The sequence below is a fragment of the Bradyrhizobium sp. LTSPM299 genome (assembly GCF_000938235.1).
GTDB lineage: Bacteria > Pseudomonadota > Alphaproteobacteria > Rhizobiales > Xanthobacteraceae > Bradyrhizobium.
Genome location: NZ_JYMU01000087.1, coordinates 57672 through 115342 on the forward strand (window position 1 = coordinate 57672; position 57671 = coordinate 115342).

Sequence of the window (57671 nt, forward strand, 5' to 3'; positions counted from 1 at the left end):
GATTGGGGTGTCAAGCTCGCCGACGTCAAATCGCTCTCCGACGTCGCGCCGTGGCGATTAGCTGTTGTGCTTGATACCAGCGACCAGTCGGCACGGATCGGCTTCCAGCCGGGCCGTGAGCTCGGCGGCGCAGTCAGCAAGGAACGGCAGACCGGCATCATTACGATGGATGGTGCGCGTTGGGCGCGGAGCAAGGGCAAGACGCCGACGGCCGTCTCGCAGGTGCTGCAGCCCGGCGACGTCATCTATGCCGATCCGCTGGTGAACAAGGACGGCAACGCGGTCGAAGGCCAGTATCGCCTGCGGCAACTGCCGGAGATCTCCGGCGCCATGGTTGCGATGGATCCATGGACCGGCCGCGTGGTTGCGATGGTCGGCGGCTTCTCGTTCGATCAGAGCCAGTTCAACCGCGCGACCCAAGCCTACCGGCAGCCGGGTTCGTCGTTCAAGCCGATCGTGTATTCCTCGGCGCTGGACAATGGCTACACGCCGTCGAGCATCGTGGTCGACGGGCCGATCGAGATCGACCAGGGTCAGGGGGGCGGCGTCTGGCGTCCGGAAAATTTCTCGACCGGTCACTATTACGGCCCGACCACGCTGCGCAACGCGCTGACGCATTCGCTCAACACGGTGACGGTGCGGCTTGCACAGGATGTCGGCATGCCGCTGATCGGCGAGTATGCCAAGCGCTTCGGCGTCTATGACGAACTGCCGAATTTCCTCTCTTACGCGCTCGGCGCCGGCGAGACCACCGTGATGCGGATGGTCACGGCCTATTCGATGTTCGCCAATGGCGGCCGCCGTGTGAAGCCGACCTTGATCGACCGCATCCAGGATCGCTACGGCCACACCATCTTCAAGCACGATGCCCGCGAATGCCGCGGCTGCGACGCGCCTGGTGGCTGGAAGAACCAGCCTGAGCCGCAATTGATCGACCGCCGTGAACAGGTGCTCGATCCGATGACGGCCTATCAGATCACCTCGATGATGGAGGGCGTGGTTCAGCGCGGCACCGCGATGGTCATGCGCGACGTCGGCAAGCCAATCGCCGGCAAGACCGGCACCACCAATGATGCCAAGGACCTCTGGTTCGTCGGCTTTTCCCCGGACCTCGTGATCGGCCTCTATCTGGGCTATGACAAGCCGCGCTCCCTCGGCCGGAACGCGCAAGCGGGTCATACCGCGGCACCGATCGCCCGGGACTTCATGAAGCTCGCGCTCGCCGACAAGCCGGCGACGCCGTTCAAGATCCCGGCTGGCATCAAGCTGATACGCGTCGATTCCAAGACCGGCACGCGGGCCGGTCCGGGCGGCGGCGGCAATACCATCCTGGAGGCCTTCAAGCCGGGCACGGCGCCGCCTGAGGGGTATTCCCCCAGCGTTGCCGACGCCGATGGCCGCGCGCCTCAGCCGTCGCAGGGGCAGCAGCCCGATACGGGTCTGTTCATGCGTCCGGGAACCGGCGGGCTGTATTAGCGCGCCTTCAGGGCAAATCACCGGGCAAATCACTGGGACGGCGCGGCCAAGCCGATTGCGCTTTGCCGCGCCGGTCGCTACATCCCTCGCAGCTATTGCACCGAACAGTCGAAGAGCCCATGCGCGCCGAAATCGAACGCCTTGTTGAAGAGATCAAGCAGTCAGTCGGGCTGCTGAGGAGGCATCTTTGACGTCGATCAATCGACGGCACGCCTCGCTGAGCTGAACAAGCTCGCTGAAGATCCCAATCTCTGGAACGATCCCCAGAAGGCCCAGAAGTTGATGCAGGAGCGCACCTCATTGGAGGACGCGCTTTCCGGTATTGGCAAAGTCGAGCGCGAACTCGATGACAATGTCGGCATGATCGAGCTCGGCGACGCCGAGAACGACGCAGGCGTGGTGGCGGAAGCCGAGGCCGCGCTCAAGGCGCTCAAGAAGGAAGTCGCCCGCCGCGAACTCGAGGCGCTGCTGTCGGGCGAGGCCGACCGGTTCGATTCCTATCTCGAGGTTCACGCCGGCGCCGGCGGTACCGAAAGCCAGGATTGGGCCGAGATGCTGTTGCGCATGTACACGCGCTGGGCCGAGAAGCACGGTTTCAAGATCGAATACCTTGAAGAGACCCAGGGCGAAGAAGCCGGCATCAAATCCGCGACCATCCAGATCAGCGGTCACAACGCCTATGGCTGGTTGAAGACGGAAGCCGGCGTGCACCGGCTGGTGCGGATCTCGCCGTATGATTCCAACGCGCGCCGGCACACGTCGTTTTCCAGCGTGGCGATCTTCCCCGTGGTCGACAACAGTATCAAGATTGATATTGCCGAGTCCGACGTCCGCACCGACACCATGCGTTCGGGCGGCGCTGGCGGGCAGCACGTCAACAAGACCGAGTCGGCAGTGCGGCTGACGCATATTCCGACCGGTGTGGCGGTGGTCTGCCAGGCAGGGCGCTCGCAGCACAAGAACAAAGCCCAGGCGTGGGACATGTTGCGTGCGCGACTCTACGAAATCGAGTTGAAGAAACGCGAAGAGCAGGCCGCCGCCGATCAGGCCGCCAAGACCGACATCGGCTGGGGCCACCAGATCCGCTCCTACGTGCTGCAGCCCTATCAGATGGTGAAGGATTTGCGCACCGGCGTGCAGACGTCTGATACATCCGGCGTGCTCGACGGCGATCTCGACGAATTCATGGCCGCGACGCTGGCGCAGCGCGCCTTCGGCACCGGGCCTGGCGCGGTCGAGGATGTGGATTAGCTCATGCAACGCGTTGCCTTCATCGGGTTGGGGCGGATGGGCCACGGGATGGCCGGCCGCTACCTCGATGCCGGCTTCACGGTCTCCGTGTGGAATCGCAGCAAGGCCAAGGCGGAAGACCTGATCGCGCGCGGCGCACTCTGGGCGACCTCGCCGGAGGATGCCGCGATCGACGCCGAAGCCGTTATCACCATGGTGGCCGACGACGACGCCTCGCGCGCGGTGTGGCTGACCAAAGACGGTGCCGCCGCGACCATGAAGGCGGGCACCCTTGCGATCGAGTGCTCCACGGTGTCGTATCAGCACACACTCGACATGGCGCATGAGCTGCGCAGCCGGGGGCTGGTCTACATCGATTGCCCGGTCACCGGCCTCCCCGAGGCGGCCGCCGCGGGCAAGCTGACGCTTTTGGTCGGCGCTGATCCTGCCGATCTCGACAAGGCGCGGCCGTATCTGGCGCCGATCGGCAGCACCGTCCGTCATTTCGGCGCGGTCGGCACCGGCACGGTGTTCAAGCTGATCAACAATCTGATCGGCGCGGTGCAGATCGCAAGCCTCGCCGAGGGCGTTGCGATGGCCGAGCAGGCCGGTCTCAACATGCAACTGGTGGCCGAGGCGCTCGGAACCGGCGCGATCGCAAGCCCGCAGGTGATCCGCCATTCCAAGCGGATGGTCGCCCGCGACTTCTCCGGCGCCTCGTTTACCGCCGCGCTGCGCCACAAGGACGCCGCCTACGCGGTCCGGCTTGCCGAGACGTTGTTGCCCGATGTCCCCGTCAGCCGCGCGGCGCTTGCGGCCTACGACCGCGCGAAGGCCCACGCGCCCGACGCCGACGAAGGCCAGATGATCGAGATCGTGTCGCGGCCGAAATAGCTCGGCCGGCGGTTGTCGGAAATCGGGTGGGAATATCAGCTGCGACTGACTAGTCATCTGCAGCGCAGATGAGAGCCGGACATGCCTTCCACTGACAACAGGATCGACAGCCGCGACTGGGTGCTGCTTGGCGTGCTCTCGGTGTTGTGGGGCGGGTCGTTCTTCTTCAACGGAGTCATCGTGCGAGAATTGCCGCCGCTGACCCTGGTGCTGCTGCGGGTGGCGCTAGGGTCTGCGATCCTGCTGCCGTTGCTGCGATCCCGTAAGATCGAGTTTCCACACGGCTGGTCGGGATGGGCGCCGTTTGTCGCGATGGGCCTGTTCAACAACGTCCTGCCGTTCTCGCTGATCGTGTTCGGGCAGACCTATATTTCGAGCGGGCTGGCCTCCATCCTCAATGCCACCACGCCGCTGTTTGCCGTGGTCGTGATGGCGGTGGCCGGTGAGGAAAAATTGCAGGCGCGCCGCGTTGCCGGTGTTGTCGCGGGCCTGATCGGGGTCGCGATCCTGCATGGCGATGCGCTTGGCTTCGAGACCAGGCAGGGCATCGGCATCCTGCTGTGCCTGGCGGGCGCCTTCAGCTACGGCCTCGCGGCGCTGGTGGCGCGGCGGCTGCCATCGCGGGTACCGCCGCTGGGAACGGCGACGTTCCAGATGCTGGCCTCGGCCGCGATGATGGTTGTCGTCGCCGGCGTCGTCGATCGGCCCTGGCAATTGCCGATGCCTCATATGACGACGTGGCTGGCGGTGCTCGGTCTTGCAACATTGTCGACGGCACTGGCCTATAGCGTGTTCTTTCAAATCCTGCAGCGCTCCGGGGCGACCAATGTGATGCTGGTGACGCTGCTCGTTCCGGTCACCGCGATCCTGCTCGGCTATCTCGTGCTCGGCGAGCCGATCTCGCTCCGCGAGGTGATCGGCGCGCTTGTGATATCAAGCGCGTTGCTGCTGATTGACGGGCGCGTGTTGACATGGATCAGCCGCGCGCCTTCTTCCAGGCCTCATACCACCCCGTGAAACGTCCGCTGTCGCGCGCGCCGCCGTGCCAGGCGGCGGTGGCGGTGCCGTCGTCGGCGACCAGCACCACCGCATCGAGCCCCTTGGAACGGCGCAACGTGTCCATCGCCTGATCAGGCGTCTGCGCGATTGGGCCGGCGACATTGAACGATGTGTTGACTGACATTTCGACGCCGATGCGGCGTCCGAGCGCCTTCAGATAGGCGTAGGTGAGGGGATCGTCCTCGGCACGCACGATCTGGATCCGACCGGTGCCGTCGGCATGCACCACCGCCGGGATTTTTTCGCGCGCCTGCGGCTTCGAATGTGCCGTTAGCACCATGTAATTATAGGCATTGTAGCCGTCGTCGGAGGCACCGTCCTCCAGCACGAAATAGTCGCGCGCGGCTTCCAGTGTCGCCATTGGCGCCAGCGGGCGAATTGCTTCGCGATATTTGACGCGCTGATTGAGCCGCTCGCGCACATTGGGATCGCATGGGTTTGCCAGGATCGAGCGGTGCCCGAGCGCACGCGGACCGGTTTCCGCGGCGCCCTGATAGATCGCGATTACGCCGCCTTCCGCGACCATGAAGGCCATCAGGTCGGCAATCGCGTCGCGCCCGTCAGGCGTCGCGACACTGCCGATCTCGGTGGACGCGACATCGTCGGCTTGCAACGCCGCTGTGATATCGGCATGCGACGGCGGCAGGCCGCAATAGAATGCGTGCGACAGCGGCGCGCCGCGCGCAGCACCAGCCATATGCGCGAACAGCCACGCGGCGCCGATCGGCACGCCGGGATCGCCGGGCACCGGCGGCACCCACAGATGCAGCCGCGTCTTGCGCTGTTGCGCCGCTGCGAACCAGGTCTCGTTGAAATGCTCGAGCAGCCGCATGTTGGCGAGCGCGTTCAGCGCCACGCCGCCGGTCAGCACTAGGCGGTCGGTGCCGGTGATGCGCAGCAGATGATCGACCACGTGGATCATCGCGTCCTCGAACACCATTTGCGTCGCGGCGGCCTTGTCGAGCCGATCCTTGGTGTCGGGACGGTGATGGATGTCCTCCACCCGCAGCATCGCATCGGGATTCCAGAGCTGGTCCGATCGCAGCGGCGGCCCGAGGATATCGATCAGCGGCGCCTTGTAGGGATTGTCGACCGGATCGCTATACCAGTTTGCCATCGCTCGATTGAGGCGCACCTCGCCGTCAGGACCGAGCTGCAGCACCTCTTTCAGCCGCTGATAATACGGATTGGTGGCGCGATTCATGTCGCCCCAGGCAGCGGCGCCCATGTAACGGCCTTCGCTGGATAACCATGTCCAGCCGCCCTGGCTCGACGAGATCACGCTGTAGAAAGCGCCGAGCGAGTCGAACAGGCTGTCGTTGCAGTAGAGCTGCTTCATCTCGCCGTTCTCGGCGGCGTAGAGCGAGATCGAGCCGGCATCGCCGGTGCCGTCGAGCACGGCGATCGCGACCGGTTCGTGGTGGTCGGCGAACGGCGAGGCTGCGAACGAGAACCAGGCGTGGTTGTCGTGATGCGGCATGCAGATCAGCGGCAAGGGTTCCGCCAGCCCGAGTTTGCGGCCGAGCTTGGGCGACAGGCGCCGCACCTGGTCCAACTGGCGCAGGTTGATCGCGGCCGCGAAGGGCGTGCGCAGCAGCTTCAGGCTGGCCGGCGCCTCCTCGAACGAGGTGCGAACCAGCATCGACGTCAACGCAGGATAGTCCCACGTCGTGACGAAGGCAGCGATATCGCTGATGTCGCGGCCCATCCGCCGCAGCACCTCGCGCATGTCGTCCAGTGCGGCTTCAGGATATTCGGTGGTGTGCTTGTTGCCGGAGAAGCGCTCTTCCTCGTTGTTGACGATCAGGCGCGGCCCGCCGCTCTGCGTGACCTCGACCAGCGCGACGCCGGTATTGTGCGTCCCGGGACAGGCCAGCCCCGCGATATACACAGTTTCGCCACGTTGCAGCCGTTCCCGGATCGAGGCGAGGGTGCGTTTGGCGGTGTCGCTGTTTGCCTTGTGCAGGCCGAGCCGCGCCATCGCCGGCTCGCTGATCCGGCGCGTCAGTTCATAGCCGGCCGCCGCGAGGCGCGGATGGCGCGGACCAATACGTATTTTCGGCTTAAGCAAACAGACCGCCCCGACTTGTGAGTCCCCGATAAATCTTCAAACACAAATAGCACTACGCAACAACGCCGTTTCGTCCGGCGAAAAAACCGGGTGCTTGCAAGCACATGCACGACTTGCGAGACTTGCCTCAAAGCCAACGACAAAATCGGGAGGACATGATGCCAGCTCGTTCCGGATATAGTGTTGCGATTGCGGCCTTCGCAAGTGCGACGCTGATAGCGACATCCGCGTTCGGGCAGAAGACATACGATCCCGGCGCGACCGACACCGAGATCAAGATCGGCAATATCATGCCGTACAGCGGCCCGGCATCGTCCTACGGCGTGATCGGCAAGACCGAGGCCGCGTTCTTTGCGATGATCAATGACCAGGGCGGGATCAACGGCCGCAAGATCAACTTCATCAGCTACGACGATTCCTATTCGCCGCCGAAGGCGATCGAGCAGGCGCGCAAGCTCGTCGAGGGCGACGAGGTGTTGCTGATCTTCCAGTCGCTGGGCACGCCGTCGAACGCGGCGATCATGAAATACATGAATGCCAGGAAGGTGCCGCAACTGTTCGTCGCCTCGGGCGGCACCAAGTTCGGCGACCCGAAGAACTTCCCCTGGACGATGGGCTTCCAGCCCAACTACCAGAGCGAAGGCCGCATCTATGCCAAGTACATCAGAGACAATTTCCCCAACGGCAAGATCGCGGTGTTCTGGCAGAACGACGACGCCGGAAAGGATCAGTTCAAGGGCCTGAAGGATGGGCTCGGCGACAAGGCCAACATGATCATCGCCGACAAATCCTATGAGGTCAGCGATCCCTCGATCGATTCCCAGATTGTCGCGCTGCACGATTCCGGCGCCGACATCTTCTTCTCCTGGGCCGCGCCGAAGGGGTCGGCGCAGGCGATCCGCAAGGTCGGCGAACTCGGCTGGAAGCCAAAGTTCTTCCTCGCCAACACCGCGACCTCGGTCGCCTCGGTGCTGAAGCCGGCGGGGCTCGAATATTCCAAGGGCATTATCTCGACGGCGTATCTGAAGGACCCGACCGATCCGACCTGGGACAAGGATCCGCCGGTGCAGCACTGGCGCGTCTTCATGGACAAGTACTATCCCGATGGCGACAAGACCAATGCTAACAATCTCTATGGTTACGTGCAGGCGGAGGCGATGGTGCAGGTGCTGAAGCAGTGCGGCGACAATCTCACGCGCGAGAACGTCATGAAGCAGGCGGCCAATCTGAAGAACTTCCACTCCGACCTGATGCTGCCTGGCGTCATGGTCAATACCGGGCCGGACGACTACTATCCGATCGAGCAGATGCAGCTCCAGAGATTCAATGGTGAGGCATGGGAGCTGTTCGGCGATGTCATCACGGGCGAGGTCGGGCACGACGCGACAAGGTAGGTGTTTGCCAGTCATGCCAGCCCGGCTCGCGCCAACTCACCGCTGTCGTCCCGGCGAAGGCCGGGAGATAGCCACCGAATTCAGTTGCAAGAGAAGCCGACGCCGCTTGTGCCCTTTCCGCGGGCCGCGGCGTATGGGTCCCGGCCTTCGCCGGGACGACAGGGAGTTTGTTGCGCGGTGTGTGAATCATACGTCCGCATTCTCGCGACATGAATTGTCCGAGCTTTGCATTTCGTCGGGCAACTCAGCTGTAAGGGCGATGCCTGTCCTTTGCCATCACACCCACGGTCCCCGCGTAATGATGGGCGTCCGAGGCAGGATCACGGGTGAAGCCTTGTCTGAAACAGTGTGATCCTTCACGCGGATGCACGAGGGCTCGGTCGCGGCGAGCCCTGTGAGCATCTTCTCGGGCCGGCGGTTGCGCAGCGCGATGCCGCCGGCGACGCCGACGCCGATCACGTAGATCCAGCCCTCGTGAAAATCTGTGAGATGCGAGTTGAGCAGCGAGCTCGTGATGTTCTGCACGACCACGACGAGCCCGATCCAGGCCACCAGGTCGCGGCCGGCGAACAGCCTGACATGGCCGATCCACATCGCGTAGAGCAGAAAGACGCCGATGAGCCCCCATTGAATGGCGACATTCAGGGTCTGGTTGTGCGGGTTGTTGACCACTTCGGCCTGTAGCCCGGTCTGCCCGGCCGCATCGCGCTTGAACAAATACTTGATCGAACCGGTACCGTGCCCGAGGATCGGTGCCTCGGCGATGAACTTCAGCGACTTCTGCCAATAGATCAGCCGCTGCGCCGTCGAGGCGATCCCCGAAATATCCTGCGCGTGATATTCAACGGTGACGTCGGCGATGCGCTGGCGGAGGTAGGGCGACGTGGTCCAGATCACGAGGCTTACCAGCGCAACGCCAGCGAACAGCGCCCTTGTGGCCTGCCTGCTGAGATGCAGCGACGCGAACAGGATCAGCAGCACCGGCATGTAGACCAGCGCGGTTCGCGCCGAGACGACATAGAGCATGTTGGCGACGAACAGCAGGATCAGCGCCAGATAGAAGGCTGCCGCCGCCCATTGCCGTGCCCGCAGCGCCGTCAGCGCGGGCAGTGCCAGCGCGAAGGCGCACAGCGCGAACTCCTGGCTCTGGTCGAGATAGTTCTTCACCGGGACGCCGGCAGACGCCGTGTGGGCGAGCTTGAGCTGCGGCAGCGCCAGCACGATCCAGGACAGGATCATCATCAGCGTGCACGAGATCAGGAAGGCGGCAAACACCCATCGCCCGCGCTGCGAACGCTGGAAGTATGCCAGCAGGAACGGCAGCGCGAGAAACTTGCCGAGCGGCTTGATGCCGGGCAGCCGCTCGGCCCAGCTCGCCTCCGACCACACCATGCCAACAAGCGCGAGCGCGACGAGGGCAAGCGCGAGCGCGCAGGCCGGGGTGGCGAGATCGAGGACGAACTGCTCCCAGTCGATGGTCGGGATGACAGCGAAAAGCCAGAGCACCATGAAGATGGCCGGCGCCGAGGTCGACCACGGCAGAGAGGCCGCGGCGAGCGTAATCAGGGCGTCGGTCGTGCGGGCATAGGCGGCCGAGCGACACAGGTCCCGGCATCGCTCCCGCAACGACGGCTCGGGTTGGGGGTCGAAGTCGACAGTATCGAGGTCGGTGGTCACGATAGGGGCCTTACGTGCCGTGCGCCGCGAGACTGTCGAAGGCGGGTGCCGCAGGAGAGGCGAGTGCCGCAGGGATCACACTTTCGGCGACCATACGATGGGACAGCAGGTCGCGCGCCTGGGTATGGTGGCCGAAGCGCTCGGCGAGTTCGGTCCGGCGCTCCCGGATGCTGTCGCGCAATGCGTCCTGCCGCGCCATCACGCGGGTGACCGAGGCCCTGATATCGTCGATCGAGAACGGATCGAAATAGTCGGCGAGCTCGCCGGCGACCTCGCGGAACACCGGGATGTCGGAGCACAGCACCGGCGTATTCGCCGCCAGCGCCTCGATGATCGGCACGCCGAATCCTTCGGCGAGGCTCGGCATGATCAGCCCGTGCGCTTCGGCGATCAGCGCAGCCTTCTCGGCTTCATCGACGTAACCGGAGAATTTGACGTTCGGCGGCAGGTTGCGCGAAAGGCTGGGGTCACCGGTATAACCGATCACGATGAGGTCGGCCTGGGGCAGCTTGCGGAAGGCGCGGGTCACCGCGGCGAGGTTCTTGCGCGGTTCGGCCGAGACGATCACGACGAAGGACGGCCGGACGGTCCGCGCGGCCGCCGGTACGGCCAGCTTCGGTGCCGCGAAGCGCGTGCGCGGGTAAACCACGCGCGCCGGCAGGTTTGCAAACTGCGGCAGCAGGGCACGGAAGCGGTTCATGCTGTAGTTCGAGACGAACGCCAGCTCGTCGGCCTGCTGCAGGCTGGTGAACAGGCGCGACAGGAATAGTCTTGTGGCGACGTCAGAGAGCTTGAGGTCGGTGAGCGGCAGCAAATCGTGCACCACGCAGATCACCTTGGCGCCGCGATCGCGACGGATCGCGACCCGCGTCGGGGTGTCGACGAGAATGACGTCGTAGCCGCGCGCGTCGATCCGCGGCGGCGGCAGTCGCAGCAGTGCCGAGGTGTCCTGATAGGTGTAGAATCCGGATTCGAGCTGGAACTCACCGAACAGCTGCAGGTGCCGCAGGTCGGTCGGGATGTATTCGAGCCCGGCCGCGCGGTTCTCGATCAGCTTGACGCTCGTTGGCAACAGGCGGATCGCGCGCAGGAAGCTGACGGCGAATTCCAGCGAGGTCGCGGCGCGGAGTTTGTTGCGGAGCCAGTCGATGGTGCGGCGCAGACCGCCGCTGCGCATCATCGGCGCGTTCATGTCGGCCTCGTCGAGGAAGCGATAGAGCGCGAGCAGTTCGATCAGCCGCGAGTCGTCGGGCAGCAGCCGGGCCCGCTGCTGGCGGCGGCGCAGCTTGCGATAGCGGCGCGTCGTCTCGACCAAGAGCGTCAGCTCGTGGCCGTCGGCGGCGAGCGAGCGGACCAGCTCGCGGGTGAAGTGGAAGATGCCGCGCTTGTGGTTGGGCTCACCGAGCGCCTCGCTGACGACCAGGATCTTGTTCATGCGCGCTTTTCTCTGAGCTCGAGGGGATGCAGGGTCGGCGCATCCAGCGAAACCGTGCTGGCGATGCGGCCATGGTCGAGATTGATGATGGTGTTGCAGGTGCGGCGCAGCAGCCCGTGATCGTGGGAGGCGATGATCACGATTGCCGCGGTCTCGACCATCTTCTGCATCGCCTCGCTGACGACCAGGATCTTGTTCATGCGCGCTTTTCTCTGAGCTCGAGGGGATGCAGGGTCGGCGCATCCAGCGAAACCGTGCTGGCGATGCGGCCATGGTCGAGATTGATGATGGTGTTGCAGGTGCGGCGCAGCAGCCCGTGATCGTGGGAGGCGATGATCACGATTGCCGCGGTCTCGACCATCTTCTGCAGGCGCTGCTCCGCCTTGGCGGAGAAATTCTCGTCGACCACGCTGAGCCATTCGTCGAGCAGCAGGATGTCGGCCGGGAACGCGGTCGCAGTGGCGAACAGCACCCGCATCAGCATGCCCGAGGAGAACATCCGCAGCGGCAGCCGCTGCATGCGCTCCTCGAGTTCGGTGAACGCCCAGATATCGTCCAGCATCGCCTGCGTCGGCTTCCGGCCGCTGATCCGCAGCAGCAGGCTGATATTGTCGGCGGCCGTGAAATCCAGGTTGGCGCCGGCGCCGAGGCCGAGCAGCGGCACGATATTGCCCGAAATCTCGAGCTCGCCGCTGGTCGCCGGGAAGACGCCGGCGATCAGCCGCAGCAGGGTTGACTTGCCGGAGCCGTTCGGTCCGGCAAGTCCGATGCGCGCGCCGGCCTTGGCGTCGATCGTGATGTTGTCGACCGCGCGGATGGTGCGCATCTCGCCGGGTTGGCGGAACAGCCGCCCGAGCAGGCGACGCTTCAGCGAGAAGTCGTAGGCGCCATAGAGCGGATAATCGAGACAGACGTCGCGGAGCTGAATGCTGGCCATGCCCTAGATCCAGAACGCGGCTTTGCGCAGATGGGCGACGGTCACGACCGAGGCGACCGCGAGCGCGGCGAGGCACGTCAGCACGTAGGCGACGCTGCCCATCGGGACATGGGCGGTGGCGAGCGGGTCGCGCCAGATCGCGAACAGATGCGTCAGCGGATTGAACCGCATCACCCTTGAGCCGCGGTCGATCATCTCCGGCGTCCAGATGATCGGCGAGGACAGGAAGGCCAGCGTCAGCGAGGACTCGATGATCGGCTTGATATCGCGGTAGCGCGTCGCCAGCGCGCCGAGCACGAGGCTGAGCGCGAGCGTGCAGACGATGAAGAGGGCAAGCCCGGGAAGGGCGACGAGTGCGCCGCTGACATCTCTCGGCGTCAGCGCGAGCCACAGGATCAGCGGCACGGTCGCGTTGTGAAGCGCGAACAGCGCCTGGCGGAACGTGCATTGCAGCAGGAAGATCACCGGCGGCAGCGCGCGGTCCTTGATCAGGCTGGCCGAGCCCTGCAGCGCCGTGGTGGCATCGAGCACGACACTGTTGAGGAAGGTCCAGGCGGTAAGGCTCGCAGCCAACATCGGCAGCCGCGCCACCGCGCTGGCGTTAGAGAAATGACCGATCACGGAGCCGAGCACGGCGACCATGATCGCCATCTGGATCGACATCCAGAAGGGTCCAAGGAGGGAGCGGACGTAGCGGTGACGCATGTCTGACCAGGCCAGCGCCGCCGCAATTTGGATCGCGCTGACGAATCCCCCCGCCGTGTAGGGACGCGAGGCTGGGGCTGGTGAACCAGCGTCCTTCGCGGCTATGGCTTCTTCAGCAACGACCATACGATACACCGTCTCGACTCCCTCCTTGAAAGCTGTGGTTGAGTATTTCGTCATGGCGCGGTGGCGCGCGGCCTGTCCCATGCGCTGGCGCCGTTCCGGATCGTCGATCAGGGTCTCGATGGCGTCGGCCAGCGCGTTGGGATCGCCTGCTGGCACCGTGATCGCCTCGATCCCGTTGCGCGCGACATAGGGCACGCCGGTGTCGAGCGCGGTGTTGATGACGGGGCGGCCTGCGGCCATCGCCTCGAGCTGCACCAGCCCGAAGGTCTCCGCATTGGTCACCGACGGCATCACGAAGACGTCGGCGATCCGCATCAGCTTGACGCGTTCGCTCTCGGGGACCGAGCCGAGCAGGCGGACGCGGTCTTGCAGGCCGTAGTCGCGGATCAGCTGTTCGAGTTGGTCGCGCTCGCGGCCCTCGCCCACGATCCAGACCTCGAAATTCCTGCTATGGGCAGCGCGGATCAGGACGTCGAAGCCCTTGTAGGGCACCAGCCGGCCGCAGGCGAGGACGAGACGGCCGCGGCTGTTGATTTCGGCTGGCCGCAGCACCGGCCGGTCATACTTCGCCACGTCGACCCCGAACGGAACGGCGTGGCACTTGTCGGCGAATTCGCGCAGCAGCGGCGTATTCTCGACCAGCACCGGATCCGAGACGATGATCGCGGCGGCGCGCCGCAACGTCCGCCGCATCATCGGTTCGACGAACCAGCGCAAGGCCGCATGCGAGACGATGTCGGCGTGCCAGTGCACGACCAGCGGACGTCTGCGGCCGAACCCGAACGCGAACACCAGGTCGGCAAGCGGAAATGGCGCATGCAGCGCCAGCAGATCGTGCTCGGCGATGCGGCGCCACAGCCGCCATGGATAGGTTGGCGCCGCCGGCAGCGACAGCACATCGCCGAACGAGTGCACGCGCTCGACCGCGACGTCGTTGACGACGATCCGCCGCTCACCGCCGGACTGCGAGCAGACCAGGACCGCGGCGGCGAAGCTGTCCTTCAGCCCGACGCAGATGTCGCGGATCACCGACAGCGTGCCGCCGAACAAATCGGGGTAGTAGACCTTGAAGATGTGGAGCACCGACGGACGGCGCGCCGGCTCGTTGAGCATGGTCATGGGCTGATCGCCTCCGCTCAGGCCGCAAACAGCGCGACGACGAACGGCATCGCCAGCGCAGCGAAGAACACCACCGAGCGCAACAGCGCCGGCAGAATGGGCTCGATCGGGCCGCAGGCGCTGCGCGGCGGGAAACAGTGTGTGGCTGCGGCGATCCGTGTAGGAGCGCGGACTGAATGAAGAGACATGGCGTCGAATCCCTTGCTCAATGGATGTCCAGTACGTGGGAAAATTTCACACGTCAATTGAGCTGGACTAAAATGTGGGATTATGTCCCACGTATGGCGATGATGAATTTATTTGGGCCCGCGGAGATACGGATGCTGGCAAGCGCGACCGCGCGGCGCGTTCGCAATGCGGGCGAGATGGGTGGGGGAGCGTGCAGGGCCATCGCATGCAGTAACCGCAGGCACGCGCCGGCGTTTCCACGTCGTCGTGGCCGGGCTAAAGCGCTTTGCGCTTTGGCCCGGGCATGACGAGCTTGCGGAAGCTGTCAGGCCGGCTCGGCGGTCCTGCCTTCGATCGATCGCAGCGGCAATTGCCTGATGGCGCCGATGTCGAACTGGATTTTTTCAGGCAGCCTCGCCGCCGGAGGCAGTGGCGGCTCCTGCTCCACCACCACGCGCTTGCCGCCATCGGCCGTCAGCGCAATCGAGACCGATTTGGCCTGTGCCTGCGATTTCAGCACGGCATGCGCGCGGCAGGCATACTCACCGGCGCGCAAGGCCCCGAAGCCGAAGACGAGGAGGCGACCATAGATGTACAGCGCAAGCAGGTCGGTGTCGTCGAAGCGGCGGGAGGAGCCTGGCGCGACGCCTGGCAGGCAGGGATAGCTTCCCGCCATGACCGTCGACACGAAATCCTCGTAGGGGACCTGCGCGGTCTTGCAGGCTTCCGCGATCTCAAGGTCGAGTCGGATGGACGTTATGTGGCTTTCCGTGCCCGGCGCGCACCATCGCGGGAGACCGGGAGAATCGGCAGCCCGCCGCAAGCGTACTATGTTTCCAATCGTGGCAATGTTTCCCATAAGTGGGAAAAGTTCACACGTCAATGGTCGTCGGTCAAGAAGTGGGATTGTATCCCACGGCATCTGCGGTTAAAATTTGGGCATGAATGCCAAAGTCCCGAAACCGAAGCCGGCATCGGCGCCGCCGATCGCCGCGGCGAAGCTGCATTCGCCGCTGGCGCGGATGCTGCGGCCGCTGGTCCGACTTTGCATTCGCGGCGGCATGACGTTTCCGGCGCTGACCCAGCTGTTGCGCGAACTCTACGTCAACGTCGCCGAGCACGATTTCGCGCTCGAAGGCAAGGAGCAGACCGACAGCCGTGTCAGCCTCCTGACCGGCATCCATCGCAAGGAGGTCGCGCGGCTGCGCGGCGCCGGCGCGCCGGTGAACGAGGTGCCGGCAACGCTATCGCGGACCAGCGCGATCATCGCACGCTGGCTGGCCGCGCCGGAATTCACCGATGCGAAGGGCGACCCGCTGCCGCTGCCGCGCACCGCCGAGCGCGCCGCGCCGTCGTTCGAGGCGCTGGTCGAATCGATCACCAAGGATGTGCGGCCGCGCGCGGTGCTGGACGAATGGCTCGACCGCAAGCTCGTCACCATCAATGCCGACGACGAGATCGTCCTGGTCGAGGAAGCCTTCGTGCCGCATGGCGACGACGATCGCAAATGGCACTATCTCGGCCGCAATCTGCATGACCATGTCGCGGCCGCCGAGGCCAATGTGTCGTCGGCTGTGCCGCGCTTCCTCGAGCGCGCCGTGCATTATGACGGGCTGTCGGCCAAGCTCGCCAAGCGGCTTGAAGGACGCTCGCGCGAGCTCGCGATGGAGGCGTTGAAGGTTGCCAACCGCGAAGCCAACCGTGCATTGGCCAAAGACAAGGGCGGCGATTACCGCTGGAATTTCGGCATCTACATCTACCGCGAGGGTCCCGATGGCCCGGTCGACGATGATGCCGACGAAGGCGGCGCGTCGTGAAGGGCCCGCCGGTCATATCCCGCCGCGTGCTGCTGGCGGCGTTCTGGCTTGCCGGCACGTCGCTCGCCGGCGCGCAGGTGAGGAAGCGCGGCACCGATCAGGGCATCGGCGGCACCGGGATCACCGGATCCGACCAGGGCATCGGGGGCACCGGCATCGTCGGCGTGATCCAGCGGTTCGGCAGCATCTTCGTCAATGGCGAGCGCATCGCCTACGGGGCCGACGTGCCGGTGCACATCGACGGCGAGCCGGCGACGGCGAAATCGCTGCGAATCGGGCAGGTCGCGCGCGTGGTGGCGCAGCGCGGCGCCAACGGCACGCTGTCGACCAAACAGATCAACGCGGTCAGCGAGGTGATCGGGCCGATCGAGCACGTCAAGTCCGGCGAGATGGCGGTGCTCGGTCAGAAGGTCGTCTGGTCGGGCCAGGAAAGCTGGCTGAAGCCAGGGACGCATGTCGCGGTGTTCGGGTTGCGGCGCACCGACGGCGTCATCGTCGCGAGCCTGGTGCAGGAGCGCCACGATGCCGCGACGCGCGTCACCGGTCCGCTGGAGCGCGACCGCAGCGGAAGCTTGCGGATCGGCGATCTCAGGCTCACGGGTGTCGACCCGGCGCTCGCCGGGCAGCGCGTGCAAGTCGACGGCCGCGTCACGCAAGGCGTGATGCAAGTGGCGCGCAGCCGGTCCGACGACTTCTCCGATCTCGCTGGAGCGAACCGGGTGCTGATCGAGGCCTATGTGCGGCGGGTCGGCGGCGAGCTGCAGCTCGGCTCCGGCTTTGTGGCGCGCGACAATTCACGCTTCTCGCCGTCGGCCGATACCCGCGTGGTCGTCAATGCCACGCTCGAAGGTGCGCGAGGCTTGCGGGTCGAGTCGGTGCAGTCGGTCAACAAATTCCCGGGCTCGTCGGTGCGGGGACCTGCTGCGCCCGCGCATCAGCCCGGCGCGGCGCCCGGGCACGGCGGCGGTGCGCCGCACGGCGGTCCCGGCGGCGCGCCATCGGGGTCATCAGGTGGCCCCGTTGGCGGTGGTCCTGCTCCTGCTCCCGGCCCTGGTTCAGAACCAGGTGTTGGTGGCGGCATGTCGCCGCCCGGCGGCTTCAGTCCGCCATCCGGCGGTGGAGGTCCCTTTGGGCCTGGCGGCGGCTTTGGCGGTGGCCCGCCTGGCGGCATGGGCGGCGGCCGGCGCTGATCGTCACATGCAACAGCACCGGCGCAGGCGGGCCGCCTGCGCCGTGGATCTGTCATTATTGAATGAGGAGAGCTTGAGGTCTCAGCCGGCGCTCAAGCGGACGCCGGCACGCAGGAATTTCTGCGGATCGACCGCTTCGCCGTCGATCCGGGTTTCATAGTGGAGATGCGGGCCCGTCGAACGGCCGGTCGAACCGACCGCGCCAATCACCTGGCCGATCTTGACGACCTCGCCGATCTTGACGCCGATCTCGGAGAGATGGCCGTAGCGGGTCGCAAGGCCGTTGCCGTGATCGACCTCGATCATGCGGCCGTAGCCGCCGGCCCAACCCGCCGACGTGACCTTGCCGTTGGCGGTGACACGCACCGGATCGCCGGCGGAGGCGCGGAAGTCGAGACCGGTGTGCATCGCCGGGCGGCCGAGGAAGGGATCGGTCCGCACGCCGAAGCCGCTGGTGAACTCGACCTCGCCGACGACAGGCTTGCGATAGGGCACCAGCGCCAGCGTCTGATTCAGCCGCTGCATCTGCGCCCGGTTGATGTTGATCCGATAGAGCTGGCGCTCGAACGGACCGGCGTCGGACGGAAGCTTGACGGGGACGAACGGGCCGCCCATGCCGGCGCGCGGCGTTGCCGCCTCGAGCTGGGCCATGTTGAGGCCGAGATCGCTGATCACGCCGCGCATCCGCCGCACCCGCGAATCGATGCCGTCCTCGACCGATGAGAGCGCGGCGAGCTGGCGCCGCTCGACCTGGTCGAGCGAGGTCTGCAGGCGGACCAGCGCGCTGTCGACGCCCTGGGCCTTGGCGAACTGGCTCGGTTGCGTCTTGGCGATTAGCGGTGCGCGGGATTCCAGACGGGCTTCGCGATCCGGCGGCGCGACGAAGATCACGGTGTCGCTGATCGGGGACGGTTTTGGCGTGCCGGACGACGGCGCAGCGTCTGCGCGGCCCTGCGGCTTTATTGATCCGGTAACCGCGGCGTCGGGAATCGTGCCGAGCGCGGTGGCGCGCGTTTCCAGCGCCGACTGGCGGCGCATGATCTGGTCGAGCTTCTGGTCGAACTGCTCCTGATCGAGCAGCTGGCGGCCGGTGGTGCGATCGACCTTGGCGCGGAGGTCAGCGATGCGGTCTTCATAGGCGTATTGCATTTCGGCCTGGCGGGCGATCAGCCGGGTCAGGACGTCGTCACGGAAGGCGAAATAGGTCGCGGTTGCGGCCGACCACATCCCGAGCAGGACCACGGTCCCGACCGCAATCCAGAATACGACTGGCCCGAACCGGACCTGCTTGCCGGCGTGCACGATGGTATAGCCGGCCCCCGAAGCTGCCGCGGCCGACGCGAGTTGGGCGGCCGGTCGGCGCGCCGGGGCCCGGCCATGGTCCTGCGGATGATGGTGGTTGGCATATTCGAGATGATGACCGGACCGGCTCGACATCGGTACTCCCGCGGCCGGTCGGACCAAGTTCCGTACGGCTAATTTGCGGGGGCGATTTGACCCTCCCATGGTTAATTTTCAGGAAACGGAGCCGCTCCAGTTAGAGCGACCGGACCGCCTCAAGCACCTGGTCTGCATGGCCGTCGACCTTCACATGGCGCCAGACCCGGGCGACCTTTCCTTTCGAATCGATCAGAACCGTCGTACGAATAATCCCCAGGAAGGTCTTGCCATACATGGATTTTTCGCCCCAGGCCCCGTAGGCCTCCAGCATCTGATGGGTCTCATCGGAGATCAGAGGAATCGACAGCTTGTGTTTGTTTCGAAACGACTCCTGCGCCTTAACCGTATCTGCGGAAACGCCGAGCACCGCGGCGCCGGCGTCCGCGAAGGCCTGGTTCAGCCGGGTGAAGTCGATCGCCTCCCGGGTGCAGCCCGGCGTATTGGCGCGAGGATAGAAGAACAGCACCAGCTTGCGATCAGCGAAGTCCTTGAGCGAGACGCTACCGCCGCCGTCGCGCGGCAGAGTAAAGGAGGGGGCCTTGGCGCCTTCGGCGAGAATCCCTGCGGCAGATTTCGTCGCTTCCGACGGCTTCGGCTTTAACGGTTTCGAGGCGGCCTTGTGCGAGGCTTTGGCTTGAACGGTCCCGGCGGTCTTGTGTGATGTCTTCACAGCCGCCGTGCGGGTTTTCGCCGCGGACCTCCCCGTGCTGGTGCTTGCGCCGCGCGCAATCCTTGTTGCCGCGCGCTTTCCGGTTGTGTTGGAGGATTTCTTGCGCGTTTTCTTGGACATACGCCTTCCTTTCGTCGCTTTCCGCGGCTCAACCATTGGGGTATTGCGGGTCTCATTCGCAGCGGCCGGATTCGCATCCGCCGCTGGGCAAGTTTGATGGCCTCGGAGTATGGTTACAAGGAATTCGACGCGTTATCCGTCCGCTCGTTGAGCAGGCTTCTGATTGGTTGGTTTCGTCCTTTCTTGGGTCGGCTTGCGAACAACACGATTAACCAAGGACACGCCGCGATGCCGGCACAGGAGCGCTCGATACATATCGACGGGCGCCCCGATGGCGGCAATCAAACTCACCGCCAGCACCGAGAGGCAATGGCAAGGAATACGCCGCCGCAGGGGCCGAATCCGCGCGCCGAGGCCGAATTCTCGCAATGGGAAGACGACGCCGCGTGGGACGAGCAGGATGAAGCGGCGGGTCACCGCGCGCGGCGGCTGCTTGCGCGCTCCAATACCAACCTGCATCGCTTCAGCGACTTCTGCACCGGCCTGCAGCGCTGGCTGAACGGCGGGCGCTGGCTGCGGCGCATCGGACTGGTGCTCGCGGTGCTGGTGGTGATTTTCGCGACCAGTTTTGGCGCGCTGTGGTGGCGGCTCGGCGCCGGTCCGATCAATCTCGACGTCGCGACGCCGTGGCTCGCGGCCGCAATCGAGCAAAACATCGGTCACGGCAATACCGTCGAGGTCGGCGGGACCCAGATCGAGCGCGCTGGCCGCATCAGGGTCGCGGTGCGCATTCGCGACATCATCGTCCGCGACCGCGACCACGCAATCGTCGCGAGCGCGCCGAAGGCCGAAGTGCGGCTGTCGGGAACGGCGTTGCTGATGGGGCAATTGCGGGCGGAAAGCCTCAATCTGGTCGACGCGGAACTGTCGGTGCGGATCACACCGGATGGCTATGTGACGGTCTCCGCCGGCGATACCGCAAAGCCCCTTGCCACCGGCGTGGCGTCCAAGAAGGAAGCGGGATTGGCGCCGACGTTCCCGCGTCCGGGACCTGCTGCACCGCCGGCGGCCGCGCCCGAGAGCGCGGCGGCCGCACCACCCGAGCCAACCCAGAACGGCCTACTCGCAGGTCTCGACTGGCTTGACAGCCTCAGCATGACCGGCCTCGACGGCCAGAATCTCAATGAGATCGGCCTGAAGAACGGCAACCTCGTCGTCGACGACCAGCAGCGCGGCAACAAATGGAGCTTTGAGAATATTAGCCTGAGCCTGCGGCGGCCGAGCAGCGGTGGCGTCGCGCTCAGCTTCGGCGAAGAGGGCGCCAAGCCCTGGTCGGTGCGCATGGTGATCGGGCCGCAGACGAATGGCGTGCGCTCGGTCGACATCAAGGCCGACAAGGTCTCCGCCAGCGACATTCTGCTCGCGCTCAGGACCAAGGACCTCACCTATACGGCCGACCTGCCGCTATCGGGCGAACTGAAGGGCGAACTCGGCCGCGACGGCTTGCCGACCTACTTCCGCGGCAAGATCACCACGGGAGCCGGCAACATTATCGACACCGATACGCCGAGCTATCCGATGGCGATCGATTCCGCCGAGATGAGCCTCGAATGGGATTCGGGACGGCGCGTGCTGCTCGCGCCGATCAAGATCGTCTCCGGAGCCAACCGCATCACGCTGCTCGGTCACCTCGAGCCGCCGAACGACAATGTCACCGACTGGCAGGCCGGCCTGTCGGGCGGCACCATCGTGTTGGCCGGCATCGATAACGAGCCGCCGCTGATCTTCAACCGCATCAACGTCGCCTTTCGCTTCGACACCGAAAAGAAGCGTGTGATGCTGACCCAGGCCGACATCAGCAACGGCGAGATCGGCGTCGCCGGTACCGGCAGCATCGACTATTCCGGCGAGGCGCGGCTGCAGCTCGGGTTCGCCGGCACGCCGATGTCGGCCTCCGCGTTGAAGCGGATGTGGCCGACCATCATCGTACCCGAAGTGCGCGAATGGGTGATCGAGCGGATCGACCGCGGCACGCTCCAGCGCATCGATGTCGGCGTCAATTCGCCGGTGCACAATCTGTCCCGCAAGGGGCCGCCGATCCCGGATGACGGTCTCTCCGTCAACATCGTCGCATCCGGCGTCACGGTGCGCCCAGTGGACAAGATGCCCGCGGTGCATGATGCCGACCTGAAGGCCAGGGTGACCGGCCGCACCGCGACCGTGACCATCGGCCAGGGCATTGCCGACACGCCGTCGGGCCGCAAGATCGCGCTGTCGGACTTCACCTTCGAGGTGCCCGACATGGCGCCAAAACCGTCGCCCTCGAGGGTCAAGTTCCGGGTCGACTGCCCGGTGCCGGCCGCCGCGGAGATCCTCGCCTCCGACCGGCTCAGCGATGTCTCCGGTCCGCCGATCGATCCCAACGCCAGCAAGGGCAACGTCTCAGCGGTGTTCAATCTTTCCATGCCGGTCAAGGGCGAGCTGACCAAGGCCGATACGATCTATTCCGTCACGGCTGACGTCGCCGGCGTGGCCGTCGACAAACTGGTGATGAACCAGAAGCTCGAGGCCAACACGCTGAAGGTGATTGCCAACAACGCCGGCTATCAGGTCAAGGGTGACGTCAAGATCAACGGCCAGCCGGCCTCGCTCGACTACCGCAAGCCGGCCGAGGGCGATGCTGATGTCAAGCTGCAGGCAACGCTTGATGACGCGAGCCGCGCGCGGCTCGGGCTGGATCTCGGCCCGGCCGTTTCAGGCGCGATCCCGATCAAGCTGATCGGCAAGATCGGCAGCGGCGACAACAACACCAAGATGGGTATCGAGGCCGACCTGACCGCGCTGAAGCTCGACAACATCCTGCCGGGCTGGGTCAAGGCATCGGGCAAGGCGGCCAAGGCGACCTTCAACGTGGTGCCGAAACCGCAGTCGACCCGGTTCGAGGACATTTCGGTCGAAGGCGGCGGCGTCTCGATCAAGGGCGCGCTCGAGGTCGACCTCAACGGCGACCTGATGAACGCGAACTTCCCGGTCTATGCGCCTTCGGAAGGCGACAAGACGTCGCTGCGGGCCGATCGCGGGCCCGACGGCGTGATGAAGGTGACGATGCGCGGCGATGTCTTCGACGGCCGAGGCTTCCTGAAATCGGCGATCTCCGGCCGTGAAACCGACGCCAAGAGCAAGACCAAGAACGTCGACTTCGACATCGACGTGAAGCTCGGCGCGGTGGCGGGCTTCAACGGCGAGGCGATCCGTAGCATCGACGCCAAGATGTCCCGCCGCAACGGTTTCATCAAGGCGTTCATGCTGAACGGCAAGGTCGGGCGCGATACGCCCGTCACCGCCGACATGCGCGGCCGTCAGCAGGGACGCGAGGTGATCTACCTGCAGACCAGCGACGCCGGCGCGTTCCTGCGCTTTATCGACACCTATTCGAAGGTGGCCGGCGGCCAGTTGACGCTTGCGATGGAGCCGCCGACGCCCGATCCGAGTCCCAGGGAAGGCCTCATCAATATCCAGGGCTTCTCGGTGAAGGGCGAAGCCCAGCTCGACCGCGCCGTCGCAGGCGGGCCGGTGAGCACGCAGAACGGCATCGGGTTCGACGCGCTGCGCGCCGAGTTCACGCGTCAGAGCGGCCAGCTCGCGATCCGCAACGGCGTCGTCAAGGGACCGAGCATCGGCGCGACCATCGAAGGCAGCATCGACTATGTCGGCAACCAGGTCCGGATGACCGGCACCTTCATTCCGATGTACGGGCTGAACAACATGTTCGGCCAGATTCCGTTCTTCGGGATATTCCTCGGCGCCGGCAGCAATGAAGGCCTGATCGGCGTGACCTATGAGGTCGTCGGCACGCCGAGCCAGCCAGTGCTGCGCGTCAACCCGATCTCTGCGCTGGCGCCCGGCCTGACGCGAAAGATATTCGATTTCAAGCAGTACAATCCGACCGACCTGCCTTCGACGAATAACTAGAGCCGTTTTGGTTCTGATGGAATCGGGACGGGGCTCTGGATTGCTGTTCTGGATTCCTGTTTCAAAAGCCGACCTAACGGAATGACATAAGAAAACGGCGCCCGATTGGATCGGGCGCCGTCGATATGAGTCCTTGATCGCAGTCGTTTTGCTCAGCGGTCGAAGCCGGGCAGGGCGACGGTGTGCTCGGCGCGGGCGCCTTTCAGCTTTCTGGCGTCGAGGCGGAGTGCGCGCAGGATCGTCGGTGCGACCTGCTTGTTCTCGACCTTGTCATCGACCACAGCGCCTTCGAAGCCTGGATTGGCGACGACCAGCAGGACGTGGGTATCGTCATCGGTGAAGCCGCCATGCTCGGAGACCTTCGCGGCGCTCTTGCTGTAGATCGTGCCATGCAGCGGCCGGATGATGATGTCGGGCGTGCGACCCTGGGCCGGGTCGCCGAATTTGTCCTTCAGCTCGTCGCCGGCATAGATTTTCTCGATCCGGGCCTTGTTCAGGAGGGCCTTGTCGTTCTCGAGGATGCCGACGGCTTTCGTCGCCTGGGTCTGGTCGGCCAGCCAGATCAGTGAGACGTCGTCGGCAGTCTCCTGCGCCACCTTGACGCCGCCGGCGGTCAAGAGGTCGACCGGGTCGACGACGTCGGCATGGCCCGGCAGCAGCCTCGGATTGGTGCTGCCCTTCAGCATGTGAAGCTGGCTCACGTCGATCGGCGACTGGCCATGCTTTGCGCCGACGATGACCAAGGTAGTCTTGGTGAGATGCTGCTTGTCCAGCTGGTCGAGCATTTGATCAAGCGAGCTGTCGACAAAGTCGAGCGACAATTCGAGCTGCGCGCTCGGTGTGCCCTTGGCGTCGGTGTAGCCATCGGCCGTGACCTTCTCGCCGACACTGACGGCCTGGAAGTTCATGCCCAGGATCGCCGGCACGCCAACCGTCTTCGTCCCTGTGTGGTCGAGGCCCTTGATCCAGTTCAGCACCGCGGTGACCTTCAGATTGTCATAGTAGCGGGTGTAGACCGGGTTCACGGTCCAATCGTCAGTCGCCTGGGGTGTCGGGATCAATTGGGGTGCGGTGGCAAGCACGCTCGTCGAATTGATCTCGGGCGCATAGAGCTCATCGAGGCCCTTGCCGGAGGGGCCGCTGATGATCTCATAGGCCGGGTGCTTGTCCGACCAGGCCGTGCGCTTACCGGCCTCGTGGATGATTTCCATGATCGTCGTGGTGTCGTTCTTCAGGTAGGCGTGCGGATAAACCGGCTGGCACGCGCTGCCGACCTTGCGCAGCGGCAGGTTCGCCGGATTAATATGGTCGGAATCCGCCGGTCCGCCGCCGTCGAGCTTGGTCAGATCGTAATCAAGCGCTTCGAAGTACGTGGCTTCGGTGCCCGGCTTGCCCTGGCAGTTGCTTCCGGGCGGATACAGGGTCTGGTCATAGGTGTCGTCGTAAAAGACGCCGTGCGTCTTCGGCGAAGCGCCGGTCATGAACGCCAGCAGCCCCGGAAAGGAATCCGACGGGTGCGAGGTGTGCGCATTGGTGTAATGCACACCGTGCCTCAGTAGCCTGGCGAAGGTCGATGTCGGGTGTCCCTTGACGTAGCGCTGCAGGTCGACCTCGTGCATGCCGTCGACGCTGATCAGGAGCACATGTTCGATGGCGCGATGGTCGTCATCGTCGGCGCGTACGGCCGTGCTGAGCGCGGTCGTGCCGAGCAAGACTGCAATCGCGAGCTTCCCAATTCTATTCATTGCTGACCCTCCCTGGAGAAACAGAGGGCTCTTGAATACCGTTGCGGACACGACGGGGATGTGAAACCGGAATGATGATGTCATGACCATCCCGCCATGATTGCAATGCGGGCTATCCACACTCGTCGCATCTCGTTCGCACGCCTGTAATAGTCCGGCCACAGATTGCACGTTACGACCGTCGACGTGGCGGGCGGTTACGCGGCCTCGCCATGAAAAAATCTTACATTGGGAGAATAGCAATGCTCGCCAAAGGATCGCGCCCGCTCGCGCGGCTTCCGCTGTCTCAACCCGTTCTTGCGTTCACGCTGCTCGCCTCCACCGCGCTGGCCAGCAGTTTTGCGCGCGCAGATGGCGACGACGTTCATTTCCGGCCGGGTCATCTGCTGTTGAGCCGCGCGGTGTTCGTCAACAACGCCGTCACCATCACGCCCGGCGTCACCCAACTGCCGCCGAACTGCGTGTCGCCCAATTGCGTGACCGCCACGGCGGACGGAACCTATCCGACGGTGTTCAACAACGCCGGCGTCGACGCTTCGTTCGGCCTGACCGCGAAGATCTCGCTCGACGAACTGCGGCTCGACGGCAGGCAGGTGCAGTCGCTCGAGGTACCGAACAGCGCCCAGCGCCGCATTTCGCAAGACAAGGACCAGATGGTCACCAGCTTCTCGTCGAAATCCGAACTCGCGCTCAATCTGTCTCTCGATCACCGCACCGTAACCTTCATGGGCTACCTTGCGCCGATCGGCGCCGTCGACGTGTCGAACTCCAACACGCCTGATGTGATCGACCCGACCAATCCGGTGCCCAACACCTATTACCGCATGGTCGCTGAAGTCGACGAGAATGGCCGCTTCCATTTCACCAAGATGAATGCCTATAGCGGCAACAACGGCCGCGCCGCGATCTTCAACGACCGGCACGGTGCCGGTGTGTTCTACACGTCGGGCAACGCTGGCAATGGCGGCAACCCGCAGCCCGCCGGGGTGATCACGGGCGCCGGCATGCAGATCGCGACGGAGGCTGACGCGCCGCTCGCCCGGCAGGCGGATCCGGGCGGGCCATTCCCGCTCGGCAGCTTTGACATCAGCGAGCTCGGCCAGAAGGCCGACAAGATCGGCAAGGACACCAATTTCCGCGGTCTCGCCGTGTTCAACGACGTGATCTACACGACCAAGGGCAGCGGCGGCAACGGAATCAACACGGTGTATTTCATCGACACCACCGGCAACGCCACCAACGGCAATCCGAAGGCGTGCCCGAACGGCGTCGGCGTGCCTGGTCCATCGGCGTCGCTGCCGACGACGCAGATTTTCTACGATGGTTCCAAGCTGGCGGCGCAGGGCGTCACGCCCTACAACATGTGCGTGCTGAGCGGTTTTCCGACTGCGCTCAAGAGCACGACTTCGTTCCCGTTCGGGATTTGGTTCGCCGACGCGAACACGCTCTACGTCACCGACGAGGGCAACGGTACCGTGACGTTCGACCCGACATCGAATACCTACACCGCCGCCAAGGCGCAGACGTTAGCCGGATTGCAGAAGTGGGTGTTCAGCAGCGCGGCCGGCGTCTGGAAGCAGGTTTACACCCTGCAGGCAGGGCTTGACCTGGGTGTGCCCTACACGGTGCAGGGCTATCCGACCGGCAACAACGCCGCGACCGGCAAGCCGTGGTCGCCGGCGACCGATGGCCTGCGCAACATTACCGGCCGCGTCAATCGCGACGGCACTGTGTCGATCTGGGCGATCACCTCGACCGTGAGCGGCAGCGGCGACCAGGGTGCCGATCCGAACAAGCTCGTGATGATATCAGACACGCTTGCCGCGGCCACGCTGCCGGCCGGCGAGCGCTTTGTCACGCTGCGAACCGCGAACTCCGGCGAGGCGCTCCGTGGCGTGTCGTTCACGCCGGGCACCGGCGATAGCCGGGAGGAAGCCCATGAGCGCGGCTCCTGCGCGGGTGGCCACCGCGACGATTGCCGCGACGCCGATTGAACGGCAGACGTTACGGCCTTCGGCCTCTCCCCATGTGCCTGCGGGGAGAGGCTGCGGCCCCAGGTTTTATGAGTACTGGGTTTAGCGCCGCAGCGCCGGGACCACCAGGAACGGAATCATTCCGAGCACCACGTTGACAAGCGCGAACGCCATCAGCGGATTGTAGCTGTGGGTCCAGTCGTGGAGCAGGCCGCCGCCCCAGGAGCCGAGCGCCGAGCCCAGCCCACTGCCGATCGAGATCGTGCCGTAGATCGTGCCGACGCGTTCGCCGCGGAAGATCTTCAGCGCGGTCGCGGTGATTAGCGGACCGCGTGAGCCGATCATGCTGCCGAAGCAGATGACGAAGCCGGTGAGCAGCCAGTAGTTTGGATGCCATTGCAGCAGCCACAGCAGGATGATGCCGGCGATCGAGACACCGTAGCTGAACAGCACCGACGGCCGGCGGCCGATGATGCCGTCGAGCGTGGTCACGCCGAGCATGCCGATGATCGTGGCGATGCCGGAAAATCCCCACGCGGTCGCTGCCGTCAGCGGCGAGAAGCCGGCGTCGATCAGGTAGGCAACGATCTGCGCGGTAAGCGCGTACATTGCGACCGCCGTGAAGAAAAAGGTGCAGAAAAGCGCCCAGAAGGTGTGGTGGCGCATCGCGCCGAGCAGCGTCCATTCCGTCTCGATCGCCGTCGTATTGGTTTTCCTGACGACATGCGGCGAGCCGTTGGCGAGCAGCCGCCAGGGCAACAGCAGCAGGGGGGGCAAGAGACAGAGCGCGACCGCGCCGAACGAGAAATAGGCGTTGCGCCAACCGAAGCGGTCGATCAGCACTTGCGACATCGGCAGCAGCACCAGGACGCCGGTGCCCGCGGCCGAATAGATCACCGCCATCGCGGTCGGCAGCCGCGGGCCAAACCAGCGGCCGAGCAGGATCGAATTCGGCACATTGCCGATCAGCGCAGTGCCGAGACCGACGCCAAGACCGATGCTGAGCTGGAATTGCCACAGCGCTTGCGCATGCGCTGCGACCAGGAATGCGCCGCCGAGCAACGACAATCCAAGCGCAAAGACGATGCGCGGCCCGGAACGATCGAACAGGCGGCCAACAAATGGCGCGGTCAGGCCGCTCGCAAGCCAGGTCAAAGAATAGACCGAAACAACTTGTGCTCGATCCCAGCCGAAATTTTCCGAGATTGGCTTGAGGAAGACAGTAAAGCTGTCACTGAGGCCGCGGCCGATCACCGCGAGCACGAAGCAAAGCGCCAGCACGCTCAACGCGACGTGCACTCGCTCGCGCGGTGTCGTGAACGTTTCGTCCCTGGGCGTGTTCTGATCCATCGGAGGGCAGGGAGCGCGTTTTCGGCGCGCCCTACAACCGACAAATGCGAATGCGCCTATGCAGGCTTGAGCAGGACGTGGCGCTTCTTGCCGAGCGACAGCTTGACGACGCCTTCCGGCGTGAGACTGGCTGATGTCAGCAGCATCTTCTCGTCAGTGACGGCGACGTCGTTGACGCGCAGTCCGCCGCCCTTGATCTGGCGCCGGGCTTCGCCGTTGGAGGCGACGAGCTCGGCCTTGACGAAGGCCGCGAGCACCCCGATGCCGGCATCAAGTTCACCACGCGGAATGTCCACCGTCGGCAGCGTCTCGGCGAGTGTGCCTTCCTCGAACGTGCGGCGCGCGGTCTCGGCGGCTTCATTCGCCGCATCGCGGCCGTGGAGCAGGGCGGTCGCCTCTGTCGCCAGCACCTTCTTCGCCTCGTTGATCTCGCTGCCCCCGAGCGCCGCAAGCTTGTTGATTTCGCCGATCGGCAGGATCGTGAACAGCTTGAGGAATTTGACGACGTCGGCGTCCTCGGCGTTGCGCCAGTATTGCCAGAAATCGTAAGGCGAGAACTGGTCGGCGTTGAGCCACACCGCGCCCTTCGCGGTCTTGCCCATCTTGTCGCCAGAGGCGGTGGTGAGCAGCGGCGTGGTCAGCGCGAACAATTGCGGCGTGCCCATGCGGCGTCCGAGATCGACGCCGTTGACGATATTGCCCCACTGGTCGGAGCCGCCCATCTGCAGCCGGCAGCCGACGCGGCGCGACAGCTCGACGTAGTCGTAGGCCTGACAGACCATGTAGTTGAACTCGATGAAGCTCATCTCCTGCTCGCGCTCGAGCCGGAGCCGCACCGAATCCATCGTCAGCATGCGGTTGACCGAGAAGTGCCGGCCGATATCGCGCAGCATCTCGATCCAGTTCAATTTCGTCAGCCATTCGGCATTGTCGAGCATCACCGCATCGGAATGCCCGTCGCCGTAGCGCAGCACCTTGGCGAACACGCCGCGGATGCTCGTCTTGTTCGCTTCAATCTCTGCGATCGTGCGGATCGCGCGCGTCTCGTCCTTGCCGGAGGGATCGCCGACCATGGTGGTGCCGCCGCCCATCAGGGTGATCGGCTTGTTGCCACTTTGCTGCAGCCAGTACAGCATCATCATGGAGAGGAAATTGCCGATGTGCAGCGACGGCGCGGTGCAGTCGTAGCCGACATAGGCGGTCGCTTCGCCCTTCGCGGCAAGCGCGTCGAGCCCCTCGAAATCGGAGCACTGGTGGATGAACCCGCGTTCCTGTAAAGTATTCAGGAAATCCGATTTAAATGCCGTCATTTCTCTGCGACTCAGATCATTCTTGTTTTACGGTTTTTGCATCTATTTGCGGAACCTTGGCGCAAAGGCTGCCGCAGGCGGACGCGCTGTGGCATTATAGGATGTACTTGTTTGATACAAGCCGGCGGTTCCGGCCGGAGCTTGACCTTCAATGATGCTGACGGCACTTGGACTCATGAGCGGGACCTCGCTCGACGGGGTCGACGTCGCGCTGATCGAAACCGATGGGCGCCAGGTCAAGGCGTTCGGGCCGTCGGGTTACCGGCCCTATACCGATGGCGAGCGCAGCCTGCTGCGGCAGGCACTCACTGAGGCCGTTCATCTGCCGCAGCGCGACGCGCGTCCGGGAATCCTGCGGCAGGCCGAGCATGTCGTCACCATCGCCCATGCCGAGGCGGTCGCCAACTTCACCGCGCAGCACCGGATCTCCTGCCAGGATATCGACATCGTCGGGTTCCATGGCCAGACCGTGCTGCACCGCCCGGAGCGGAAGCTCACGGTGCAGATCGGCGATGGTCCGGCGCTCGCCAAGGCGATCCACATTCCGGTGATGCATGATTTCCGCGCCGCTGACGTCGACGCCGGCGGGCAGGGCGCGCCGTTCGTGCCGGTCTATCACCGCGCGCTGGCGCAATCGCTGCATCGCGAAGGGCCGATCGTCGTGGTCAATATCGGCGGCGTCTCCAATATCACCTATATCGACGGCACGGACACGCTGATCGCCTGCGACACCGGGCCCGGCAATGCGCTGCTCGACGATTTCATGTTCCGCGAGATGCATCAGCCGTTCGACACCGAGGGCCGCTTCGCAGCCCAAGGCCGGCCGGACGAGGCCTGGATCGCGCAGGCTCTGAAGCTGCCGTTCTTTGCGCTGCCGCCGCCGAAATCGCTGGACCGTAATGATTTCGCGAGCCTCAGGCTCGGCGCCATCGCGCCTGCTGACGGCGCCGCAACGCTAACGGCTTTCACCGCGTCGGCGATTGCCCGCATCGTGCCGCTGCTGCCGAAACCGCCGAAGAGCTGGATCGTCGCCGGCGGCGGCGCCTCCAATCTCACCATGCTGCGGATGCTGCGCGAACGGCTGGCACCTGCGACCGTCGAGCCCGCCGGAACGGTAGGTTGGGCGTCCGATGCAATCGAAGCCCAGGCCTTCGGCTTCCTCGCCGCGCGCGGCCTGAAGGGCCTGCCGCTGAGCTATCCCGCCACCACGGGGGTGCCGATGCCGATGACCGGGGGGGTTATCGCTCGGCCTTGATCTGGATGCAGATGCATCGACCTTGACGATTTAATGCAGTTGCATGTAGTTAGATGCATCTGCATTGAATGCGAGGTTCGTCATGGTCGCCCTGAAGCTGATCAGCCACACGCTCTGCCCCTACGTGCAACGCGCTGTCATCGCGCTGCTCGAAAAGGGCGTGCCGTTCGAGCGAATCGACATCGATCTCGCCAACAAGCCGGACTGGTTCATCAAGATCTCGCCGCTCGGCAAGGTGCCGGTGCTGGTCGTGACTGATGAGGACGGCAGGGAGGTCGCGCTCTTCGAGAGCAACGTGATCTGTGAATACATCGAGGAGACGCAAGCAGGCGCCCGGTTGCATCCGCAGGATGCGCTGGTTCGCGCCGAGCATCGCGCCTGGATGGAGTTCGGCTCGGCCATCCTCGGCGATCTCTGGGGACTTGAGACCGCCACCGATGCCGCGACCTTCGAGAGCAAGCGGCAGGCGGTGGCCGCGAAGTTTGCGCGGGTCGAGGCGGCGCTGGGCGCAGGCCCGTTCTTCGCCGGCCAGAATTTCAGCCTGGTCGATGCCGTGTTCGCGCCGATCTTCCGTTATTTCGACGTGTTCGACGAGCTGACCGATCTCGCTGTCTTCGCCGACACGCCGAAGCTGCGCGTATGGCGCTTGGCGCTGGCGCAGCGGCCGAGCGTGCGCAACGCCGTTTCGCCCGATTATCCTGATCTGCTGCGCGCGTTCCTCGTGCGATATGACGCGCATCTTTTGAAACTCGCCGCGTAGCGAGCCTTACTTCGTAGCCCGGATGAGCGAAGCGATATCCGGGATCTTACTCGTTGCGACCCGCATGTTGCTTCGCTCATGCGGGCATCCATCGACTTGCAGTGCACCGGCCGGAACCAGCCCAGCCGTATCAGTTGCGCGATCCCGCGCGCGTCGTTGCGGTCCGACTTCACCGGCATCGCCTTGAACGCATCACGCACGTGGCGGGTCTCCAGCAGTTCCACCGCCAACCCCGCTTCCCGCATTGCCGCATAAAGCCATTGCGACAGCGGGCCAGCTTCCAGCCCGATCCGCTCCAGGTCGAAACCAAGAGAGCCGAACCAGCCGATCAGCGCCTCAGGCTCACTGGCCACCTTCGCTTCCCGAACAATCTTGCCGCTCCCGTCCACAACGCAAACACTCGAGCATTCCAATGACACGTCGATTCCTGCATAATACTCCATGGTCGTCTCTCCTTGATGCTTGGAGCGAGGCTCATCCCTCTGACTCCGTTCACACCATCAATGTGAGGGACGACCGCCCGCCTTCCAAGCAAGCCGCGCGAAGCGCGCCACCCATAGCGCCTTAGCGAGCGCGGCTTGCTTGGAAGGCAGACCGCGGCCCGTTACCCATCTACGGGACTGCGTCCGCCTCAACGCACGTTGGCGAGGCGCATGTCGAGATAGCCGGTCACCGTTTCCATCAGCGGCTCGAGCTTGCCGTCGAAGAAGTGGTTGGCGCCGGGGATGACCTGCTGATCGATCACGATGCCCTTCTGCGTCTTCAGCTTCTCGACCAGCGTGTTGACGTCCTTGGGCGGCACCACGGCATCCTTGTCGCCATGCACGATCAGGCCCGACGACGGGCAGGGCGCGAGGAACGAGAAGTCGTAGAGATTGGCGGGCGGCGCGATCGAGATGAAGCCCTCGACCTCGGGCCGGCGCATCAGAAGCTGCATGCCGATCCAGGCGCCGAACGAGAAGCCCGCGACCCAGCAGGCGCGCGCTTCCGGGTTGATCGCCTGCGCCCAGTCGAGCGCGCTTGCCGCGTCAGACAATTCGCCGGTGCCGTGATCGAACGAGCCCTGGCTGCGGCCGACGCCGCGGAAGTTGAAGCGCAGCACCGAGAAGCCGCGATGCGCGAACGCATAGTAGCACTGGTAGACGATCTGGTGGTTCATCGTGCCGTGGAACTGCGGATGCGGGTGCAGGATCATCGCGATCGGCGCGTTCTTCTGCTTGGCCGGATGGTAACGGCCTTCGAGGCGGCCAGCTGGGCCGGTGAAAATGACTTCAGGCATCGTGATCCCTTATTGATCCCTCGATTGATCCATACGCATCAACCGGATGTGGGCTGACTTCATCAGCTTCGGCAGACAAAGCGGCTCATCGAAAGGGTGATCGGCGTCGGTTGGACGATGCCCCGCGGGGCGCAGTCAAACGTTGAGGCCGCCTTCTAACATGAGCGGTGGGGCAAAAATCAAGGATTTTGTGCGGCCGCCGGCCCCTGCAGGCAAATCGCGGTGCTGCCATAACTTATTGATAGTCAGGGAGAAAGGCCGGCGATGCGCGAACGACACGGTGACGAGGCGCCTCAGCCTGCGGATTGAATGCGGTCGAATCCGGCAATCGCACTTCGATAGCGACGGCTGCCCTGAATCATCTGCCCGTTGTCGCAGCTCAGCTCGAAATCGCCGGACGGCTTCAATTCCACACCGGTTACGCGAGCGAGATTGACGAGCCGGGTGCGGTGGACGCGTGCCAGCTTGAACCGCGCGAGCTCCGTTTCGGCCGCGGCCAGCGTGCCGCGGATCAGGTGGCTAGAGCCGTTGGCCAGGCTGTATTCGACGTAGTTTCCGGCCGAGCTGACCGAGAGGAGATCGCGTGGCTCGATCCGGATCCGCGTCATGCCGTCCCGCAGCCAGATCGTGTCGGGCGGCGCCAGCGGCGAAGCGGCCGATGCCAACTTTTGCTGGGCCTGTTGCGCTTGGCTACGGTTGTCGATCAGCCAGACGATGCCGCCGATCAGCGCGCAGGTGACGAGGTCCTTGCGAAACTCGTAAAGCAATGTCTCGATCGAGAGGTGGAAGTCATAGGATCCGCGGGCCAACAGCATGGCAAGTTTGCGGATGCCGACCATTCCCGCGATGTGCAACGTCGAGAAAACGATGATGGCCGCCACCGCCAGCCCAATGCGCAGCGGCCAGCTCGAGAGGCGGCGTATCCGCCAGACAGCGACAAACAGGATCGGGGCCAGCAGGACGATCATGGCGACGCTGGACGTTTCCCAGAGCAACGGCGTCCGGAGATCGTAGGCGCCTCCGCGCCAGGCGGCGTCCTGCGCAGCCGACAGCGCGTTGACGATGCCGGTCGCAAGCGAGATCGCGACGACCGCCAGGTAAAGCCTGCGGTCCCGACCGGCTATCCCGCGCAGCCAACCGATCGTCCCGGACGGCGTCGTTTCATCCCAGGAGGCCCGGTTCTGATCCCAAACCGGCTCGACGGCGGGGACTTCACGGGCATTTTTGACATCGGGCATGCGGTTATCAGCGCAACACGGGATCAGGTCATGACACAGAAAGCTATATCACAATCGCCTCAGGCCGCGCCGGAACGGCGGGTCGATCTCGACTGGGTCAGGATTTCGGCCCTTGGCCTTTTGATTTTCTATCACGTCGGGATGCTCTACGTGTCCTGGGGGTTCCATATCAAGAGCGATCACCGGATCACGGCGCTGGAACCCCTGATGCTGGTGCTCAACCCGTGGCGATTGGCATTGTTGTTCCTGGTGTCGGGCGTCGCCACGCGGTTCATGCTGCAGAAATACGCGCTCGTGCCGCTGCTGCGGTCGCGCTCGGTGCGGCTGCTGATTCCGCTGGTGTTCGGCATGCTGGTGATCGTGCCGCCGCAGTCGTATCTCCAGATCGTGGAAGCTCTCGGCTATCCGGCCGGCTTCGTCGATTTCTACCTGCGGCACTATCTCGCGTTCGGACCGCAATTCTGCCCGAAGCCCTGCATCGCATTGCCGACCTGGAACCATCTCTGGTTTGTGGTCTATCTCTGGGTCTACACCATGGCGCTCGGGGGCGTGCTGATGGTGCTGCCCGGCTTGCTCGGCTGGTTCGAGGGCGTACTCAGCTCGGCTCTCGCAGGCGTACGGGTGCTGGTGTTGCCGCCGCTGTTGTTTGCCGCCTATCGCCTGCTGCTCTATCCCAACTTTCCCATGACCCACGGCCTGTTCGGCGATTGGTACGATCACGCGCAGTTTGCGACAGTCTTTCTGCTCGGCTTCGGGCTCGCACGCGCCGGCGCTGTGTGGGAGAGCATCGAGCGGCAGCGTTGGCCGGCATTGTTGCTTGCGTCAGCCCTGTTTGCGTCATTCGTGGCGCTGCGCTCAACGGGATACGGCGGACTGCCGCTGAAGATCTATGCCGGCTTCAGCTATGGCTGCTATCAGTGGTTCTGCATCGTGGCCGTGCTCGGCTTCGCCAGGCGCTGGCTGAAGGCTGACACGGCCGTGCGACGCTACCTGACCGACGCGATCTTTCCTTATTACATCGTGCATCAGACCGCGATCATCGTGATCGCTCACGTGCTACGGGGACAGGATCTGCCGGCCTGGCTTGAGGCCTCGATTGTGATCACGGGGACGGCTGCGATCTGTGCGCTGGCCTATGAGATCATCCGGCGCGTCAATATCCTGCGGCCGCTGTTCGGGCTGAAACTGGCCTCTCGTCCGGTGCTGCTGACCACGCGCAATCAGCCCGCGGAGTGATGACGTTTCGCGAAAGGTGCTAAGATGGCGGCATGACCGATCGCGTCTATCTCGATTGGAATGCCACCACGCCGCTTCGCCCCGAGGCAAAGGCGGCGATGGTTGCTGCATGGGAGCTTAGCGGCAACCCGTCCTCGGTGCACAGCGAGGGCCGCAAGGCGCGCCGGCTGCTCGAGGACGCCCGTGCGGCGGTGGCACAAGCCGTCGGCGCCCGGTCGCAGGATGTGGTGTTTTCATCGGGGGGAACCGAGGCCAATGCGCTGGCGCTGACCCCGGGCCTGCGCCGTGGCACCAGCGCGCCGGTGACACGGCTGCTGGTATCGGCGATCGAACACGCCTCCGTGCTGGCCGGCGGACGGTTTGCGGCTGACGCGATCGGGACCATCAATGTGACCCGCGCCGGCGTGGTCGATCTCGGCCATCTTCGTATGCTGCTTGCCGATGGTCCGCCCGCGCTGGTGTCGGTGATGCTGGCGAACAACGAGACTGGCGCAATTCAACCGGTGGCCGAGATTGCGGGGATCGTCCATGCGGCGGGCGGATTGCTGCATGTCGACGCCATCCAGGCGTTCGGAAAGATCCCGTTCGATCTCGGCACGACGCAGGCGGACCTGCTGACCCTGTCGGCACACAAGATCGGCGGTCCGAAGGGCGTCGGGGCGCTTGTCCTTGCCGAAGGCGTAGAGGGACTGGAGGCGCTGTTGCGCGGCGGGGGCCAGGAGCTGGGGCGCCGGGCCGGGACGGAGAACGTCGCCGGGCTTTCCGGGTTTGGCGCGGCGGCCAAGGCGGCTATGGCGGCGTTGAAGGCCGATGCGGCCAGGATGCGGGGGTTGCGGGACCGACTGGAGCATGGGTTGCGGCAGACGCCGGGCCTTATCGTCTTCTCTGACGAGATGAAGCGGTTACCAAATACCGTTCTTTTCACCACCCCCGGGGTGAAGGCCGAGACCGCGGTCATCGGATTCGATCTCAACGGCGTCGCGGTCTCCTCCGGTTCCGCCTGCTCGTCGGGCAAGGTGCAGCCATCTCATGTGCTGGAGGCAATGGGATACCATTCGGACGTGGCGCAGGGAGGGGTGCGGCTCAGTCTTGGCTGGTCTACCACGGAGACAGACGTCGATTTGGCCCTCAAGGCTTGGCTTAAGCTCGCCGATACCCTAGTTAAGGGAGAGCGACGAAACACAGCTTGAACAGTTCTAAGCGCGTGATTTCGTCCCTGAAGCATCGTAATAGACTTTCGGAACATCCACCGCGGTCCTTGAAACCGCGAGCGGAGGATTGAATGCCTGCTGTACAAGAGACGGTCGAGCGCGTCAGACGCATCGACGTCGACCAGTATCGATATGGGTTTGAGACGCTGATCGAATCCGACAAGGCCCCAAAAGGGCTGTCGGAAGACACGGTCCGGTTCATCTCTGCAAAGAAGAACGAGCCCGCATGGATGCTGGAGTGGCGTCTGGAGGCGTTCCGCCGCTGGCTGACCATGACCGAGCCGAACTGGGCGCGGGTCCACTATCCGAAGATCGATTACCAGGATCTCTATTACTACTCGGCGCCGAAGCCGAAGAAGACCGTGAACTCGCTTGACGAGATCGATCCGGACATCCTCAAGACCTACGAAAAGCTCGGCATTCCCCTGCGCGAAGTCGAGGTGCTTGAAGGCGTCGTGCGCCCGGAAGGCGAACGCAGAATCGCGGTCGATGCCGTGTTCGATTCGGTTTCGGTCGCGACCACGTTCCAGAAGGAATTGAAGGCCGCCGGCGTGATCTTCATGCCGATCTCCGAAGCGATCCGCGAACATCCCGAGCTGGTGAAGAAATATCTCGGCACCGTGGTGCCGACCACGGACAACTATTTCGCGACGCTGAATTCGGCTGTGTTCTCCGACGGCTCGTTCGTCTACGTGCCGCCGGGCGTGCGCTGCCCGATGGAGCTGTCGACCTATTTCCGCATCAACGAGCGCAACACCGGCCAGTTCGAGCGCACGCTGATCATCGCCGACAAGGGCTCTTACGTCTCCTATCTGGAAGGCTGCACCGCGCCGCAGCGCGATGAGAACCAGCTGCACGCCGCCGTGGTCGAACTCGTCACGCATGACGACGCCGAGATCAAATATTCGACGGTGCAGAACTGGTACCCCGGCAACTCCGAGGGCAAGGGCGGCATCTACAACTTCGTCACCAAGCGCGGCGACTGCCGCGGCAGGAACTCGAAGATCTCCTGGACCCAGGTCGAGACCGGCTCTGCGATCACGTGGAAATATCCGAGCTGCATCCTGCGGGGCGACAATTCGAGCGGCGAGTTCTACTCGATCGCAATCTCAAACGGTTATCAGCAGGTCGACTCCGGCACCAAGATGATCCACCTCGGCAAGAACACGTCGAGCCGGATCATCTCCAAGGGCATCGCCGCTGGCAAATCGCAGAACACCTATCGCGGCCTCGTCAGCGCCCACCGCAAGGCGACCGGCGCACGCAACTACACCGCCTGTGACTCGCTCCTGATCGGCGACCAATGCGGCGCACACACTGTGCCCTATGTCGAAGCCAAGAATTCGTCGGCGACGTTCGAGCATGAGGCAACGACCTCGAAGATATCCGAGGACGTGCTGTTCTACTGTGTCCAGCGCGGGCTCTCGCAGGAGGAGGCCGTCGGTCTCGTCGTCAACGGCTTCGTGAAGGACGTGCTGCAGCAACTGCCGATGGAGTTCGCGGTGGAAGCGCAGAAGCTGATCTCGATCAGCCTCGAAGGCTCGGTTGGTTAAATCCATCCCGTTGAAGGTCGCGAAGACGCGCCTCGGGATGATGCTCAGGAAGAATGTGATGTCATTGCTTGAAGTGAAAGATCTGCAGGTCCGGGTCGAGGAACGTGAAATCCTCCATGGGCTGTCGCTGACGGTGAATCCGGGCGAAGTCCATGCGATCATGGGACCGAACGGCTCCGGCAAGTCGACGCTCTCCCATGTCATCGCCGGCAAGCCGGGTTATGAAGTCACCGGCGGCCAGGTCCTGTTCAAGGGCGAGGACCTGCTGGCGATGGCGCCCAATGAGCGCGCCGCCAAGGGCGTGTTCCTGGCGTTCCAGTATCCGGTCGAGATTCCCGGCGTCACCACCTGGAATTTCCTGCATGCAGCGCTGAACGCGCAGCGCAAGGCGCGCGGCGAGGAGGAGATGTCGTCGCCGGCGTTCCTGAAGAAGGTGCGCGAGGTCGCCAAGTCGCTCAGCATTCCGCAGGACATGCTCAAGCGCGGCGTCAATGTCGGTTTCTCCGGCGGCGAAAAGAAGCGCAACGAGATCCTGCAGATGGCGCTGTTCGAGCCGGCTGTCTGCATCCTCGACGAAATGGATTCCGGCCTCGACATCGACGCGCTGCGGATCGCGGCCGACGGCGTCAACGCGCTGCGTTCGCCGGAGCGGGCGATGGTCGTGATCACCCACTATCAGCGGCTGCTGAATTACATCGTGCCCGATGTCGTGCACGTGATGTCGAAGGGCCGCGTCGTCAAAAGCGGCGGCAAGGAACTGGCGCTGGAACTGGAAGAGTCCGGTTACGCGCAGTTCGAAGACGCCGCCTGACAGGTACGGATTTTGAGATGAACGTTGTTGCAAAGACCGAGACCGGACGCGCGCTGGGCGATGCATTCGCCCTGGTGCGCGACCGTCTGCCGGGCAAGGGTCAGATCGCCGACCAACGGCGCCAGGCGTTTGAGGCCTATGAGCGCTTAGGGCTGCCGCATCGCCGGATCGAGGACTGGAAATACACCGATTTGCGCGCGCTGATGCGCGAGGTGCTGCCGCTTGCGCCGGCGCCGGACGTTGCCACGTTGAACCGTGCAGCGGCCGTCGTGAAGAATCAGGCGATCGACGGCGTGCGCCGCCTGGTGCTGGTCGATGGCGCCTTCGCGCCTGATCTCTCCGATCTCGGCAATCTCGACAAGGGCCTCAGCATCCGGCCGCTGCGCGAGGTGCTGGACGCCGGCGACGGAACGCTCTCGGCGCAGGCCTTCGCGTCGGACAATTCCAATCCCATGATCGCGCTGAACGGAGCGATGGCAACCGATGGCGTCGTCATCGAGATCGCTGACGGGACCGTGCTGACCAGGCCGCTGCACATCGTGCACGTGGCGTCGAGCGCCGCGCCGGCCGCGATGTTCACGCGTTCGCTGCTTCGGCTCGGCCGCGACACCGGCGCGACGCTGGTGGAAAGCTATCTCGCCGCCGAAGGTACCAAGACCTACCAGGCCCATGACGGGCTGATCATTGCGATCGGCGACAATGCGCGGCTCGATCACGTCCGCCTGGTCGAGGACGGCAGCGACGCCTTCAATATTTCGTCAGCCACGATCACGCTTGGCGCGCATGCGCATTTCAACACGTTCGCCATGACCACGGGCGCTCATCTCAGCCGCTACCAGCTCACCGTGACGTGCGCTGGCGAGGGCTCGAAGGTCGAGACCAACGGCGTCAATCTGATCAACGGGAAGCAGCACGCCGACACCACGTTGTTCATGGACCACGCGGTGCCGCATTGCGACAGCCGCGAGATCTTCCGCGCCGTCGTCGACGACCGCGCCCATTCCGTGTTCCAGGGCCGCATCATCGTCCGTCCCGATGCGCAGAAGACCGACGCCAAGATGATGACCCGGGCGCTGCTGCTCTCCGACGAGGCGGAAGCCGACAACAAGCCGGAGCTCGAGATCTTCGCCGATGACGTCACCTGCGGCCACGGCGCGACCACCGGCGCGCTCGACGAGAGCCTGCTGTTCTACATGCGCGCCCGCGGTCTGCCGGAGAAGGAGGCCCAGGCGCTCCTGATCCAGGCTTTCGTCGGCGAGGCGATTGAGACGATTGTGAGCGATGCGTTGCGCGAGGTCGCGATCGCCGCGGCGCGACGCTGGCTGGAGGCGAGGGCGTGAGCATGCATCCGGCAGTCAGCAACGGCGCTTACGACATCGCCCGCGTGCGGCAGGATTTTCCGGCGCTGGCCATGCAGGTTTACGGCAAGCCGTTGGTCTATCTCGACAACGCCGCCTCGGCGCAGAAGCCGAATGCGGTGCTCGACCGCATGACGGAAGCCTACAAGAGCGAATATGCCAACGTGCATCGCGGCCTGCATTACCTCGCCAACGCCGCGACCGAGGCCTACGAGGGCGCGCGCGAGAAGGTGGCGAAATTCATCAACGCCGGCCGTAACGAGGAGATCATCTTCACCCGCAACGTCACCGAGGCGATCAATTTGGTGGCGTCGTCCTTTGGCGGGCCCAACATCAAAGAGGGCGACGAGATTGTCCTCTCGATCATGGAGCACCACTCCAACATCGTGCCTTGGCACTTCCTCAGGGAACGCCATGGCGCTGTCATCAAGTGGGCACCGGTCGACGACGAGGGCAATTTCCTGATCGAGGAGTTCGAGAAGCTCCTGACGTCGCGCACCAAGATTGTCGCGATCACCCAGATGTCGAACGCGCTCGGCACGCTGGTGCCGGTCAAGGAGGTCATCCGAATCGCGCATGCCCGCGGCATTCCGGTGCTGGTCGACGGCGCCCAGGGCGCGGTGCATCTGCCGGTCGACGTGCAGGACCTCGATTGCGATTTCTACGCCTTCACCGGCCACAAGGTCTACGGGCCGACCGGCATTGGCGCGCTCTATGCCAAGCACGAGCATCTGGTGGCGATGCGCCCCTTCAATGGTGGTGGCGAGATGATCCGCGAGGTCGCCAAGGATTGGGTCACCTATGGTGATCCGCCGCACAAATTCGAAGCCGGCACCCCGCCGATCGTCGAGGCGATCGGGCTTGGCGCCGCCATCGACTATGTCAATTCGATCGGCAAGGAGCGCATTGCCGCGCACGAGCACGACCTGCTCACCTACGCCCAGGAGAAGCTCCGCGAGATCAACTCGCTGCGGCTGATCGGCACCGCCCGCAACAAGGGTCCGGTGATCTCGTTCGAGATGAAGGGCGCGCATCCTCACGACGTCGCGACCGTGATCGACCGTCAGGGCATCGCGGTGCGTGCCGGCACGCATTGCGTGATGCCGCTTTTAGAGCGGTTCAACGTCACGGCGACCTGCCGGGCGTCGTTCGGGATGTATAATACCAGGGAAGAAGTCGACCATCTGGTGCAGGCGCTGATCAAGGCGCGGGAACTATTCGCATGACCGATACGGCCGAAGTCAAAACTGCCAACATGGAAACCGTCTCCGCGCTGCCCGCGGAGGAAACCGAGCGCCTGGGCGGCGAGATCGTCGCCGCGCTGAAGACGGTGTTCGACCCGGAAATTCCGGCCGACATCTATGAGCTCGGGCTGATCTACAAAGTCGACCTCAAGGACGATCGCAGCGTCGACGTCCTGATGACGCTGACCACGCCGAACTGCCCGGCCGCCGGTGAACTGCCGACGATGGTGGAGAACGCGGTGGCGAGCGTTCCCGGCGTCGGCATCGTCAGCGTCAATTTGGTGTGGGACCCGGCCTGGACGCCGGATCGCATGTCGGACGAGGCGCGCCTCGTCCTCAATATGTGGTGATGCGTTAGGGGATGGGACTTAGGCTATAGGGAACGACTGGCAATTGATTTGCCGCGGGGACTGACCACATGAATGACATGACACAAGCTTCTCCGACGCCAGCCAAGCCGAAGCCGCGGCCCCGCCCGCAGGTCATGAGACTGACCGATGCCGCCGCGGAGCGCATCACCGAGCTGACCCAGCGCGCCGATTCCGAGATTGTCGGCCTGCGTGTCGGCATCAAGAACGGTGGCTGCGCCGGGCAGGCCTACACCGTCGAATACGCGCACGATATCCGCCCGACAGACGAAGTGGTCGAGGACAAGGGCGTGAAGATCCTGGTCGAGCCGAAGGCCGTGCTGTTCCTGCTCGGCACCGAGATGGACTACAAGGCCGACAAGATGCAGGCCCAGTTCGTGTTCAACAACCCGAACCAGGTCTCGGCTTGCGGCTGCGGCGAGTCGGTGCAGCTCAAGCCAGCGACCGTTTGATCGCTGCCGTCCCGGCGTTTTGCGCGAGGGCGGGTGCATGGACCGCGAATTCCTGATCGACCTGTTCGCCGATTTCGGCCCGGTCACGCTGCGCCGGATGTTTTCCGGCTACGGCATCTCCGCTGATGGCACCAACTTTGCGCTGGCCCTGCGCGCCGACCTCTATTTCCGTGCCGACGACGAGACCATCCCACAGTTCGAGGCCGAGGGATCGAAGCCGTTCCAGTATCAGACGCGATCGAAGACGGTGATCGTGAACTCGTATTGGGAGTTGCCGGCGCGGCTGTTCGACGATTCCGGGGAACTTGCGGTCTGGGCACGGTCGGCGCTGGTCGCCGCCCAGCGCGCGGCGTTGCGCAAGCGTCCGAAAGCGCGGAAGGCGAAGACTCCTGCGAGGGATGCTCCTGCGAAGAAGGCTGTCGCGAAGAAGCCCGTGGTGAAGAAGGCGGTTGCGAAGAATCGTAGGGTGGGCAAAGCGAAGCGTGCCCACCGAACCCGGCTGCGCTAGTAGAAGTGGTGGGCACGGCGCTGCGCGCCTTTGCCCACCCTACAAGATCTACGTGAAAATCAGGCCACGCGGCTCTGCGTCTCGGCGTTGTATTCCGGATCGGCTTCACAGATCACGCGGTTGCGGCCGGCACGCTTGGCGGCATAGAGGCAGGCATCGGCGCGCTCGATCAGCGAGTCGGTGTCGTCGCCCGGCTTCAGCATGGAGACGCCGACCGAGATGGTGACGCGGCCGAGGATCTCGCCGGTGGACTTCTTCTTCAGTTCCTTGGCCATCACGGCGCGGCGGATGTGGTCGGCGACCGTCAGCGCCTGGCGCAGCGCGGTGTTGGGTAGTACGACCGCAAATTCCTCGCCGCCATAACGGGCCGTGATGTCCTGGCCCTTGATGGTCTGTTTCAGCGACTGCGCCACCAGCCGCAGCACCTGGTCGCCGGTGAGGTGGCCGTAGGAGTCATTGAACGACTTGAAGTGGTCGATGTCGAACATCAGCAGCGACAACGGCTCGCCGCTGGCAAGCGCGCTCTGCACCGCCATCTCCATCGACCGGTCGAAATATTTCCGGTTGCCGAGGCCGGTGAGCGGATCAGTGAGACTCTCGGCGCGGATCGCCTCCAGGCTATGCTGCAGGTCGCTGATCTCGGACTTCGACAGCGCGAGCCGGTTCTCCAGCGCCATATTGGTCTCGCGCATCTCGTGCGTCGATTTTGCCAGACTCTCGACGATCGCCTTAATCTGATCGCTGGTTGTTGCGGTCGCAAGCCGGTCGCTGGCGCCGACGAGGCTTGCGTCGTAGGTCGAGGACACGCCAAGCGCATCGGTGATCAGTTTCATCACGGCGTCGATCTCGCCGATGACGCGGGCGCCGACCTTGTCGATACGGTCGGATGTCTTGATGTGCGACAGGTAGGTTTCGTAGATCTGCTCGAGATCGGATTCGCTCAGCTTGCCGCTGCGCGCCAGCGTCTCGTTGATGATCTTGTTGAGGGGGGCGTTGTATCCGGTCGCGTAGACGTACCAGATCTCATAGTTGCGGGGGACGGCGGTCTGACGAAGAGATCGGATTTGGCCAAGCGCAACTTCGGCAAAAGCCATCGTGCGTTCGTGTTCGTCCAGCAGCTTGACCACTGTTACGTCCCCAATAGCGAGCAGCGCCGGTTGATGTCCGGCAACAATGACTAAATTATCTGCGCAAGGGTAAGGGACGAGAGTGAAGGCAAGGTAAACAGTAAAATTACGGAAAATTGGGCTCTATCGCCGCAGAATGCGCTCGATTTCGTTCAAATCGGGCGCTGCTTTCCCAGGCTTTCGTTTGATGGATCATCCTGGCGCGAATCCGCGCTCACTTCTATCGGTCGCGCGCCGCCGGTGACCGGGCAGGGCACGTCGCCGACGGCACCGGCTTTGGTCTGAAGTTGATCAGACCAAAGTTCAGGCGTCAGAGCGCTTTCGAGCGATGTGGATACCGGTTCGCGCTGGGAAAACGCGTCGAACAAGAATCTAGAGCCCCGTTCCGATTCCATCGGAACGGAAGCGGCTCTAGACGCGCGCACGCACCGGGCGCAGCAGGAAGGCCGGCAGATGCGAATGATCGGCGGGCTCGTGGTCCGCCTCGCGCTGCGGCCGACGCGGTTCGCTGCGGCCGATCGACGGCACGTGTGGTGCTGCGGCCTGCGGCTGAGCTGGGTTGCGGCCGCCTTGGTGACGAGGCTCGCGTTCGGGGCGGGGCTCGCGTCCTTGGTGCGGCTCCCGTTCGGGGCGTGCCTCCCTGGGCTCCCTGTCCTGACGCGGTTCGCGCTCGCGGCGGGGCTTGCGTTCGCCGCGGGTTTTTTCGCGTGACCCGTCGCGGCTGCGCGACCTGCGCGGCGCATCGGTCTCGCCGGACGCCTCGCTCTGAACGGTAAAGTCACCCTCGGCGCGCGGGATCTGCTGGCCGATCAGCTTCTCGATCGCGGCCATCGACTTGGTGTCGAGCGAGGTGACGAGGGAGATCGCGGTACCGGTGCGTCCGGCGCGGCCGGTACGGCCGACGCGGTGGACATAATCGTCGGGGTGGTGCGGCACGTCGAAGTTGAAGACGTGGCTGACGGCCGGAATATCGAGGCCGCGGGCGGCGACATCGGAGGCGACCAGCAGCGGAATCTCGCCCTTGCGGAATTGATCCAGCGCGGCGGTGCGGGCGGACTGATCCATGTCGCCGTGGAGGGCGCCGACGCTGAAACCGTGCTTCTGCAGCGACTTGTGAAGAATGGCGACTTCGCGCTTGCGATTGCAGAAGATAATCGCGTTGTTGAGATCCTTGGCGTCGCGCAAGAGGCGGCGCAGGATCTCGCGCTTCTCGTGTGACTCGCGCCCAGCGGGCACTTGCGACTGCATCACGCCAACGGCTGTCGTCGCGGGCTTTGAAACCTCGATCCGCGCCGGATTGTGCAGGAAGGCTTCGGTGATGCGGCTGATCTCGGGCGGCATCGTCGCGGTGAAGAACAGCGTCTGCCGCGTGAACGGGACCAGCTTGCAGACACGTTCGATGTCGGGAATGAAACCCATGTCGAGCATGCGGTCGGCTTCGTCGATCACCAGAAGCTCGACACCGGTGAGCAGCAATCCGCCGCGTTCGGTGTGGTCGAGCAGCCGGCCGGGCGTTGCGATCAGCACGTCGACGCCGCGCGTCAGTTTGGTGTCCTGGTCGCCGAACGAAACGCCGCCGATCAAAAGCGCGACGTTGAGCTTTTGCCCGGCGCCGTATTTGTCGAACTGCTCCTTGACCTGGGCGGCAAGTTCGCGGGTCGGCTCGAGGATCAAGGTGCGGGGCATGCGGGCCCGGGCGCGGCCCTTCTCGAGCATGGTGAGCATCGGGAGAACGAAGGCGGCGGTCTTGCCGGTGCCGGTCTGGGCGATGCCAAGAACGTCACGACGGGCGAGGACGTGAGGGATCGCCTGTTCCTGGATGGGAGTGGGGGTGGTGTAACCGGTGGCCGCGACTGCGGCGAGGACCTTGTCGGACAGGCCTAGATTGGAAAAAGACATTGAGCCTCTGGTCGATACCGCCGTTCGGAATCGAAGGTATAAGGCTGTCGCGTTCGGCCCCGAAACGGCTGGCTTCTAAAAAGCTCGGGGGCTCTGACTGACGCAGACGGGCGGCAAACCTGACGAATCGCGTTTCGATCCGAGGCCGCGTTGAGCCGAAACATAGGGTCGTGACCGGCAAAGTCAATCTTGGAACGGGCAAGACGACGGAAAAAGCTTAATGTTTTCGCACAAATAAACGTCTTTCCGTCATTTTCCGGTCAAATGACTTGCCGCTTCGGGATCGGACGGCGCAGCGCTGGTGAAGGGGCTTGCCCCGGTTTGAGCCCTGAACTCGCCGGGCGTGACGCCTTCGGATGCGTTGAAGACCCGGTAGAATGTCGCGAGGCTTCCGAACCCGCAAGCGTCGGCGATCTCGGCGATCGATATCGGCGGTGTCTCGCGCAACAACCGGCGGCTCCGGGCCATGCGCAGCGCAGTGACGGTCTGCGAGAAGCTCGTCCCGGTTGTCTCGAACAGCACGTGGATGTAGCGGACCGATACGCCGAGCAGCCCGGCGACCATGGCCGGCGACAGCGATGGCTTCGACAGATGGCGGGCGATCAGACGGCGCGCCAGGCAGAGGCGGCCGACGCGAAGGGTCTGCTGGGCACGGCGGCTGCCCGGCCTGAGCGCTCCGCGATCGATCAGCGCGAACTCGGCGACGGCCTTGACCAACGGCGGAATGTTCGCCGTGTCGCCGCACTCCATGGCCTCGTCGAGCTCGGCGGCGCAGGCGTCGCGCAACGGGGCGAAGCTGTGATGGCCTGATGTCGTGTCGAGCGGAAGCCTGATAGGTCCAGGCACGGGATCGGTGCCCATTTCGAAACGATCCAGGGCGGGGAGCGCGCCGGCCGTGGCCGGATCCAGACTGCTATTGTGCTCGTGTTCACCACGCATGGGGCGTCATACCTCTGCCGGCTTGGACGGTGCCGTTCACCCCGGACTCCGTCATGATCGGTTCCCCGCGCAGGTTCGCGGCATCGTTTTGGCGCGCGGCCGGGCAGAGGTCTTCTCAATGCGCGCACGGAAATCATTTGGGCCGAAATGCCGCAGCGTGGTCGCAGGGGCTAATTTGCCCAGCCTCAGTCTCTGTCGCAGCGCCTCAACCATGATCCCCACGATCCCTTGCCAAGCATTCCGGCTATCGAAATATTGCAGCGAGTCTTGTCATGTTGGTCGGTGAGTGTCTTGGTAAGCTCCTGGCGACATTTCTGAAATTTTTCTGATATTCGCTTTTCGCACCAGCAAAAGCGGCTAGTTTGAGGGTTGTGAGGACCAAGTGCTTCGTTTTGCGGGATTTGAACTCGATCCGCAGCAGGCGCGGCTGCGCGGTCCCGACGGCGAACAGATCCGGCTGCGGCCGAAGTCCTTCGACATGCTCCATCTGTTCGCGGCCAATGCCGGCCGCGTGCTGAGCAAAGAGGAGTTGTTCGCGACGATCTGGCCGAACGTCCATGTTGCCGACGACAGCCTGTTTCAATGCATTCGCGAGGTTCGCGCGGCGCTCGGCGATGAGCGACGCCAACTGATCAAACTGGTGTCCGGCCGCGGCTATCTGTTCGAGGCCGAGGTGTCGACTGAACCGGTCGGCGTTCGGGTCAACGGCGGGGCGGCCCGGTCAATCCAGGCCGCTCCGGCCGAGCCGGTCACCTCGGCCAAGCCGATCGCCGAACCGAAGCAGTCGCCACGATCCATGTTCGGGCTCCGTGGACCCGCAGCCATCGCGACGGTCGCTTGCCTCTGCGCCATCATCGGACTTGCCGTCGCGGCTCCCGTTCTGCGACCTTCCCTTATCTTCAGGCCAAAGCCGTCGACCGTCGCGGTGATGGCGATCGTCGGGGCGGCCAACGATGCGCGCAGCGCGGCTGTGGCTGGAGGTGCGACCGATCGTCTGGCTGATGGTCTTGCCAGGATCGAGAATATCCGGGTCATTGCGCCGCGATACGAAGCGGCGGGGGTGCGCCCGGAACCTGTGTCCGCACCGTCAACGCCATCGGACTTTGAAGTGCGTGGCGAATTGCAGCGTGGGGAGCGATCGTGGACCTTGCGGGCGCGCCTGATCAGGACTGCAACCGGCGAAGTTCAAACGGTCGCCACGGTTTCGGTCGACGTCGACGAGCTTGACCCGCAGCTCGAGCAATCGCGGCTTGCCGCGGGCGTGGGTCACCTGCTGGCGAACCGCCTTAACGGGTTGCTGGAGGGCGGCGAGCCTTCGTCCGCGACCGGCGGTGCAACCGGCAGCGCCAAAACGACGATCGAACAAGCGACTGCGTCGATCAATCAGACGACGCGCGAGCGTTTTGGCATGGCGCAGACGATGCTGCAAAAGGCGCTCACCGCCGAGCCTGACAATGTCGATCTCGGTGTCGCGCTAGCGGCGCTTCAGCTCCGCGGCATCCAGATGGTCTGGTACAGCCCGGACGAGGCGCTTGCGGCCGAGGCCAATGCCGGCACGACGCTGGAGCGCGCGCTGCGGGCGAAGCCCAATTCGATTCCTGTGCTCGAGACCTATTGCCGCTTCCTTAGCGCCACCAACCATTTTGTCGAGAGCCTCGTGACCTGTTCAAGGACGCTCAGCTTCGATCCGTGGGACGGTCTTGCCCTCTATCTGGTCGGCCTCGGGCAGATTTACCTTGGCCGTTTTGAAGATGCGCTTGCGACGTTCCAGCAGGCCGACCGTTTCGATACGCCGCAAGTGTCGCGCTGGACATGGCTTCTCGGCGCCGGATGGGCTGATATGATGATGGGCCGTGGCGACGATGCGTTGCCATGGCTCAAGCGATCGATCGCCATTACCCCGGCATCCGGTCGCTCGCATATGCTGCTGGCTGCGACCTATCAGAAATTGGGCCGGACCGACGAAGCAAAGGCGGCCATGAACGAAGGGTTGAGATTGCGACCTGGCACGACTGCGCTCAACGTTTCGTCGTCGACCAAGAATGCGAGCCCGGTTTTTCTTGAGGCATCCCAGCGGATCATCCGGCTGATGGTCGCGGCAGGATTGCCCGAAAGCTAAATTGTTGCGGCCGCCGCGCTCAGGCAGGCTGCGTCCTGTAATCGCCTGGCGTCATGGAGACGGCCGCGTTGAAGACGCGGTAGAAGGTCGCAAGGCTCTCGAAGCCGCAGGCGTGAGCGATGTCGGCGATCGGCCGCTGCGGCGCCTCGCGAAGCAGGCGGCGGCTGTGATCGAGCCGCAGCGCGGTCACGGTCTGCGAGAAACTCATCTCCGCAGTCTCGAACAGCATGTGCACATGGCGGACCGAAATGCCGAGCATGTCGGCAACCAGGGTCGGCGACAGCTCGGCCCGCGACAGATGTTGTGCGATCAGGCGGCGGGCCAGCGAGAGGCGGCCGACCCGAAGCGCCTGCTGCGCGAGCCGGCTGCCCGGCCGCGCGATGCCGCGCTCCATCAGCGCTAGTGAGCCAGCGCGTGCACCAGCGGCGCCGTGCCTGCCGGTTCGGCCTCATCGCTGCCTTCGACGATATCCTGGAAGCATGATTCCAGCAGCGGCCGCAGCTCGGTCTGATCGTGCACCGGCTTGGGGACGAGGGAGTCGAGCCCGGTGTGCGGCCACGGAATATCCGCGACCGGGATCTTGAGGACGCGCAGGTGGAAGCCATCGTCGCTAAGCGGGGCGGTGCGATAGGGCAGGTCGGAATAGCTTGTCGCGAACATGCCGTCGCGCACCGAAAATTCGTCGAGCCGCGTGCCGCTGAACCAGCCGCCGCCGCCGAGCTGCTGGTAGATGCAGAGGCTGTCGCTGCGCGCATCGGTGATGTCGCCGACGCGCCGCTCGACCCGGTAGGGCGAGGCGCGCAGCTCGATCAGCCCGGCATTATCAAACTTGCGAAGCGAGAATTCGCCGAAGAAATTCCCGCGACGCTCGGGCTCGAGCTCCGCGGTGACGCCGAACAACCCCTTGGCGCGCACCTCACGCCAGTAGTCGAAGCGATCCTGCGGATCGACGTGATCGGTAGACCAATTGTACACGGGACGGCCCTTGAAAATGTGAGGAGGTCGAACCGGATGGGAGGCCGAATCTATCACGCGATCAGTAAAAAGAAACGTTAGCGGCGGGGTATCGGCTGCCACGGCCTCATTTTTGGCCGGCCGGTCGGTGAGAACGGTCGTGCCGCGGCTGGCCTTGAACCGGCCCGGCGGCTGGTCCGACTATTAGCCGGCGGCCACCGAGCCGCTGGACCTGTCGTGCGGGTGGGGAACGGGATGACGCGCCGGCCTTCGATACGATCTGCAACCGCCATCGCGGCGGCCTTCATGGCCGTACTCCTGGCCGGATTCCTGGCATCGACTGCGCCCGCGCAGGCCGAAAAGCGCGTCGCGCTGGTGATCGGCAACAACGACTACAGGAACGTGCCGAAGCTGCAGAAAGCCGTCAACGACGCCCGCACCATGGGCGACACGCTGAAGCAGCTTGGTTTCAACGTCATGGTGGCCGAGAATTTGAACCGCCAGGCTTTCTCCGAAACGCTGCTCGCCTTTGACCGCGCGGTCGAGCCCGGCGATACCGCGTTCTTCTTCTACGCCGGCCACGGCTTCGAGATATCAGGCCAGAACTTCCTGCTGCCGACCGACGTGCCGGCTGCGACCGAGGGGCAGGAAGAGCTGGTGCGCGATGCCTCTGTGCTCGCCGACCGCATCATCGAGCGGCTGCAGAACAAGAAGGCGCGGACCGCGATCCTGGTGTTCGATGCCTGCCGCAACAATCCGTTCGAGCGCTCCGGCACGCGCGCGGTTGCTGGCGGCGGCGGGCTTGCGCCGATGACGCAACTGCCGGAGGGCGTGTTCTCGGTGTTTTCGGCGGGGCCGCGCCAGACCGCGCTCGACCGTCTGTCGAACGACGACGCCAATCCGAATTCGGTATTCACGCGGACCTTTGCCAGGGAGCTGCTGCAGCCCGGAGAGAACTTGGTGCAGGTCGCGCAACGGACGCGGCGGCTGGTGAGCGAGATGGCCGAAACCGTGAACCACAAGCAGATCCCGGTCTATTTCGACCAGATGGTCGACGACGTCTTCCTGAACGGGATGGCGAAGGGGCAAGCCGAGGCGGCCAAGCCTTCCGCACCGCCGCAACAGGTGGCGGCGCTGCCGCCGGTGTCGGTGCCGAAGCTGCCCAAGGAGGACGCCGTCAACGCGCCGATCGCAAGCTTCTCGCGTCACAATGGCGGCTGGACGGTGGTGATCTCGATCGCCGACCCGGCGCTCGGGATTTCATGGCGAATGGGCGATGCCGGCGATTTCCGCGAAACCGGCTTCATCGACACGCTCGATCCACGGACGCGGAAGCGGATGCCAAACCCATCGATCGAACTGCCGGCTGATGCGCCCGCGGGCACGATCCAGCTTCGCTACGTCGATACGCAAGGCGAGATGCAGGGGCCGTTCCCAATCAGGTTCGATCCCGAAACGGCGCTGATCCGCGACCAGCGCAAGATCCTCGACATGACCGCGACGAGCTGGCTGTCATTCCGCGAGTTCAACGGCTTGCTGGTCTACTACACGCACCTGATGTCGTATCGCTGCGCGATCCGCGAGGTGCGCATCGGCATCGATACGGCGGTGCCGGACAAGGTGCTGAAGATGCCGGCCTGCGATCTTCGCGATCCCAGTGCCATTCCGTCCGACGCGCAGCCCTATCTCAAGCTGGCGCCGCAGACCAAATCGATCTCGGTCGAGTTGACCTATCGCGACGGCAGCGTGTCGGAGACCAAGACGTTCCGGCGCTGAAGGCAATCGGTACGAATCGGGCCGAGTAAGCAATGGTGGTCCGGGGGGCGCTCCTGCCGGCGGTGTGCTTGAAATGACGGCGCTCTGACAGCAATTCGGCCAAAATTTGTTGCCGGTGAGCAACGGCGGCCTCGAAAATGGGCTTTGCGGCCGCTCGGGCAGCCTTCCTTCTCGCATGCAGCCCTCCTCGAAATTATCATTGTGGCTGGATTTGTTTTTATTTTTTGGGGATTTGGAATGCAAAAGTCGTTGGGATGGACTTCGGCCGCGGTCGTTTCGTTGAGCTTGGCAACTCTCGGCAGTGCGATGGCCGCGGACATGGCGGTCAAGGCTCGCCCTGTCGCCGTTGATCCCTCATACATCTGGTCCGGCTGGTATGCCGGCGTGAATGGGGGCTACGCTTGGGGTAATTCGGGCGGCAGTCTCGCCGCGTTTACGACATTCCCTGCAGGCGCGGACTTCGGACCGGCTGTTGCCGCGGGCGGAACGCCCAGCTTCCTTGGTGCAAAGCACGAGGGTGGCTTCGGCGGCGGTCAGGTCGGCTACAATTGGCAGACGAACAAATGGCTGTTCGGCCTCGAGGCCGATATCCAGGGCGCCGATATCGGCCAGACCTCGACGATCGTCTTCCCCGGCGTCGTCGGCGGCATCGTCCCAAGCGTTTCCACTGGTCGCGATCACATTGATTGGTTCGGTACCTTCCGCGGTCGGGTCGGCATCACCGCGAACAACGTCCTGTTCTATGGAACGGGCGGCCTTGCCTATGGCGGAGTTCGAAGTTCGGTCACCAACGTCTACACGCCTTTGGTCTCCGGCAACTTCGCCGGCAGCACGAGCGATACGCGCGTCGGCTGGGCGGCTGGCGCGGGTATCGAGTGGGCCTTTGCCCCGCATTGGAGCGTGAAGGGCGAATACCTTCATGTCGATCTCGGCAGTTCGAACGTGACGATGTTTGATCCGGTGAACTTTCCGACTGCGTCCGCGACCTACCGCTTTCATCATCAGCTCGACACGGTCCGTGTCGGCGTCAACTATCTCTTCGGTGGCCCGGTCGTCGCGAAGTACTGATCGCACACCGTCGTTCGAGCAAGCTCCTGAACCCCGGCCGCTGGCCGGGGTTTTTTTGTTGGAGCATCCCGAGCGGATAGAGGCTCGCCAACCTCGCCACGCCATCGCTGCTTCCTGAAAGGTTGCAGCGGTCATGCAGGATTGGCGCTACAACTCAATCTGGAGCGGTATCATCAGCGCGAGCGGGACGATGGAATCGGACAGGACTTCCGCGATGCCGACACGACACACCCTCAAGACTCGCTGCTGCATAGTCGGCGGCGGACCGGCTGGCATGATGCTCGGTTATCTGCTCGGACGCGCCGGGATCGATGTCGTGGTGCTGGAGAAGCACGCTGATTTCTTCCGCGACTTCCGCGGCGACACCGTGCATCCCTCGACCTTGCAGGTGATGGATGAACTCGGCCTGATCGACGGCTTCCTGAAGCTGCCGCACCAGAAGTTGCAGAAGCTCGATGGCATGTTCGGCGGCACGCCGGTCCGGATCGCCGACCTCAGCCGCATCAACGTCAAATACCCGTTCATTGCGATGATGCCGCAGTGGGATTTTCTGAACTTCCTGCGCGAGAGCGGCAAACGTTTTGCGTCGTTGAAGGTGCTGATGAGCACCGAGGCCACCGATCTGCTCCGCCGCGGCGACACCATCGCCGGCGTGCGGGCACAGACCCCGGACGGGCCGATCGAGATCGAAGCGGATCTCACCATCGCCTGCGACGGCCGCCATTCCACCGTGCGTGAACGTGCCGGCCTTGCCGTCGAGGAGATCGGCGCGCCGATGGATGTGTTGTGGTTTCGCGTGGGGCACCGCCCTGACGAGACCGAGAACCTGTTTGCCCGCGTCGAGCCAGGCAAGATGATGGTGACGTTCGACCGCGGCGATTATTGGCAGTGCGCCTATGTCATCGCCAAGGGACAGTACGACGCGGTGAAGGCGAGGGGCCTCGCAGCGCTGCTCGACGACGTCGTGCGGATGGCGCCGATCCTGAAAACCGGCATTGCCGAGGTCAGCAGCTTCGATGACATCAAGCTGCTGACCGTCGCGATCAATCGCCTGACGCGCTGGACGCGGCCCGGTCTGTTGTGCATCGGCGATGCCGCGCATGCGATGTCGCCAGTCGGCGGCGTCGGCGTCAATCTTGCTGTGCAGGACGCGGTCGCGACCGCAAATATCCTGGCGGCGAAGCTCGCGCAGGGTTGCCCGTCCGAAGCTGAACTCGACGCGGTCAGGCGGCGGCGTGAATTTCCGGTGCGCGTGACGCAGCGGATGCAGGTGGTCGCCCAGAACAACATCATCACGTTGGCGCTCGAATCGGGCGATCGACCGCTCAAGGTGCCATTCCCGATGCGGCTGGTCACGGCTGTGCCCTGGCTGCAGGGACTTATCGCGCGCTTCGTCGGTGTTGGTGTGCGGCCCGAGCATGTGCATTCGCCGGTGCGGAGCTGACAGGCGAGTTGCGCCGGTAACAATCCATCAAGGATAATGGCCACTTAAAACAACCCTTAGAAGTTGCGTGACTGCAACAGCGGAGAAGATTCGAAACCGGCATGCGCGGATTCTGCGTTGCCGTATCGGCCGGTTTTCTTTTGGTAAGGGTCTCTCTGGGAAGGCTGGACCCATCAGACAATTTTGGGAGTGCCACCATGTCTCATGCCAAACTGATTGCCGCGCTCACCGTCACGACCGCGCTCGGTGTCAGCGCCGCTTCGGCCGCCGACCTCGCAGCCCGTCCCTACACGAAGGCGCCGGCTTACGTTGAATCGATCTACAACTGGGCCGGCTTCTATGTCGGCGGCAACTTTGGCGGCTCCTGGACCAACCAGGAATGGACCAATACCGCCAATACCACGGCGTTCGGCGATCTCGGCCCGGGCCAGGGCTTCCGGCAGCGCGGCAGCGGCGTGTTCGGTGGCGGCCAGATCGGCTACAACTGGCAGGCCAACAACTTTGTCGCCGGTCTCGAGGGCACGATCGCAGGCCTCGACAACAAGGGCACCCTCGTCAACAACGTATTCGGCGCAGGTCTTGACGATCGCTTCAGCTGGCGCGCGGACTGGATGGTCACGGTGACCGGCCGTGCCGGCTTCGCCGTGCAGAACAATTTGTTCTATGTGAAGGGCGGCTATGCCGGCGTGAACAACCATCTCTCTGTGGTCGACACCACGTCGCCGTTCACTGGTTCGGGCGCTCAGTCGAACTGGCACAATGGCTGGACGGTCGGCGCCGGCTGGGAATACGGCATCACCCAGAACTGGATCGTCGGCCTCGAATACGACTATGCCGCGTTCGAGAAGAAGAGCTACCAGCTCGCCGGCACGGCTGCGCCTGCAACCTACGCCTTCGATGCGCGTCCGGTCGACATCCAGTCGGCGGTGGTTCGCCTGAGCTACAAGTTCGGTGCGCCGCTGGTGGCGCGCTACTGAGCCTTGGTGTTCATCTCGGAGCTGAAAGCCCCGGCATTGTCCGGGGCTTTTTCTTGAGCCTTTTAGTGGGCCTTTCGTGCGCCTTTGTCTTGGGACCGTCTAGGCCGCCATCGGGCCGGCTTTCCGAGCGCCATGGTCGCTCCGAGGGGCCCCTGTGTGCCCGGGAACCCGATTTGCCACTCAACGGTGCCATCGAGGCGCCGCTTTCCGCCCTTTTGGCCGTTCAGAAGCGGTCGCACCCGTTCTGGTCGCAAAGGTGGGCCGAATTTCGTTGCATGGTTGCAACGGGTGGCCGAAATCAGTCGCATCCAGCGCACCGAAGCTGAGTTCCTTGTGGCGGTATTGGCTGAACGGTTGCAGGTTGTCTCAACATTTCTAGTGAATTTTTGAGCGGAGGGAATTGAAATGCGCAGATCAGCTTTGGCGCTCGCAGCACTGCTGGCGATCGTTGGAACAGGGGCAGCTTCCGCCGCGGATATGGCGCCGCGCTATACGAAGGCACCGCCCCCACTGGCTCTCGAAACGCCATGGACCGGTTGGTATGTCGGCTTGAACGCCGGCGCCGCGATCAATGACTCCAGCTACAGCCTGACGCCGTCGGGCTGCTTCACCAACCCTGCCGTACTGTGCGGTGGGCCGCTGACGAACAACCCGATACGGAGCTATTCGGCCGGCCAGCATAACGTGGACGGAACGGCCGGCGGCCAGTTCGGCTACAACTATCAGTTCTCGCCGACCTGGGTCGCTGGCTTCGAGACCGACATCAACTGGAATGGGACGCGGCAGACTGACACGGTGGTTCAGCCGCTGGTGGCACCGCTCGCCGGCAGCTTCCTTCACAGCGTCTCCACCAGCCTCGACTGGTTCGGCACCGTGCGTGGCCGCGTCGGCTTCCTAGCTGCTCCAAACCTGTTGCTGTACGGCACGGGCGGCCTTGCCTATGGGCAGGTCAAGTCGTCGACGGCTGCGAGCTTCACCACGACGGCTGACGTCTACGCCGGCACGTTCTCGGACACGCGCGTCGGATGGACGGCGGGCGCAGGCGGCGAGTGGATGGCGTCGCGGAACTGGTCGTTTAAGGCGGAGTATCTCTACGTCGACCTCGGCAAGACGAACTATACCAATGCCTGTACCACGGCGGTCTGCGGGGCCTTCGTGCCGGCGCCGAGTTACAACACGTCGGTGAGCACCCGCGAGCATATCGTCCGCGTTGGCTTCAACTATCACTTCAACAGCCCGGTGGTTGCGAAGTACTGATCTCTCCCGGCGAACAGTCTAAAGCCCCGGCCTCCGGCCGGGGCTTTTTTCATGGGTGCGCCAGGCATGGCGCGGAGCGGCGTGACTGGGGCGATTTGGTCGGAGTGGTGTCTGACCGATGACTTGGAGGTGAGAGTCCTCTACGGACCCTGGTGATAGGAACCGTTAGCCTAACAGCAAGGGCGTCGTCGCGAGGCGGGGTCTGAAGGAAGCTGTAAGCAAAGTGCCGGCCTGACGAACAGCAAGCGCATATGAGGCGTCCGCACCTGGGCGAGGGAGCCCAAAAGCCCAAAGCCCGATATCACCCGGAAGGTGCGGCCGTAGATGCGACAGGTATATGGCACGAAGGTCATGCGTCTTACCCTGGGAGGTCTGTCGTGCTGCCCCCGGCAACGGGTGTGCTACCGGCGTCGCAAGGCGCCGGGATGGGACGGCAGAAGTCAGCCGAGGCTGTAGTAGCCGGCAGCACCAAGCCGGCGAAGGGCCGAACGTCGAGTACCGGAGGAGGCCGGTCTGTCGATGGTGCCAACAGATGCAGACGATGACGCTGAGATGCGTCGTGCCCATCCCGAGGGTAGCGGCCGGAAGCCGCCAGAGCAGGGAATGGGTGCATCAATCGCCACGGCGAGATCGCAACCTTCCGCTCCGGAGGTGGAAGTGCGGCTGATGGAGGAGATCGTCAGCCGAGCGAACATGATGGCGGCCTACCATCGGGTGATGGCGAACAAGGGCGCTGCGGGCATCGACAGGATGGCCGTGGAGCAGTTGCAGCCGCACCTGAAGGAGCACTGGCCGCGCATCAAGGAAGAACTGCTGGAAGGCCGCTACCGGCCGCAGCCGGTGCGCGGGGTGGAAATCCCCAAGCCCGGCGGAGGGATGCGCCAACTCGGCATCCCGACGGTGGTGGATCGGCTGATCCAGCAGGCGATGCATCAGGTGCTGATGCCGCTGTTCGATCCAGACTTCTCCGAGGCTTGGTACGGCTTCCGTCCGGGGCGCAGCGCGCACGGTGCGGTACTT

Annotated in this window: 48 protein-coding genes and 1 pseudogene (2 of these 49 cut by a window edge); 27 read left to right on the forward strand and 22 right to left on the reverse strand. The window is 64.2% G+C overall.

Annotated features, from left to right (window positions below; all coding sequences use genetic code 11):
• From UP10_RS38260 to UP10_RS38275, 4 genes are all read left to right on the forward strand, one after another.
• Positions 1-1476, forward strand: the 3' portion of a protein-coding gene (locus tag UP10_RS38260) for a penicillin-binding protein 1A (protein ID WP_044541899.1). Its footprint begins 1008 nt before the window's first position; the window shows 1476 of its 2484 coding nt (coding positions 1009-2484); its start codon lies beyond the left edge, outside the window; its stop codon occupies positions 1474-1476.
• Positions 1477-1595: 119 nt separating this feature from the next.
• Positions 1596-2727 (forward strand): peptide chain release factor 2 gene (gene prfB / locus UP10_RS38265; protein ID WP_156180673.1). Its coding sequence is split into 2 segments (ribosomal slippage): positions 1596-1664 and positions 1666-2727, totalling 1131 coding nucleotides; the frame shifts between segments, so codons are not numbered across the junction.
• A gap of 3 nt (positions 2728-2730) precedes the next feature.
• Positions 2731-3600 (forward strand): NAD(P)-dependent oxidoreductase, encoded by an 870-nt coding sequence (locus UP10_RS38270; RefSeq protein ID WP_044592349.1) that lies wholly within the window; start codon positions 2731-2733, stop codon positions 3598-3600.
• Between the two features lie 81 nt (positions 3601-3681).
• Positions 3682-4617 carry a DMT family transporter gene (locus tag UP10_RS38275; RefSeq protein ID WP_044592350.1) on the forward strand — a complete coding sequence of 312 codons (936 nt, stop codon included), beginning with the start codon at positions 3682-3684 and terminating at the stop codon, positions 4615-4617.
• Here the strand turns inward: UP10_RS38275 and UP10_RS38280 are convergent.
• Positions 4577-6730 (reverse strand): carbamoyltransferase C-terminal domain-containing protein, encoded by a 2154-nt coding sequence (locus tag UP10_RS38280; protein ID WP_044592351.1) that lies wholly within the window; start codon positions 6728-6730, stop codon positions 4577-4579. The genes UP10_RS38275 and UP10_RS38280 overlap by 41 nt on opposite strands.
• 158 nt (positions 6731-6888) lie before the next feature.
• Between UP10_RS38280 and UP10_RS38285 the strand changes: the two genes are divergently transcribed.
• Positions 6889-8124 carry an ABC transporter substrate-binding protein gene (locus UP10_RS38285; protein WP_044592382.1) on the forward strand — a complete coding sequence of 412 codons (1236 nt, stop codon included), beginning with the start codon at positions 6889-6891 and terminating at the stop codon, positions 8122-8124.
• Positions 8125-8400: 276 nt separating this feature from the next.
• On the opposite strand, the gene UP10_RS38290 is transcribed toward UP10_RS38285, so the two are convergent.
• The 7 genes from UP10_RS38290 to UP10_RS38320 all read right to left on the reverse strand — a co-directional run bounded on the left by UP10_RS38290 (position 8401) and on the right by UP10_RS38320 (position 14979).
• Complete coding sequence (locus tag UP10_RS38290) at positions 8401-9801, reverse strand: O-antigen ligase family protein (RefSeq protein WP_082077508.1); 1401 nt, start codon at positions 9799-9801, stop codon at positions 8401-8403.
• A 10-nt stretch (positions 9802-9811) separates the two neighbouring features.
• Positions 9812-11236, reverse strand: a complete 1425-nt coding sequence (locus UP10_RS38295; protein WP_044592352.1) for a glycosyltransferase family 4 protein — start codon at positions 11234-11236, stop codon at positions 9812-9814.
• A complete protein-coding gene (locus UP10_RS38300; protein ID WP_044592353.1) occupies positions 11233-11436 on the reverse strand; it encodes a hypothetical protein in 204 nt (67 codons plus the stop codon). Before UP10_RS38300 ends, UP10_RS38295 begins: the two co-directional genes overlap by 4 nt.
• Positions 11433-12173 (reverse strand): ABC transporter ATP-binding protein, encoded by a 741-nt coding sequence (locus UP10_RS38305; protein WP_044592354.1) that lies wholly within the window; start codon positions 12171-12173, stop codon positions 11433-11435. The genes UP10_RS38300 and UP10_RS38305 overlap by 4 nt, the downstream gene beginning before the upstream one ends.
• Positions 12174-12176: 3 nt before the next feature.
• Complete coding sequence (locus tag UP10_RS38310; protein ID WP_044592355.1) at positions 12177-14123, reverse strand: glycosyltransferase; 1947 nt, start codon at positions 14121-14123, stop codon at positions 12177-12179.
• 17 nt (positions 14124-14140) lie between these two features.
• Positions 14141-14311, reverse strand: coding sequence for a hypothetical protein (locus UP10_RS38315; RefSeq protein ID WP_156180675.1), 171 nt, complete (start codon positions 14309-14311; stop codon positions 14141-14143).
• A 305-nt stretch (positions 14312-14616) separates the two neighbouring features.
• Positions 14617-14979 (reverse strand): hypothetical protein, encoded by a 363-nt coding sequence (locus UP10_RS38320; protein ID WP_156180677.1) that lies wholly within the window; start codon positions 14977-14979, stop codon positions 14617-14619.
• A gap of 253 nt (positions 14980-15232) precedes the next feature.
• Between UP10_RS38320 and UP10_RS38325 the strand changes: the two genes are divergently transcribed.
• Together UP10_RS38325 and UP10_RS38330 are read left to right on the forward strand one after the other, a co-directional pair.
• Positions 15233-16108, forward strand: a complete 876-nt coding sequence (locus tag UP10_RS38325; RefSeq protein WP_044541910.1) for a DUF6502 family protein — start codon at positions 15233-15235, stop codon at positions 16106-16108.
• On the forward strand, positions 16105-17298 hold the full coding sequence (locus tag UP10_RS38330; RefSeq protein WP_044592358.1) for a DUF5666 domain-containing protein: 1194 nt from the start codon (positions 16105-16107) through the stop codon (positions 17296-17298). The genes UP10_RS38325 and UP10_RS38330 overlap by 4 nt, the downstream gene beginning before the upstream one ends.
• 81 nt (positions 17299-17379) lie before the next feature.
• Here UP10_RS38330 and UP10_RS38335 read toward each other — a convergent pair whose 3' ends face one another.
• Positions 17380-18735, reverse strand: a complete 1356-nt coding sequence (locus UP10_RS38335) for a M23 family metallopeptidase (RefSeq protein WP_050044027.1) — start codon at positions 18733-18735, stop codon at positions 17380-17382.
• 100 nt (positions 18736-18835) lie between these two features.
• Entirely contained in the window at positions 18836-19528 is a 693-nt protein-coding gene (locus UP10_RS38340; RefSeq protein ID WP_082077509.1) for a peroxiredoxin, read from the reverse strand.
• A 228-nt stretch (positions 19529-19756) separates the two neighbouring features.
• Here UP10_RS38340 and UP10_RS38345 point away from each other — a divergent pair, with 228 nt between their 5' ends.
• Positions 19757-23440 carry a YhdP family protein gene (locus UP10_RS38345; RefSeq protein ID WP_044592386.1) on the forward strand — a complete coding sequence of 1228 codons (3684 nt, stop codon included), beginning with the start codon at positions 19757-19759 and terminating at the stop codon, positions 23438-23440.
• A 152-nt stretch (positions 23441-23592) separates the two neighbouring features.
• Here the strand turns inward: UP10_RS38345 and UP10_RS38350 are convergent, their stop codons facing one another.
• Positions 23593-25185 carry an alkaline phosphatase family protein gene (locus tag UP10_RS38350; protein ID WP_044592359.1) on the reverse strand — a complete coding sequence of 531 codons (1593 nt, stop codon included), beginning with the start codon at positions 25183-25185 and terminating at the stop codon, positions 23593-23595.
• A gap of 242 nt (positions 25186-25427) precedes the next feature.
• Here UP10_RS38350 and UP10_RS38355 point away from each other — a divergent pair, with 242 nt between their 5' ends.
• A complete protein-coding gene (locus UP10_RS38355) occupies positions 25428-27179 on the forward strand; it encodes a hypothetical protein (protein WP_063775433.1) in 1752 nt (583 codons plus the stop codon).
• A gap of 81 nt (positions 27180-27260) precedes the next feature.
• On the opposite strand, the gene UP10_RS38360 is transcribed toward UP10_RS38355, so the two are convergent.
• Together UP10_RS38360 and tyrS are read right to left on the reverse strand one after the other, a co-directional pair.
• Positions 27261-28508: an MFS transporter gene (locus UP10_RS38360; protein ID WP_044592360.1), complete on the reverse strand. Its 1248-nt coding sequence runs from the start codon at positions 28506-28508 to the stop codon at positions 27261-27263.
• A 56-nt stretch (positions 28509-28564) separates the two neighbouring features.
• On the reverse strand, positions 28565-29818 hold the full coding sequence (gene tyrS, locus UP10_RS38365) for a tyrosine--tRNA ligase (protein ID WP_044592361.1): 1254 nt from the start codon (positions 29816-29818) through the stop codon (positions 28565-28567).
• Positions 29819-29969: 151 nt separating this feature from the next.
• Here tyrS and UP10_RS38370 point away from each other — a divergent pair, with 151 nt between their 5' ends.
• Positions 29970-31073: an anhydro-N-acetylmuramic acid kinase gene (locus UP10_RS38370; protein ID WP_044592362.1), complete on the forward strand. Its 1104-nt coding sequence runs from the start codon at positions 29970-29972 to the stop codon at positions 31071-31073.
• Positions 31074-31155: 82 nt separating this feature from the next.
• Positions 31156-31833, forward strand: coding sequence for a glutathione S-transferase family protein (locus UP10_RS38375; RefSeq protein ID WP_044592363.1), 678 nt, complete (start codon positions 31156-31158; stop codon positions 31831-31833).
• A gap of 92 nt (positions 31834-31925) precedes the next feature.
• On the opposite strand, the pseudogene UP10_RS43645 reads toward UP10_RS38375, so the two are convergent.
• From UP10_RS43645 to UP10_RS38385, 3 genes and pseudogenes are all read right to left on the reverse strand, one after another.
• Positions 31926-32276: pseudogene (locus tag UP10_RS43645) on the reverse strand (IS110 family transposase); the annotation flags it as partial.
• Between the two features lie 188 nt (positions 32277-32464).
• The gene (locus UP10_RS38380; RefSeq protein ID WP_016843213.1) at positions 32465-33112 is read right to left on the reverse strand and encodes an alpha/beta hydrolase; all 648 of its coding nucleotides are present in this window, start codon (positions 33110-33112) and stop codon (positions 32465-32467) included.
• Between the two features lie 293 nt (positions 33113-33405).
• Complete coding sequence (locus tag UP10_RS38385) at positions 33406-34350, reverse strand: LytTR family DNA-binding domain-containing protein (protein WP_063775434.1); 945 nt, start codon at positions 34348-34350, stop codon at positions 33406-33408.
• 30 nt (positions 34351-34380) lie between these two features.
• On the opposite strand from UP10_RS38385, the gene UP10_RS38390 reads away from it, so the two are divergent.
• The 9 genes from UP10_RS38390 (at position 34381) to UP10_RS38430 (ending at position 43091) form a co-directional block, all read left to right on the forward strand.
• A complete protein-coding gene (locus UP10_RS38390; protein WP_044592364.1) occupies positions 34381-35586 on the forward strand; it encodes an acyltransferase family protein in 1206 nt (401 codons plus the stop codon).
• Between the two features lie 32 nt (positions 35587-35618).
• Positions 35619-36776, forward strand: a complete 1158-nt coding sequence (locus UP10_RS38395) for a cysteine desulfurase family protein (RefSeq protein WP_044592365.1) — start codon at positions 35619-35621, stop codon at positions 36774-36776.
• A 92-nt stretch (positions 36777-36868) separates the two neighbouring features.
• Positions 36869-38350 (forward strand): Fe-S cluster assembly protein SufB, encoded by a 1482-nt coding sequence (gene sufB, locus UP10_RS38400; protein WP_044592366.1) that lies wholly within the window; start codon positions 36869-36871, stop codon positions 38348-38350.
• A 58-nt stretch (positions 38351-38408) separates the two neighbouring features.
• Positions 38409-39161 carry a Fe-S cluster assembly ATPase SufC gene (gene sufC, locus UP10_RS38405; RefSeq protein ID WP_044592389.1) on the forward strand — a complete coding sequence of 251 codons (753 nt, stop codon included), beginning with the start codon at positions 38409-38411 and terminating at the stop codon, positions 39159-39161.
• Between the two features lie 17 nt (positions 39162-39178).
• Positions 39179-40501: a Fe-S cluster assembly protein SufD gene (sufD, locus tag UP10_RS38410; RefSeq protein WP_044592367.1), complete on the forward strand. Its 1323-nt coding sequence runs from the start codon at positions 39179-39181 to the stop codon at positions 40499-40501.
• Positions 40498-41745, forward strand: a complete 1248-nt coding sequence (locus UP10_RS38415; RefSeq protein WP_156180679.1) for a cysteine desulfurase — start codon at positions 40498-40500, stop codon at positions 41743-41745. The genes sufD and UP10_RS38415 overlap by 4 nt, the downstream gene beginning before the upstream one ends.
• Positions 41742-42113, forward strand: coding sequence for an SUF system Fe-S cluster assembly protein (locus UP10_RS38420; RefSeq protein WP_044592368.1), 372 nt, complete (start codon positions 41742-41744; stop codon positions 42111-42113). The genes UP10_RS38415 and UP10_RS38420 overlap by 4 nt, the downstream gene beginning before the upstream one ends.
• 77 nt (positions 42114-42190) lie before the next feature.
• On the forward strand, positions 42191-42583 hold the full coding sequence (locus UP10_RS38425; RefSeq protein WP_044542645.1) for a HesB/IscA family protein: 393 nt from the start codon (positions 42191-42193) through the stop codon (positions 42581-42583).
• Between the two features lie 37 nt (positions 42584-42620).
• Positions 42621-43091, forward strand: a complete 471-nt coding sequence (locus tag UP10_RS38430) for a TfoX/Sxy family protein (RefSeq protein WP_044592369.1) — start codon at positions 42621-42623, stop codon at positions 43089-43091.
• 59 nt (positions 43092-43150) lie between these two features.
• Here the strand turns inward: UP10_RS38430 and UP10_RS38435 are convergent, their stop codons facing one another.
• From UP10_RS38435 to UP10_RS38450, 4 genes are all read right to left on the reverse strand, one after another.
• On the reverse strand, positions 43151-44218 hold the full coding sequence (locus UP10_RS38435; protein ID WP_044541924.1) for a GGDEF domain-containing protein: 1068 nt from the start codon (positions 44216-44218) through the stop codon (positions 43151-43153).
• 152 nt (positions 44219-44370) lie between these two features.
• On the reverse strand, positions 44371-44586 hold the full coding sequence (locus UP10_RS45570; protein ID WP_044592370.1) for a hypothetical protein: 216 nt from the start codon (positions 44584-44586) through the stop codon (positions 44371-44373).
• Positions 44587-44629: 43 nt separating this feature from the next.
• Positions 44630-46117: a DEAD/DEAH box helicase gene (locus UP10_RS38445; RefSeq protein WP_044592371.1), complete on the reverse strand. Its 1488-nt coding sequence runs from the start codon at positions 46115-46117 to the stop codon at positions 44630-44632.
• A 249-nt stretch (positions 46118-46366) separates the two neighbouring features.
• Complete coding sequence (locus UP10_RS38450) at positions 46367-46978, reverse strand: helix-turn-helix transcriptional regulator (protein WP_245322170.1); 612 nt, start codon at positions 46976-46978, stop codon at positions 46367-46369.
• A 460-nt stretch (positions 46979-47438) separates the two neighbouring features.
• Between UP10_RS38450 and UP10_RS38455 the strand changes: the two genes are divergently transcribed.
• On the forward strand, positions 47439-49175 hold the full coding sequence (locus UP10_RS38455; RefSeq protein WP_044592372.1) for a winged helix-turn-helix domain-containing protein: 1737 nt from the start codon (positions 47439-47441) through the stop codon (positions 49173-49175).
• Positions 49176-49194: 19 nt separating this feature from the next.
• Here the strand turns inward: UP10_RS38455 and UP10_RS46555 are convergent, their stop codons facing one another.
• A complete protein-coding gene (locus UP10_RS46555) occupies positions 49195-49569 on the reverse strand; it encodes a helix-turn-helix transcriptional regulator (RefSeq protein WP_349644002.1) in 375 nt (124 codons plus the stop codon).
• Positions 49570-49574: 5 nt separating this feature from the next.
• A complete protein-coding gene (locus UP10_RS46560; protein WP_349644003.1) occupies positions 49575-50150 on the reverse strand; it encodes a hypothetical protein in 576 nt (191 codons plus the stop codon).
• A 234-nt stretch (positions 50151-50384) separates the two neighbouring features.
• Between UP10_RS46560 and UP10_RS38465 the strand changes: the two genes are divergently transcribed.
• The 6 genes from UP10_RS38465 to ltrA form a co-directional block, all read left to right on the forward strand.
• Positions 50385-51905, forward strand: a complete 1521-nt coding sequence (locus UP10_RS38465) for a caspase family protein (protein ID WP_082077510.1) — start codon at positions 50385-50387, stop codon at positions 51903-51905.
• 144 nt (positions 51906-52049) lie between these two features.
• On the forward strand, positions 52050-52973 hold the full coding sequence (locus tag UP10_RS38470; protein WP_156180681.1) for an outer membrane protein: 924 nt from the start codon (positions 52050-52052) through the stop codon (positions 52971-52973).
• A 190-nt stretch (positions 52974-53163) separates the two neighbouring features.
• Positions 53164-54417, forward strand: coding sequence for an FAD-dependent oxidoreductase (locus tag UP10_RS38475; protein WP_082077511.1), 1254 nt, complete (start codon positions 53164-53166; stop codon positions 54415-54417).
• Between the two features lie 197 nt (positions 54418-54614).
• Complete coding sequence (locus UP10_RS38480) at positions 54615-55394, forward strand: outer membrane protein (RefSeq protein WP_044592375.1); 780 nt, start codon at positions 54615-54617, stop codon at positions 55392-55394.
• 405 nt (positions 55395-55799) lie between these two features.
• Entirely contained in the window at positions 55800-56651 is an 852-nt protein-coding gene (locus UP10_RS38485; protein ID WP_044592376.1) for an outer membrane protein, read from the forward strand.
• A gap of 666 nt (positions 56652-57317) precedes the next feature.
• Positions 57318-57671, forward strand: partial view of a group II intron reverse transcriptase/maturase gene (gene ltrA, locus UP10_RS38490; RefSeq protein WP_245321761.1) — the 5' end (the start) only. It continues 900 nt past the right edge of the window; only the first 354 of its 1254 coding nucleotides appear in the window; it begins with the start codon at positions 57318-57320; the stop codon falls past the right edge of the window.

Coding starts and splice junctions, on each gene's coding strand:
- UP10_RS38270 (WP_044592349.1), top strand. CDS start 2,731: ATGCAACGCGTTGCCTTCATCGGGTTGGGGCGGATGGGCCACGGGATG.
- UP10_RS38275 (WP_044592350.1), top strand. CDS start 3,682: ATGCCTTCCACTGACAACAGGATCGACAGCCGCGACTGGGTGCTGCTT.
- UP10_RS38285 (WP_044592382.1), top strand. CDS start 6,889: ATGCCAGCTCGTTCCGGATATAGTGTTGCGATTGCGGCCTTCGCAAGT.
- UP10_RS38295 (WP_044592352.1), bottom strand. CDS start 11,236: ATGAACAAGATCCTGGTCGTCAGCGAGGCGCTCGGTGAGCCCAACCAC.
- UP10_RS38300 (WP_044592353.1), bottom strand. CDS start 11,436: ATGAACAAGATCCTGGTCGTCAGCGAGGCGATGCAGAAGATGGTCGAG.
- UP10_RS38305 (WP_044592354.1), bottom strand. CDS start 12,173: ATGGCCAGCATTCAGCTCCGCGACGTCTGTCTCGATTATCCGCTCTAT.
- UP10_RS38310 (WP_044592355.1), bottom strand. CDS start 14,123: ATGACCATGCTCAACGAGCCGGCGCGCCGTCCGTCGGTGCTCCACATC.
- UP10_RS38315 (WP_156180675.1), bottom strand. CDS start 14,311: ATGTCTCTTCATTCAGTCCGCGCTCCTACACGGATCGCCGCAGCCACA.
- UP10_RS38325 (WP_044541910.1), top strand. CDS start 15,233: ATGAATGCCAAAGTCCCGAAACCGAAGCCGGCATCGGCGCCGCCGATC.
- UP10_RS38335 (WP_050044027.1), bottom strand. CDS start 18,735: ATGTCGAGCCGGTCCGGTCATCATCTCGAATATGCCAACCACCATCAT.
- UP10_RS38340 (WP_082077509.1), bottom strand. CDS start 19,528: ATGTCCAAGAAAACGCGCAAGAAATCCTCCAACACAACCGGAAAGCGC.
- UP10_RS38345 (WP_044592386.1), top strand. CDS start 19,757: ATGCCGGCACAGGAGCGCTCGATACATATCGACGGGCGCCCCGATGGC.
- UP10_RS38350 (WP_044592359.1), bottom strand. CDS start 25,185: ATGAATAGAATTGGGAAGCTCGCGATTGCAGTCTTGCTCGGCACGACC.
- UP10_RS38355 (WP_063775433.1), top strand. CDS start 25,428: ATGCTCGCCAAAGGATCGCGCCCGCTCGCGCGGCTTCCGCTGTCTCAA.
- UP10_RS38360 (WP_044592360.1), bottom strand. CDS start 28,508: ATGGATCAGAACACGCCCAGGGACGAAACGTTCACGACACCGCGCGAG.
- tyrS (WP_044592361.1), bottom strand. CDS start 29,818: ATGACGGCATTTAAATCGGATTTCCTGAATACTTTACAGGAACGCGGG.
- UP10_RS38370 (WP_044592362.1), top strand. CDS start 29,970: ATGATGCTGACGGCACTTGGACTCATGAGCGGGACCTCGCTCGACGGG.
- UP10_RS38375 (WP_044592363.1), top strand. CDS start 31,156: ATGGTCGCCCTGAAGCTGATCAGCCACACGCTCTGCCCCTACGTGCAA.
- UP10_RS38380 (WP_016843213.1), bottom strand. CDS start 33,112: ATGCCTGAAGTCATTTTCACCGGCCCAGCTGGCCGCCTCGAAGGCCGT.
- UP10_RS38385 (WP_063775434.1), bottom strand. CDS start 34,350: ATGCCCGATGTCAAAAATGCCCGTGAAGTCCCCGCCGTCGAGCCGGTT.
- UP10_RS38390 (WP_044592364.1), top strand. CDS start 34,381: ATGACACAGAAAGCTATATCACAATCGCCTCAGGCCGCGCCGGAACGG.
- UP10_RS38395 (WP_044592365.1), top strand. CDS start 35,619: ATGACCGATCGCGTCTATCTCGATTGGAATGCCACCACGCCGCTTCGC.
- sufB (WP_044592366.1), top strand. CDS start 36,869: ATGCCTGCTGTACAAGAGACGGTCGAGCGCGTCAGACGCATCGACGTC.
- sufC (WP_044592389.1), top strand. CDS start 38,409: ATGTCATTGCTTGAAGTGAAAGATCTGCAGGTCCGGGTCGAGGAACGT.
- sufD (WP_044592367.1), top strand. CDS start 39,179: ATGAACGTTGTTGCAAAGACCGAGACCGGACGCGCGCTGGGCGATGCA.
- UP10_RS38420 (WP_044592368.1), top strand. CDS start 41,742: ATGACCGATACGGCCGAAGTCAAAACTGCCAACATGGAAACCGTCTCC.
- UP10_RS38425 (WP_044542645.1), top strand. CDS start 42,191: ATGACACAAGCTTCTCCGACGCCAGCCAAGCCGAAGCCGCGGCCCCGC.
- UP10_RS38430 (WP_044592369.1), top strand. CDS start 42,621: ATGGACCGCGAATTCCTGATCGACCTGTTCGCCGATTTCGGCCCGGTC.
- UP10_RS38445 (WP_044592371.1), bottom strand. CDS start 46,117: ATGTCTTTTTCCAATCTAGGCCTGTCCGACAAGGTCCTCGCCGCAGTC.
- UP10_RS38450 (WP_245322170.1), bottom strand. CDS start 46,978: ATGGGCACCGATCCCGTGCCTGGACCTATCAGGCTTCCGCTCGACACG.
- UP10_RS46555 (WP_349644002.1), bottom strand. CDS start 49,569: ATGGAGCGCGGCATCGCGCGGCCGGGCAGCCGGCTCGCGCAGCAGGCG.
- UP10_RS38465 (WP_082077510.1), top strand. CDS start 50,385: ATGACGCGCCGGCCTTCGATACGATCTGCAACCGCCATCGCGGCGGCC.
- UP10_RS38475 (WP_082077511.1), top strand. CDS start 53,164: ATGGAATCGGACAGGACTTCCGCGATGCCGACACGACACACCCTCAAG.
- UP10_RS38480 (WP_044592375.1), top strand. CDS start 54,615: ATGTCTCATGCCAAACTGATTGCCGCGCTCACCGTCACGACCGCGCTC.
- UP10_RS38485 (WP_044592376.1), top strand. CDS start 55,800: ATGCGCAGATCAGCTTTGGCGCTCGCAGCACTGCTGGCGATCGTTGGA.